Source organism: Blastococcus sp. SYSU DS0669 (assembly GCF_054050895.1).
The window spans coordinates 226,878-267,644 of sequence record NZ_JBJHAE010000004.1 but is presented as its reverse complement, the minus strand read 5'-3'; the positions used below and the strand labels follow the sequence as shown (position 1 = coordinate 267,644).

41 protein-coding genes (1 of these 41 cut by a window edge) are annotated in these 40,767 nt (G+C 75.7%); 11 read left to right on the top strand and 30 right to left on the bottom strand.

Annotated elements, in window-relative coordinates; translation table 11 throughout:
* Positions 1 to 165 precede the first annotated feature (165 nt).
* From ACI792_RS07345 to ACI792_RS07330, 4 genes are all read left to right on the top strand, one after another.
* The gene (locus tag ACI792_RS07345; RefSeq protein WP_456602017.1) at positions 166 to 504 is read left to right on the top strand and encodes a hypothetical protein; all 339 of its coding nucleotides are present in this window, start codon (positions 166 to 168) and stop codon (positions 502 to 504) included.
* Positions 505 to 582: 78 nt separating this feature from the next.
* The gene (locus ACI792_RS07340) at positions 583 to 783 is read left to right on the top strand and encodes a hypothetical protein (protein WP_456582272.1); all 201 of its coding nucleotides are present in this window, start codon (positions 583 to 585) and stop codon (positions 781 to 783) included.
* Positions 784 to 812: 29 nt separating this feature from the next.
* Positions 813 to 1,250, top strand: coding sequence for a hypothetical protein (locus ACI792_RS07335; protein ID WP_456602016.1), 438 nt, complete (start codon positions 813 to 815; stop codon positions 1,248 to 1,250).
* Complete coding sequence (locus tag ACI792_RS07330) at positions 1,238 to 2,053, top strand: DUF998 domain-containing protein (protein ID WP_456602015.1); 816 nt, start codon at positions 1,238 to 1,240, stop codon at positions 2,051 to 2,053. Before ACI792_RS07335 ends, ACI792_RS07330 begins: the two co-directional genes overlap by 13 nt.
* Before the next feature lie 46 nt (positions 2,054 to 2,099).
* Here the strand turns inward: ACI792_RS07330 and ACI792_RS07325 are convergent, their stop codons facing one another.
* The 3 genes from ACI792_RS07325 to ACI792_RS07315 all read right to left on the bottom strand — a co-directional run bounded on the left by ACI792_RS07325 (position 2,100) and on the right by ACI792_RS07315 (position 5,012).
* A complete protein-coding gene (locus ACI792_RS07325; protein ID WP_456602014.1) occupies positions 2,100 to 3,116 on the bottom strand; it encodes an Acg family FMN-binding oxidoreductase in 1,017 nt (338 codons plus the stop codon).
* A 100-nt stretch (positions 3,117 to 3,216) separates the two neighbouring features.
* Positions 3,217 to 4,152 (bottom strand): DMT family transporter, encoded by a 936-nt coding sequence (locus tag ACI792_RS07320; RefSeq protein ID WP_456602013.1) that lies wholly within the window; start codon positions 4,150 to 4,152, stop codon positions 3,217 to 3,219.
* 113 nt (positions 4,153 to 4,265) lie between these two features.
* Positions 4,266 to 5,012, bottom strand: coding sequence for an SDR family oxidoreductase (locus ACI792_RS07315; protein ID WP_456602012.1), 747 nt, complete (start codon positions 5,010 to 5,012; stop codon positions 4,266 to 4,268).
* A gap of 73 nt (positions 5,013 to 5,085) precedes the next feature.
* Here ACI792_RS07315 and ACI792_RS07310 point away from each other — a divergent pair, with 73 nt between their 5' ends.
* Positions 5,086 to 6,630, top strand: coding sequence for a UDP-N-acetylglucosamine 1-carboxyvinyltransferase (locus ACI792_RS07310; RefSeq protein WP_456582266.1), 1,545 nt, complete (start codon positions 5,086 to 5,088; stop codon positions 6,628 to 6,630).
* Between the two features lie 131 nt (positions 6,631 to 6,761).
* Here the strand turns inward: ACI792_RS07310 and ACI792_RS07305 are convergent, their stop codons facing one another.
* Positions 6,762 to 7,520, bottom strand: a complete 759-nt coding sequence (locus ACI792_RS07305; protein ID WP_456582265.1) for an SDR family NAD(P)-dependent oxidoreductase — start codon at positions 7,518 to 7,520, stop codon at positions 6,762 to 6,764.
* A 62-nt stretch (positions 7,521 to 7,582) separates the two neighbouring features.
* Positions 7,583 to 9,520, bottom strand: a complete 1,938-nt coding sequence (locus ACI792_RS07300; protein WP_456602011.1) for a helix-turn-helix domain-containing protein — start codon at positions 9,518 to 9,520, stop codon at positions 7,583 to 7,585.
* Between the two features lie 260 nt (positions 9,521 to 9,780).
* Between ACI792_RS07300 and ACI792_RS07295 the strand changes: the two genes are divergently transcribed.
* Positions 9,781 to 10,776: a DUF2877 domain-containing protein gene (locus ACI792_RS07295; protein WP_456602010.1), complete on the top strand. Its 996-nt coding sequence runs from the start codon at positions 9,781 to 9,783 to the stop codon at positions 10,774 to 10,776.
* 11 nt (positions 10,777 to 10,787) lie between these two features.
* Here ACI792_RS07295 and ACI792_RS07290 read toward each other — a convergent pair whose 3' ends face one another.
* The 8 genes from ACI792_RS07290 to rpe all read right to left on the bottom strand — a co-directional run bounded on the left by ACI792_RS07290 (position 10,788) and on the right by rpe (position 16,751).
* Positions 10,788 to 11,327, bottom strand: coding sequence for an SSI family serine proteinase inhibitor (locus ACI792_RS07290; protein WP_456602009.1), 540 nt, complete (start codon positions 11,325 to 11,327; stop codon positions 10,788 to 10,790).
* Positions 11,327 to 12,193, bottom strand: a complete 867-nt coding sequence (gene hisG / locus ACI792_RS07285; RefSeq protein WP_456582261.1) for an ATP phosphoribosyltransferase — start codon at positions 12,191 to 12,193, stop codon at positions 11,327 to 11,329. Before hisG ends, ACI792_RS07290 begins: the two co-directional genes overlap by 1 nt.
* Before the next feature lie 88 nt (positions 12,194 to 12,281).
* Positions 12,282 to 12,545, bottom strand: coding sequence for a phosphoribosyl-ATP diphosphatase (locus ACI792_RS07280; RefSeq protein WP_456602008.1), 264 nt, complete (start codon positions 12,543 to 12,545; stop codon positions 12,282 to 12,284).
* Complete coding sequence (ribH, locus tag ACI792_RS07275) at positions 12,542 to 13,069, bottom strand: 6,7-dimethyl-8-ribityllumazine synthase (protein ID WP_456602007.1); 528 nt, start codon at positions 13,067 to 13,069, stop codon at positions 12,542 to 12,544. Before ribH ends, ACI792_RS07280 begins: the two co-directional genes overlap by 4 nt.
* Positions 13,066 to 14,385: a bifunctional 3,4-dihydroxy-2-butanone-4-phosphate synthase/GTP cyclohydrolase II gene (locus tag ACI792_RS07270; protein ID WP_456602006.1), complete on the bottom strand. Its 1,320-nt coding sequence runs from the start codon at positions 14,383 to 14,385 to the stop codon at positions 13,066 to 13,068. The genes ribH and ACI792_RS07270 overlap by 4 nt, the downstream gene beginning before the upstream one ends.
* Complete coding sequence (locus tag ACI792_RS07265) at positions 14,382 to 15,005, bottom strand: riboflavin synthase (RefSeq protein WP_456602005.1); 624 nt, start codon at positions 15,003 to 15,005, stop codon at positions 14,382 to 14,384. The genes ACI792_RS07270 and ACI792_RS07265 overlap by 4 nt, the downstream gene beginning before the upstream one ends.
* Before the next feature lies 1 nt (position 15,006).
* Complete coding sequence (gene ribD / locus ACI792_RS07260; protein ID WP_456602004.1) at positions 15,007 to 16,083, bottom strand: bifunctional diaminohydroxyphosphoribosylaminopyrimidine deaminase/5-amino-6-(5-phosphoribosylamino)uracil reductase RibD; 1,077 nt, start codon at positions 16,081 to 16,083, stop codon at positions 15,007 to 15,009.
* Positions 16,080 to 16,751, bottom strand: a complete 672-nt coding sequence (gene rpe, locus ACI792_RS07255) for a ribulose-phosphate 3-epimerase (protein ID WP_456582255.1) — start codon at positions 16,749 to 16,751, stop codon at positions 16,080 to 16,082. The genes ribD and rpe overlap by 4 nt, the downstream gene beginning before the upstream one ends.
* Positions 16,752 to 17,118: 367 nt before the next feature.
* On the opposite strand from rpe, the gene ACI792_RS07250 reads away from it, so the two are divergent.
* Both ACI792_RS07250 and ACI792_RS07245 read left to right on the top strand, forming a co-directional pair.
* A complete protein-coding gene (locus ACI792_RS07250) occupies positions 17,119 to 18,495 on the top strand; it encodes a sensor histidine kinase (protein ID WP_456602003.1) in 1,377 nt (458 codons plus the stop codon).
* Positions 18,492 to 19,124 carry a response regulator gene (locus ACI792_RS07245; RefSeq protein WP_456582253.1) on the top strand — a complete coding sequence of 211 codons (633 nt, stop codon included), beginning with the start codon at positions 18,492 to 18,494 and terminating at the stop codon, positions 19,122 to 19,124. The genes ACI792_RS07250 and ACI792_RS07245 overlap by 4 nt, the downstream gene beginning before the upstream one ends.
* A gap of 26 nt (positions 19,125 to 19,150) precedes the next feature.
* Here ACI792_RS07245 and ACI792_RS07240 read toward each other — a convergent pair whose 3' ends face one another.
* The 17 genes from ACI792_RS07240 to pyrR all read right to left on the bottom strand — a co-directional run bounded on the left by ACI792_RS07240 (position 19,151) and on the right by pyrR (position 38,823).
* The gene (locus tag ACI792_RS07240) at positions 19,151 to 20,473 is read right to left on the bottom strand and encodes an RsmB/NOP family class I SAM-dependent RNA methyltransferase (protein WP_456602002.1); all 1,323 of its coding nucleotides are present in this window, start codon (positions 20,471 to 20,473) and stop codon (positions 19,151 to 19,153) included.
* Between the two features lie 59 nt (positions 20,474 to 20,532).
* Positions 20,533 to 21,513, bottom strand: a complete 981-nt coding sequence (gene fmt, locus ACI792_RS07235; protein ID WP_456602001.1) for a methionyl-tRNA formyltransferase — start codon at positions 21,511 to 21,513, stop codon at positions 20,533 to 20,535.
* Entirely contained in the window at positions 21,462 to 21,995 is a 534-nt protein-coding gene (def, locus tag ACI792_RS07230; protein ID WP_456602000.1) for a peptide deformylase, read from the bottom strand. Before def ends, fmt begins: the two co-directional genes overlap by 52 nt.
* Before the next feature lie 30 nt (positions 21,996 to 22,025).
* On the bottom strand, positions 22,026 to 22,778 hold the full coding sequence (locus ACI792_RS07225) for an aspartate/glutamate racemase family protein (RefSeq protein ID WP_456601999.1): 753 nt from the start codon (positions 22,776 to 22,778) through the stop codon (positions 22,026 to 22,028).
* Between the two features lie 104 nt (positions 22,779 to 22,882).
* Entirely contained in the window at positions 22,883 to 24,844 is a 1,962-nt protein-coding gene (locus ACI792_RS07220; RefSeq protein WP_456601998.1) for a primosomal protein N', read from the bottom strand.
* Between the two features lie 116 nt (positions 24,845 to 24,960).
* A complete protein-coding gene (gene metK, locus ACI792_RS07215; protein ID WP_456582247.1) occupies positions 24,961 to 26,154 on the bottom strand; it encodes a methionine adenosyltransferase in 1,194 nt (397 codons plus the stop codon).
* A 97-nt stretch (positions 26,155 to 26,251) separates the two neighbouring features.
* Positions 26,252 to 27,478, bottom strand: a complete 1,227-nt coding sequence (gene coaBC / locus ACI792_RS07210; protein ID WP_456601997.1) for a bifunctional phosphopantothenoylcysteine decarboxylase/phosphopantothenate--cysteine ligase CoaBC — start codon at positions 27,476 to 27,478, stop codon at positions 26,252 to 26,254.
* A 153-nt stretch (positions 27,479 to 27,631) separates the two neighbouring features.
* Positions 27,632 to 27,895, bottom strand: a complete 264-nt coding sequence (rpoZ, locus tag ACI792_RS07205) for a DNA-directed RNA polymerase subunit omega (RefSeq protein WP_014376157.1) — start codon at positions 27,893 to 27,895, stop codon at positions 27,632 to 27,634.
* A 60-nt stretch (positions 27,896 to 27,955) separates the two neighbouring features.
* The gene (gene gmk, locus ACI792_RS07200) at positions 27,956 to 28,555 is read right to left on the bottom strand and encodes a guanylate kinase (protein ID WP_456601996.1); all 600 of its coding nucleotides are present in this window, start codon (positions 28,553 to 28,555) and stop codon (positions 27,956 to 27,958) included.
* Positions 28,556 to 28,599: 44 nt separating this feature from the next.
* Positions 28,600 to 28,956, bottom strand: coding sequence for an integration host factor, actinobacterial type (gene mihF, locus ACI792_RS07195; RefSeq protein ID WP_456582244.1), 357 nt, complete (start codon positions 28,954 to 28,956; stop codon positions 28,600 to 28,602).
* A gap of 318 nt (positions 28,957 to 29,274) precedes the next feature.
* Positions 29,275 to 30,153, bottom strand: coding sequence for an orotidine-5'-phosphate decarboxylase (gene pyrF / locus ACI792_RS07190; RefSeq protein ID WP_456601995.1), 879 nt, complete (start codon positions 30,151 to 30,153; stop codon positions 29,275 to 29,277).
* On the bottom strand, positions 30,150 to 31,511 hold the full coding sequence (locus tag ACI792_RS07185) for a dihydroorotate oxidase (RefSeq protein WP_456601994.1): 1,362 nt from the start codon (positions 31,509 to 31,511) through the stop codon (positions 30,150 to 30,152). Before ACI792_RS07185 ends, pyrF begins: the two co-directional genes overlap by 4 nt.
* Entirely contained in the window at positions 31,508 to 34,837 is a 3,330-nt protein-coding gene (carB, locus tag ACI792_RS07180; RefSeq protein WP_456601993.1) for a carbamoyl-phosphate synthase large subunit, read from the bottom strand. Before carB ends, ACI792_RS07185 begins: the two co-directional genes overlap by 4 nt.
* Positions 34,837 to 36,003, bottom strand: coding sequence for a glutamine-hydrolyzing carbamoyl-phosphate synthase small subunit (gene carA / locus ACI792_RS07175; protein ID WP_456601992.1), 1,167 nt, complete (start codon positions 36,001 to 36,003; stop codon positions 34,837 to 34,839). Before carA ends, carB begins: the two co-directional genes overlap by 1 nt.
* Complete coding sequence (locus ACI792_RS07170; RefSeq protein WP_456601991.1) at positions 36,000 to 37,289, bottom strand: dihydroorotase; 1,290 nt, start codon at positions 37,287 to 37,289, stop codon at positions 36,000 to 36,002. The genes carA and ACI792_RS07170 overlap by 4 nt, the downstream gene beginning before the upstream one ends.
* Positions 37,286 to 38,206: an aspartate carbamoyltransferase catalytic subunit gene (locus tag ACI792_RS07165; protein ID WP_456601990.1), complete on the bottom strand. Its 921-nt coding sequence runs from the start codon at positions 38,204 to 38,206 to the stop codon at positions 37,286 to 37,288. Before ACI792_RS07165 ends, ACI792_RS07170 begins: the two co-directional genes overlap by 4 nt.
* Positions 38,203 to 38,823, bottom strand: a complete 621-nt coding sequence (gene pyrR / locus ACI792_RS07160; RefSeq protein ID WP_456601989.1) for a bifunctional pyr operon transcriptional regulator/uracil phosphoribosyltransferase PyrR — start codon at positions 38,821 to 38,823, stop codon at positions 38,203 to 38,205. The genes ACI792_RS07165 and pyrR overlap by 4 nt, the downstream gene beginning before the upstream one ends.
* A gap of 224 nt (positions 38,824 to 39,047) precedes the next feature.
* On the opposite strand from pyrR, the gene bldD reads away from it, so the two are divergent.
* The 3 genes from bldD to ACI792_RS07145 all read left to right on the top strand — a co-directional run.
* Entirely contained in the window at positions 39,048 to 39,605 is a 558-nt protein-coding gene (gene bldD / locus ACI792_RS07155) for a transcriptional regulator BldD (RefSeq protein WP_456582236.1), read from the top strand.
* Positions 39,606 to 39,756: 151 nt separating this feature from the next.
* Positions 39,757 to 40,674 carry an ABC transporter ATP-binding protein gene (locus ACI792_RS07150; protein WP_456601988.1) on the top strand — a complete coding sequence of 306 codons (918 nt, stop codon included), beginning with the start codon at positions 39,757 to 39,759 and terminating at the stop codon, positions 40,672 to 40,674.
* Positions 40,671 to 40,767 carry the start of a hypothetical protein gene (locus ACI792_RS07145; protein WP_456601987.1) on the top strand. Its footprint extends 929 nt past the window's final position, so only the first 97 of its 1,026 coding nucleotides appear in the window; it begins with the start codon at positions 40,671 to 40,673; its stop codon lies beyond the right edge, outside the window. Before ACI792_RS07150 ends, ACI792_RS07145 begins: the two co-directional genes overlap by 4 nt.

The window sequence follows — 40,767 nt, the reverse complement described above, 5'->3', positions numbered from 1 at the left end:
CCCCCCCCCCCCCCCCGCCCCCCCCCCCCCCCCCCCCCCCCCCCCCCCCCCCCCCCCCCCCCCCCCCCCCCCCCCCCCCCCCCCCCCCCCCCCCCCCCCCCGTTCCGCGTCCCGCGGCCGGTACGCTGTCGAACACACGTTCGACGGTCGTGCGAGACTGCTCCCGTGGCGGGCGGGATGAACCGGGGGCGCGGCGGCCGCTCCCTGGGTGAGCGGGCGGCGGAGTCGGGCGTCGTCCCCGAGGTCCCTCCCCCAGCGCCGACCGGCCCGCACCCGCGTGCCGCCGTCGCGGGGTCCCCGAACGTCGGTGCGGGCGGCGGGGAGGGGCGGCACTGCTGGGTGCGCGACCCGCCCGACTCCCCCGGCACCTGGCCGGGCCTGCTCGTGGAGTGGCGCCAGCGGGACGGCGCCTGGCAGGGCCGGGTCGCCTACACGGTGCGCGGCCCGCACGGCCCGGCGCTGGTCGAGGCGTGGCTGCCGGCGGCCCGCCTCGAGCCGCGGTGACCGCCGTCCCGGTTAGCGGGACCGGGTCGGGGCTATGGCCCTCCCCGACCGCATCCCGACAGACCGGAGGGCACCACGATGACCGGCCCGCACGACACCCCGAACCTCGACGACGTGATGGAGCCGCAGGAGCACCCGACCCGCGACCGCACGCAGCACGCGAAGGACCCGCACCCCAGCGACGAGGTCCTCGAGCACCGCACCGAGCAGGAGCGGCAGGCCGTCGGGTCCGACGACGCCGACCCGGCCGGCGCCGACCTCCACTCGGCCACCGACTGACCGCGCGGACGTCCCGGCCGGCGGCGTCGGTGCGGCTGCGTGCCGCCGACGTCGCCGGCTGGCTGCTCAAGAGCGCCCGGTCACCGGTGGCCCTCGACGACGGGTGGCTGCCCGGCACCACCCGCGACCTGGCGCGCTGCGTGCGCCGGAGCTACCGCCTCGACCTCGTCGCGGCCGGGCAGCCGGTCCTCCTCTGGGTGAGCGGGCGGGCCTCGCCCGGCGTCCACGCGATCGGCCGGGTCACCGGGCCGGTCGGCGAGAACGCGGACGGCCCCGTCGTCCCGGTCCGCCTGCTCCGCCTCGACCTACCGGTCGGGCGGGCCGAGCTGCGCGCCGACCCCGCCTTCACCGGCGCGGAGGTGCTGCGCATGCCGGCGGGCAGCAACCCGTCCTGGCTCTCGGCCGCGCAGCTGTCCGCCGTCCTCGAGCGGATCCCCCCGGAGGAGCTGGGACGATGGCTGCCGTGACTCCCCACCGCCTGCGCTCGGGCGCTCTCGCCTGGGTCCTGACCCTCCAGTTCTTCGTCGTGGAGGCCGTGGCGCAGGCCCGCTACACCGGGCCGTACTCCCGGGCGGGCGACGTGATCAGCGCGCTGGGCGCCGCCGACTCCCCCGGCCGGCAGCTGATGAACGCCTCGTTCGTCGTCCAGGCCGCGCTGATCCTGGGCGGGGCCCTCCTGCTCCTCCCGGCGCTGCGCGGCGGGGCCGCGCGCGCGGTGCCGGCGCTGCTGGGCGCGGCCGCGGCGGGCGTGCTCCTGGTCGGGGTGTTCCCCACCGACGGCAACGGCACCGTGCACACCGTGGGCGCGGTGCTGTACCTGGTGGGGGGCGCCCTCGGGCTCGTCGCCCTCGCCTACGCCGTCCGGCCGCTGTCGGAGGCGCTGGGGACGGTCGTGGTGCTGCTCGGCATCGCGGCCACCGCCGGCACCATCTTCTTCCTGACCGGCGTCACCCGGTACCTCGGCGAGGGCGGCATGGAGCGCCTGGCGGCCTACCCGCTGCCGATCGCCCTGGCGCTGAGCGGCGCCGTCCTGTGGTGGCTGGGCCGCCGCGGGGACCTGGCCGCGGCGGGGTCGTCGTTGCGCGCCGAGCGCGCCCGGGAGCGCGCGCGGCAGGAGGAGCAGGCCCGCGCCCGCGACGCCGCTCTGGAGTCCGCCGCCGGGCGCGACCGGCGGGCCGGTACGGGAGGCCCGGACTCCGAGGCACCGGCCGACGACGGCGAGGACGGCGACCCCGAGGACCCCTGGGCCCCCAGGCGCCGGCAGAGCTGAGCGGCGCCGGCTGCTGAGCGGCGCCGGCTGCTGAGCGGCCCGGCGGTCAGCCGGCGGGCTCGAACCGCAGCACGTCGCGGACCGGGCGCCGGCCGCTGACCGCCGGCGCCGCGACGTCCACCGGTCGCGGGTAGCCCAGCCGCAGCAGCATCTGGGGGTGCCCCACCAGCGACAGCCGCGACTGCATCCGCGCGCGGGTCGCCGGCCAGTCCAGCGCCTGGGTCAGCGGCGAGGCGACGAGCCCGGCCGCGGTCGCCCGCAGCAGCAGGCGGCCCAGCGCCCGCCCGGCGAGCAGCCAGTCGGCGCGGTCGTCGCCGTCGGTGCCCATGAGCACGACCGCCGGCCGCTCCACCTCCGGCGGAGGTGCCGCGGGGTCGCCGGCGGCCCGGAACGCGTGCTGCTCGCGCTGCCCCGCCACGAAGTCGCGGATCAGCCAGTCGGAGGCGCGCTCGTGGGGGTCGCCGCTGGGCACGGCGCCCACCGGTACGCCGTCCTCGGCGGCCGGGTCGGTGCGCAGCCACCGCTCCAGCTCGGCGAGGTAGGCGGGATCGCCCTGCTCCATCTCCTCGGCCCGGGAGATGAGGAACACCGTGGCGACCTCCTCCTCCGAGCGGGTGATCGGCTTGAGCCAGGCACCGAAAACGGCGGTCTCCGCCTGCAGGCGGTCGAGCAGCTCCTCGGGCACCGCCCGCGGCTCGAACGGCGCGCGCACGGTGTGCCGGTGGGCGATCGCCTCGGCCAGCGCGCGGTCGTCGTCGGACGCCTCGGCCGCGCCGGCGACCCGCACCGTCGCGAGATGGCCCGGCGACCCGTCGTCCGGCAGCAGCGTCACCTCGACGCCCCGGCCGCCGGCGGCGAGCGCGACGACGGCGAACTCGAGCAGGGCGCCGCAGCTGATCACCTGCTGCCGGCCGGACGGGTCGAGCACCGGCAGGGCGCGCTCCGAGTCGTGGTGCAGCTCCAGCCGGTCGGGGCGGGCCACGAACCGCCACGGCTGCGTGTTGTGGATCGACGGCGCCCGCGTGGCCGCCGCCACCACCTGCGCCCATTCCTGCTCCTCCACCACGCACCTCCCGGCCGGTCGCCACGCAGGACCACCGGCGGCGGCCCCGGTGCGTGCCTACCCCATCGCCGCGTCGCGGTGCACACCCGGTCGCCGGTGCCTACCCCCGGCCGGCCGCCCCGGCCCGTGCGGCGGGCCTCCCGGCTGCCGGCACCAGCGCCGGCCGGGACCGCCGGCGGGACACCGCCACACCGGCCAGGCAGACCACGCCCCCGACGAGGGCCAGCGGCGGCGGCGCCTCGTCCAGCAGCAACCAGCTGAGCAGGATCACCAGCGGGGGCACCAGGTAGGTGGTGACGCCGAGGCGCCCGGCGTCCATGCGCGACAGGGCGTAGGCCCAGGTGCTGAAGGCCAGCGCCGTGGGGACGACACCCAGGTAGACCAGGCCCGCCACCGAACCCGCGGGCGCGGTGCCCAGGTCGGTCACGAGCGCACCGGCCCAGGGCAGGCAGGCCACCGCGCCGATCGCGCAGGCGGTGAAGGTGACCTGCAGGCCCGGCAGCCGCCGCAGCAACGGCTTCTGCGCCACCACGCCCACCGCGTAGGTGACCGCCGCGACGACGCAGAGCAGCACCCCCACCAGGTCGGCGTCCGCGCCGCGGGTCGACAGCCCGATCAGCAGCACCCCGCCGAAGGCCACGGCCAGCCCGACGACCAGCCACCTCGGGAACCCCTCGCCGAGCAGCAGGCCGGCGAGCACGGCGATGAGGATCGGTCCGATGTTGACCAGCATCGCCGTCGTCCCGGCGTCGAGGTGCCGCTCGGCGGCGTTCAGCGCCACGTTGTAGACGGCGAACCAGCCCAGGCCGCAGACGGCCAGCAGTCGCCAGTCGCGGGCCGCCGGGCGCACCCAGCCCCGGCGCGCGACGAGCAGGCCCAGCACCAGCGTGCCGACCAGCAGCCGACCCAGCGCCAGGGCGCCGGGCGAGACGTCCTCGCCGACCGCCCGGATGCCCACGAATGCCGAGGCCCAGGCGAGCACGGTGACGGCGACGGCGAGCAGCGTGCGGCCGTCGGGGGCGGCGGGAGTGGTCACGTCGGGGACCCTAGGGCCGCCCACCGACGCGATTCCGGCGCTTTCCGGCCGCGGCACGCCGCTGGCACCCGCGCTGCGGGATCCGGCAGGAACGCTGCGGTCCGCGCCGGCGCTCAGCCGCGCAGGTGGTCGGCCCAGGTGCGCCGGCCGCGCGGACCCCGCGTGGGCAGCGCCGCACCATCGCGCAGCGCCGTCCCGAGCCGGCCGGGCACGGGGGTCGCGATGACGTGCGCGCCCGGCGCCCGCACCGCCGCCCATGCCCTGGCCAGGTCGGCCACCGAGTGCTCCTCGGGGCCGCCGAACTCCACGACCCCGCCCGAGGGCGCGGCGCCCACGAGGTCGACCAGGTGGGCGGCGGCGTCGGCGACGTCGACCGGTTGCACGCGCCAGCCCATGGGCACCGGCAGCAGCCGCCCGCGGCGCGCGGTGCCCAGCAGCTCGTCGACGAACCCGTGGAACTGGGTGATCCGCACCAGCGTGACCGGCAGCCCCGACGCGAGCAGCACCTGCTCGGCGGCGTACTTCGCGCGGTAGTAGCTCAGCGGGATCCGGTCGACGCCGACGATGGAGACGTGCACGAGGTGCGGCGGCCGTGCCCGGTCGACCGCCTCGACCAGCCTGCGGGTGCCGGCGACGTCGACCTCCCACGGGTCGCCCCGGGGATCGCTGGCGGCGTGCACGACCACCTCGGCGCCGGCCACCGCCTGCGCCAGGTCCCGCCCCGTGGCGAGGTCCCCCCGCACGCCGCCGGGGCCGGCGCCCCGGCGCGACATCGACCGCACCTGGTGCCCGGCGTCCCGCAGCTGCGGGACCAGGTGCTCCCCGAGGCGGCCCGTGCCGCCGGTGACCAGTACGTCCACGGGGGCAGTCTTCCGTCCCGCGCCGCCGCGGCGTGGCGCGGCTGTCATCTCAGATACGAGATAACGTGTCCGGGTGACGCTCACCGACCAGCCAGCCGACGAAGCCGTGCGGCGGATCGGGGCGCTCGTCCGCGACGCCCGCCGCCACCGCGGTCTCACCCAGCAGCAGCTCGCCGAGCGGCTCGGCACCAGCCAGAGCGCCGTCGCGCGCATCGAGCAGGGCAGCCAGAACCTCACCCTCGAGTTCCTGGGCCGGCTCTCCGCCGCCCTGGACAGCGAGCTGATCCGCCTCGGCCCGGCCGGCCCGGCCCACCTGCGCGTCACCGGCGGGCACCCGCTCCGCGGCCGGGTGGCGGTCAAGTCGTCGAAGAACGCCGCCGTCGCGCTGCTGTGCGCCTCGCTGCTCAACCGGGGCCGCACCACCCTGCGCAACGTCTCCCGCATCGTGGAGGTCGAGCGCATCCTGGACGTGCTGCGCTCCATCGGCGTCGCCGCCACCTGGGACGAGCACGGGCACGACCTCACCCTCGTCGTCCCCGAGGAGCTCGACCTCGACGGCATCGACGCCGACGCCGCGCGGCGCACCCGCAGCATCATCATGTTCCTGGGGCCGCTGCTGCACCGGGCCCGCTCGTTCCGGCTGCCCTACGCGGGCGGCTGCGACCTGGGCACCCGGACGGTGCAGCCGCACATGATCGCGCTGCGTCCTTTCGGCCTGGCCGTCGAGGCCCACGCCGGGGAGTACCAGGTCGGCGTCGACGGGCCGGCCGCGGCCGACCGCACCATCGTGCTGACCGAGCGCGGGGACACCGTCACCGAGAACGCGCTGCTGGCCGCCGCGCGCACCGACGGCACGACCACCATCCGCAACGCGAGCTCGAACTACATGGTCCAGGACCTCTGCCTCTACCTGCAGCTGCTGGGCGTCGACATCGAGGGCATGGGCTCGACCACGCTGGTCGTCCGCGGGCGGCCGGTGCTCGACGCCGACGTCGACTACACGATCAGCGAGGACCCGGTGGAGGCGATGAGCCTGCTCACCGCCGGGATCGTCACCGGCTCGGAGCTCACCGTGGCCCGGGCGCCGGTGGACTTCCTCGAGGTCGAGCTGGCGGTGCTGGCCGAGATGGGGCTGCGCTACGAGCTCTCCGCCGAGTACGTGGCCGACAACGGGCACACGCGGCTGGCCGACATCACCATCCACCCGTCGGAGCTCAAGGCGCCGCTGGACAAGGTCCACCCGATGCCCTTCCCGGGCCTCAACATCGACAACCTGCCGTTCTTCGCCGTCATCGCCGCGCAGGCGCAGGGGTCGACGCTCATCCACGACTGGGTCTACGACAACCGGGCGATCCACCTCTCCGACCTGACCCGGCTCGGCGCCGACGTCCGCCTCCTGGACCCGCACCGCGTGCTCGCCACCGGGCCGACCCGGTGGCGGGCCGCCGAGGTGGTCTGCCCGCCGGCGCTGCGCCCTGCCGTCTGCATCCTGCTGGCGATGCTCGCGGCCAAGGGGACGTCGGTGCTGCGCAACGTCGACATCATCGCGCGTGGCTACGAGCAGCTCTACGAGCGCCTGGTCGAGATGGGCGCCGACATCGAGGTCTTCCGCGACTAGGTGTCGGCGACGATCAGCTGACCTGATCCGAACGCGTCCTCCCTCACCGTGTGCCGTGAGGGAGGACGCTCCACGACCAGGGCCCCTGATCCCAGGCCGCGGGCCTGCCGGCGCGGACCCGGACGACCGGCTCAGCGCTCCTGGTCGGTCGGGCGGACCAGCACCTCGTTCACCGCGACGTGCGGCGGCTGGGTGACCACGTAGACGACGGCCCGGGCGATGTCGTCGGCGTGCAGCGCCCGCATGCTCGCGTGCATCCGCTCGGAGGCGGCCTTGGCCTCGACCTGGGTGATGTGCGAGGTCAGCTCGGTGGTGACGGCGCCGGGCTCGACCAGGGAGATCCGCACACCCCGGCCGGTGACCTCCTGGCGCAGCGACTCGCTGAAGGCGTTCACCGCCCACTTGCTGGCGTTGTAGACGCCCGCGCCCTTGCGGGCCTGCCGCCCGGCGACGCTCGACATGTTCACGATGTCGCCCGAGCCCTGCTCGAGCATGCCGTCCAGCGCCGCGTGGGTCATGTAGAGGACCCCCATGACGTTGGTGTCGACCATCCGGCGCCAGTCCTCGGGATCGGCCCCGGCGATCGTGCCGAGGAGCATGACGCCCGCGTTGTTGACCAGGACGTCGAGCCCGCCCAGCTCCGACCGGGTGCGCGCGACGGCGTCGGCGCACGCCCGCTCGTCGGTGACGTCCAGCGCCAGGGGCAGCACCGTCGCCCCGCCGTCGGTGAGCCGGCCGGCGAGCGCCTCGAGCCGGTCGGCCCGCCGGGCGCCCAGGGCGACGGCGGCCCCCGCTCCGGCGAGCGCGACCGCCGTCGCCTCGCCGATCCCGGAGGACGCCCCGGTCACCAGGGCCACCTTGCCGGCGAGCGGGCGGTCGGGCTGCGTCATGCGGATCTCCTCCTGCGCCGCACGCTGCGGCGCTGCGTCCTCCGAGCGAGGTGGCGACGGCGTCAGAGCAGGGCGTCGAAGCCGTCGTCCGGCAGGCCGATGCCGCCGTCCAGAGGTGGCCGCGCCGGCTGGTCCAACCCGCGCATGCGGGCGGCGTGCAGGGCCAGCAGCAGGTTCAGCCGCAACGTCGGGTCGGTGGTGAACGAGCCGAGGAGCCGCTCGAGCTTCCCGATCCGGTACCGCATCGTGTTGTAGTGGAAGTGCAGCCGCCGGGCGGACTCCGCGACGTTGAGGTTGGTCTCCAGCAGGACCCGCAGCGTCTCGCGGAGATCCGCGGAGTCGTGGTCGGCGGCGTCGGCCAGCGGGCCGAGCACCTCGTCGACGTAGGAGCGCAGCTCGGTGCTGTCGGGGATCAGCGACAGCAGCCGGAAGACCCCCAGCTGGTCGAAGTGGGTGACCGCCGACCCGCCGTGGATCTCCTGCCCCACGCCGAGCGCGCGCTGCGCCTGGCGGTGCACCTCGGCGAGCTCGGAGAGCGATCCGGCGGGGCGGCCGATGCCGGTGCCCAGCACGCGGCCGACCCGGCGCAGCCGCCCGTTCACCCGGGAGCTCACCGCCGAGACCAGGGCCGACAGCTCCTCCATGGTCCGCCCGTCCAGGGGCAGCAGCGTCACGATCTCGGTCGCCAGCCCGGCGACGGCCGCACCCGCCACCTCGGACTCCAGCGCGGCCCGCCAGCCGTCGGCGAGCCGGTCGAGCACGTCGAGGGCGCGGGTGGGGTCCGCAGCGGCGTCCGCCATGGTCTCGGTGGCGGTCACCAGCACCGCGACCGGCCCGTCGAGCCGCCAGCCGAACGAGCGGGTGTAGGCCAGCGTCCGCTCCGTGTGGCCGACCGCGCCCCCCACCAGCCGGCGCACCAGGTCGCCCTGGAAGCGGAGCTCGACCGAGTGCACGGCCTGGAGGCGGATCACCGAGAGCGCGGCGATGACGGCCGCCCGCTCCAGCACACCACCGGCACCGAGCATCATCGCGCCGGTGCGGTGGACGGCGACCAGCCAGCCGTGCCGCTGCTCACCGGCCATGATCGGCGCCACCGCGTACTCGCCGATCCCGCCGGGCAGCTCGTGGTGGCCCGGGACGAGCAGGATGCCGTCGGCGGGCGAGAGATCGGCGTCCAGGTCGGCGGGGGTGACCACGGTCTGGTCCGCGCGGACCCCCGAGAGCCGCAGCGACGGCGCCATCCCCGCCAGCTCGTCGTCGGCGGCGGCGTCGAGCAGCCACAGCCAGTCGCTGATCTCCTCGACGTCGTCGGACGGGCCGGCGCTGGTGACGACCTCCCGGTCGGGCCCGAGGCCGAGGACCGCGGCGCCCTCGAGCATCACGGCCAGGCGCTGGGTCACCTCCGCGAGCCCACCGCCGGTCAGCGCCACCTCGGTGAACTCGTCGTCCATGCGCGAGGAGAGCGCGAGGGCCTGCCCCTGCTTGGCGACGACGGCGCCCAGGACGCCGGAGACGATCTCGTCCAGCCGGGCCGTCGGCGGCAGCGCGAGCACCGGCAGACCGCGGCGCTCGGCCTCGGCCAGCACCTCGGCGGGCAGCGGTGGGGGGCCGTCGACCCGCCGGTAGGCCAGCGCAGCGGTGCCGATGGCGTCGAGCCGCTCGACCAGCGCACGGCAGCTGCCCGGGTCGGCGGGCGGCAGGCGCGCGCCCAGGACTACGAGGACGTCGGGGCCGGCGACGGCCAGCGGCTCGGCGGGGTCGTCGACGACCATGTGCCGGATCACGCGGCCCAGACCGGCCCCCCCGGTGGTCACGCTGCTGCCGGCGAGGACCGGCAGCCCGAGGGCCTCCTCCACGGTCAGACCCATGCGCTGCTGCCAGCTCGTGCGCTCGTCGCGCCGCTCGATGCGGGGCGACTCGGCGACCGCCCAGTTACGACGGAACGGGGTGGTTCCATTACCGTGGGTGGACGACTTGAGCGACGCGTCACTCTGTGTCACAAGGCATCCCCCTCCAGTCGTCGTCCAGGGTGCCACACGGCAGAAGCCTGTCAGGTGTCCCCGGACGCCGGACCCCATTCTTGGCGACATCCGCCATACGAGGGCGTGCGACGCGCCGCTTAGGTTCGACCTCGTTCCACCTGCTCGCTGGATCGTAGGCGCTCCGTGAGGGGCCCCTGCACCGCCCCGGCGGGCCGGTGGGGCGACGGGCGGGCGCCGACGCACCGGCCTCCGCCGTCCCTACGGGGTGGAGGCGTCCCATGCGCGCGATCGACGACACCGAGGTCCGGAGCGGCCTGAACCCGCACCTCGCCCAGCGCGGCCGCGCCGCGCGGGCGGGTGTGCCGACCATCCCCCTGCCACGCGAGTCGGGCCGCACCGCCCCCTCCGTGCCGACGCCGTCAGCGGTCCCGGCCGCGGCGAGCACCGCCGTCGCGGACGTGCTCCGCGGCCCGGTCCGCCCCGCCCGGGTGCTGCTGAGCGTGCCGGCCGCGGTGTACGTCCACGTGGGGGGCGAGCGCGGCGCCGGCGAGGTGGTCGGCGTCCTGACCAGTGACGCCGCCCGGCTGCCGCTGGGCTGCGTCCTGTTCCGCCCGAGCAACGGCCGTCCCCTGGTCGGGGTCTCCACCGGCGCCCCCGCCGAGGTGGGCGGTGGGCGCATCGTCGTCGGCGACCTCGCCGTCAGCGCCTCCGCCTGGTGGGACCCGCGCCCGCGGCTGCCCGGGGGCCGCCCCGCCCTGCTGCCCGAGGGCGTCCGCCAGCTCCGCAACGCGCTCTACGGGGAGGGCGTGCCGCACAGCGCCTTCACGCTGCCCGGCCTGCCCACCGGCCCCGGCGGCCCGCTGGCGGCCCTCCGCGGCGCGGTGCGACGGGCGGACCTCGAGGCGGCCCTGCGCACGGCCACCCGGCTCATCGGCCTGGGCCCCGGGCTGACGCCCGCCGGTGACGACGTCGTGGCCGGCACGATCGCCGGTCTGGTGCTCCTCGGGCACCCCTCGGCGCAGCGCTTCGCCGCCGGCGTGGTCTCCCTCGCCGGGGGCCGCACCACCGAGCTGTCCCGCGCGCTCCTGCGGCACGCGGCCGCCGGTCAGGTCAGCGGCGAGTACGCCGCGGTCCTCCGCGGGCTGGTCGGCGAGCGCCCGCTGGCCCCGGCGATCGCGCGACTGCTCTCCACGGGTGCCACCAGCGGGCGGGCGATGGCGCTCGGGCTGTGCACCGCCATCGACCTCGTGGACCGGACCGCGCGGGTGCGCTGAGCCGGTCGCCGTCAGGCGACCGGCAGGGTCCCCTCCCCCACCGGCACGGGCAGGAGGGGGCCCAGGGAGTCCCACTGCGAGATCCGGCAGCCGTCCACCCGGGACAGCTGCAGGTCGACCGGTTCCCCGCGCCAGCGGCCGGTGACGTGGGCGGCCTGCGGTCCGCCGTACTGCTCGGTGCAGACCAGGTCGTCCGGCAGCGGCGCGAACGGCTCGGACATCGCGTCCAGGTGCGCGCAGGCCGCTTCGGCCCGGGGGTGCGTGCCGCCGACGGAGGGGCCGCAGGTCAGCGTCCAGGTCTCCGGAGGCGACCCGTCCCCGCGGTCGACCTCGACGACGAGGTCGTCCGCGGCCTGGGAGACGCCGGTCGCGCCGCCGTCGCCGTCACCGCTCCCGGCGGATCCGTTCCGGGCGGAGGCGCAGGCGCCGAGCGCCAGCGCCGCGACCAGGAGCAGCAGCGCGGCGAGCGCGCGGGACGCGTGGGGCTCCCGTGTCCCCGTCCAGAGGCTCGCCGCGAGCGTGCGAGCGGTGAGGAGGACGGGGTGCTTCATCAGATGCGCGAGGCGTGGATGCTCGTCACGAGGATGGCACGGGCCCCGAGCTCCCAGAGCTCGTCCATCACCCGGTTGGTCTCCGTGCGGGCGATCATGGCCCGCACCGCCGACCAGCCCGGCGTCTGCAGGGGGCTGACGGTGGGCCCCTCGATGCCGGGGGTGACGGCGGTGGCGCGGTCCAGCAGCTCGTTGGGGCAGTCGTAGTCGAGCATCACGTACTGCCGGGCGACCAGCACGCCGCGCAGCCGCCGGCGCAGCTGCGCCACGGCCGGGATCTCCTCGGCGCCCTCGCGCCGGACGAGGATGGCCTCGCTGCCGAGCACCGGCTCCCCGATGATGTGCAGCCCCGCCGCGCGCAGCGTCGTCCCGGTCTCCACCACGTCGCACACGGCGTCCGCGACGCCAAGCCGGCACGCGGTCTCCACCGCACCGTCGAGCTTCACGACGTCGGCCTTGAGGCCCTGCTCGTCCAGGTAGCGCCGCAGGAGCACGGGGTAGGCCGTGGCGATCCGCTTGCCGGCGAGCTGCTCGACCTGCTGGATCTCCGACTCCACCGGGGTGGCGAACCGGAAGGAGGAGCGACCGAAGCCCAGCGGCATGACCTCGACCGCGCTCGGCCCCTCGCCGTCGGCCGGGGCGGTCTCCAGCAGCATGTCGCGGCCGGTGATGCCCACGTCCAGCGTGCCGGCGGCGACGTAGACGGCGATGTCGCGCGGGCGCAGGTAGAAGAACTCGGTGTCGTTGTCGGGGTCGTAGACGGCGAGGTCCTTGGCGCTGCGCCGCTGGCGGTAGCCGCTCTCGGCGAGCATCTCCGCCGCCGGCTCGCTCAGCACACCCTTGTTCGGCACAGCCACGCGCAGCACTCGAGGTCTCCTAGGTGACGTGATGGAACGGACCCGCTGCAGGGCCCCGCCGCGAGCGCAGCGAGCGGTGGGGGGCAGCGGGGTCCTTTCAGAGGTGAGAGTAGACGTCGTCGAGCGTGAGACCCCGGGCCAGCATGAGGACCTGCACCCGGTAGAGGAGCTGGCTGATCTCCTCGGCGGTGCGCTCCTCGCCCTCGTGCTCGGCCGCCATCCAGGACTCGGCGGCCTCCTCCACGACCTTCTTGCCGGCCGCGTGCACCCCGTCCCGCACCGCCGCGACGGTGCCCGAGGCGGGGTCGCCGGCGGCCACCTTGGCGCTGAGCTCGGCGAAGAGGCTGTCGAAGGTCTTCACGAGCGGGCCTCCTGGCCGGCGGGGACGGCGGAGAACCCGGTCTGCCGCTGGGGGCTGCGCAGCTCGCGGAGCACGAGCGCGGTCTGCAACGCGGCGAGGGTGGCCTCCCAGCCCTTGTCCTCGGCCGAGCCCGGCAGCCCGGCCCGGTCGCGCGCCTGCTGCTCGTCGTTCGTGGTGAGCACGCCGTTGCCCACCGGCTTGCCGGCGTCAAGGGCCACGCGGGTCAGCCCGGCGGTGAACGAGTCGCAGACGTACTCGAAGTGCGGGGTCCCGCCGCGCACCACGACGCCGAGCGCGACGACCGCGTCGTGCCGCTCGGCGAGGGCCTGCGCGACGACCGGCAGCTCCACCGCGCCCGGCACGCGGACCACGGTCGGAGCCGCGACCCCGCAGGCCCGGGCGGCGGCGACCGCGCGGTCCAGCAGCGCGCCGGTGATCTCCGCGTGCCAGGTGGTGGCGACGATGCCGAGGGTCAGCCCGGTGGCGTCGACCGGGGCCGCCTGCGGTGCTCCCGTGCCGCTCACGTCGGCTGCTCGTCCTGGCCGAGGGGCACGTCGGTGCCCGGCACCGTCGTGGCGCCCGGGGCGTCGGCCGGACCGGATTCCGTCTCCGGCTCGATGATGTCGAGCAGGTGACCCATGCGGTCGCGCTTGGTGCGCAGGTAGCCGAGGTTCTCCGCGGTGACGTGGCTGGGCAGCGAGACGCGGCCGAGCACCCGCAGCCCGTAGCCCTCCAGCCCGGCGCGCTTGGCCGGGTTGTTGGTGAGCAGCCGCATGGTCCGCACGCCGAGGTCGACGAGGATCTGCGCGCCGGTGCCGTAGTCGCGGGCGTCGGCGGGCAGCCCGAGGTCGAGGTTGGCGTCGACGGTGTCGGCGCCCATGTCCTGCAGCTGGTAGGCCTGCAGCTTGTGCAGCAGGCCGATGCCCCGGCCCTCGTGCCCGCGGATGTAGAGCACGATCCCGCGGCCCTCCTGGGCGACGGCGGCCAGCGCCGCCTGCAGCTGCGGCCCGCAGTCGCAGCGCAGCGACCCGAAGACGTCGCCGGTCAGGCACTCGGAGTGCACCCGGACCAGCACGTCCTCGCCGTCGCCGATGTCGCCGTAGACGAAAGCGACGTGCTCGCGCTCGTCGTAGGAGCTGCGGTAGCCGACGGCGGTGAAGGTGCCCGGGGCGAGCGGGACGATCGCCTCGGCCACCCGCTCGACCAGCTTGTCGAAGCGCTTGCGGTAGGCGATCAGGTCGGCGATGGAGATCATCACCAGGTCGTGCTCGTCGGCGAAGACCCGCAGCTCCTCGCCGCGCGCCATGCCGACGGGGTCCTTCTCGCTGACGATCTCGCAGAGCACGCCCGACGGCCGCAGGCCCGCCAGCAGCGCGAGGTCGACGGCGGCCTCGGTGTGGCCCGGGCGGCGCAGCACGCCGCCGTCCCGGGCGCGCAGCGGCACGACGTGGCCGGGGCGGGCCAGGTCGGCCGAGGAGGTGTCCGCGGCGGCGAGGGTGCGGATGGTGTGCGCCCGGTCGGCGGCGGAGATGCCGGTGGTGACGCCCTCGCGGGCGTCGACGGTGACCGTGTAGGCGGTGCCGAGGCGGTCCTGGTTCACCCGGTGCATGGGGGGCAGGTCCAGCCGGTCGGCGTCGGCCTCGGTGACGGCGACGCAGACGTAGCCGGAGGTGTAGCGGACCATGAACGCGACGAGCTCCGGGGTGGCGAGCTCGGCGGCGAAGATGAGGTCGCCCTCGTTCTCGCGGTCCTCGTCGTCGACGACGACGACCGGGCGGCCGTCCTTGATCGCGGCGATGGCGCTCTCGATGGAGTCCAGCCGGGTGCGCGGCTCGGTCATGCGCGTGCTCCCAGCAGACGTTCCACGTACTTGGCGATCACGTCGACCTCCAGGTTGACGGGCTCCCCCGGGGCGCGCGCGCCGAGCGTGGTCTCGCGGAGGGTGGTGGGGATGAGGCTGACCTCGAACCAGGGCTCGGGGTCGGCGACGTCGCTGACCGCGCTCACGGTCAGCGAGACGCCGTCGACGGCGATGGAGCCCTTCTCGACGACGTAGCGGGCGAGGTCGGCCGGGAGCGCGATCCGCACGACCTCCCAGTGCTCGCCGGGGGTGCGCGACGCGATCCGGCCGACGCCGTCGACGTGGCCCTGCACGATGTGCCCGCCCAGGCGGGTGTGCGGGGCGACGGCGCGCTCGAGGTTGACCGGCGCGCCGTCGGTCACGGCGCCGAGGCTGCTGCGGCGCAGCGTCTCGGCCATGACGTCGGTGGTCCAGATGCCGGCGCCGTCCGCACCGGGCTGCACGCCGGTGACGGTGAGGCAGACGCCGTTCACGGAGATGGAGTCGCCCAGGGAGACGTCGGTCAGGACGGTGCGGGCGCGGATGCTGAGGACGGCGGAGTCGCCCTGGTCCTCGCGAGCGGCCAGGGTGCCCACCTCTTCGACGATGCCGGTGAACACCTCAGCTCCCTCCGTCTCCGCCGTCCCCGCCGGTGCGGGTGGCCCCACCAGTGTGCCGGGTGGGGTGCAGCCGGATCTGCACGTCCCCGCCCAGGGGGGTGAGGTCGGCGACCGAGAAGGTCAGCGCCGAGCCGATCCCGGGAATTCCCAGGTCCCCCACCAGGGAGGGCCCGGCGCCCAGGAGCTTGGGCGCGAGGTGGACGACGACCTCGTCGACGACCCCGGCGCGCAGGAAGGCCGCGGCGAGGGTGGGCCCGCCCTCGAGCAGCACCCGCCGCACGCCGCGGGCGAAGAGCTCGGCCAGCAGGTCGGCCGGCACGGCGGCCCGGCTGACCAGGGTGGGGGCGGCGTCGTCCAGCACCCGGGCGGTGGCCGGCAGCCGGTCCCGGCGGTCGACGACCACCCGCAGCGGCTGACGAACCGCGTCCCGGCCGTCGGCGTCGCGGACGGTGAGCTGCGGGTCGTCGGTGAGCGCGGTGCCCGACCCCACCACGACGGCGTCGCAGCCGGCCCGCAGCCGGTGCACCTCGGCGCGGGCCTGGGGTCCGGTCACCCAGCGGCTGCTGCCGTCGGCCGCGGCGACGCGGCCGTCGAGCGTGGCCGCCACCTTCCAGAGGACGTAGGGGCGGTGCTCCCGGACGCCGGTCAGCCAGCCGGCCAGCGCGCCGCGCTCGGCGGCCTCCTGCTCCACGCCCAGGACGACGTCGACGCCGGCCGCCCGCAGGCGCTCCGCTCCCCCGCCGGCGAGCTTCGTCGGCTCGGGCACGGCGACGACGACCCGGGACACGCCCGCGGCCAGCAGCGCGTCGGCGCACGGGCCGGTGCGCCCGGTGTGCGCGCACGGCTCCAGGGTGACGACGGCGGTGCCCCCGCGGGCCCGCTCGCCGGCCTGCGCCAGCGCCAGGACCTCCGCGTGCGGGCCACCGGGCGGTGCGGTGGCGCCCTCACCGGCCACGCTGCCGTCGGCGGCGAGGACGACGGCGCCCACCGCGGGGTTGGGGCTCGTCGTCCCGAGCACGGACGCGCCGAGCTCCCGCGCCCGCACCATCGCGGATCGCTCGGCCGGGGAGAGGCTCACCCGCGCATCGCCGCGGCGGCCTGCGCGCGCAGGGCGGCGATCGCCTTCGCCGGGTCGTCGGCGCCGTAGACGGCCGAGCCCGCGACGAACATGTCGACGCCGGCCTCGGCCGCCTGCTCGATGGTGTCGGCGTTGATGCCGCCGTCGATCTCGACCAGCAGCCGGAGCTCCCCGGCGTCCACCAGTTCCCGGGCGCGGCGCACCTTGGGCAGCACGTCGGCGATGAAGGACTGGCCGCCGAATCCCGGCTCGACGCTCATCACCAGCAGGGTGTCGAAGTCCGCGAGGACGTCGAGGTGGTCCTCCAGCGGCGTGCCCGGCTTGATCGCCAGGCCCGCGAGGGCACCGGCGGCACGCAGGTCGCGCGCCACCGCCCGGGGGTCGGTGCAGGCCTCGGCGTGCACCGTGACGTTGCGCGCCCCGGCCTCGGCGTAGCCCGGCGCCCAGCGCTCCGGGTCCTCGATCATGAGGTGGCAGTCCAGGGGCACGGGGCTGACCTTCTGGATCGCCTCCACCACCGGCAGACCCAGGGTCAGGTTGGGCACGAAGTGGGCGTCCATGACGTCGACGTGCAGCCAGTCGGCGTCGGCGACGCGCGCCACCTCGTCGGCCAGCCGGGCGAAGTCCGCGGAGAGCAGGCTGGGCGCGATCAACGGTTCCCGGGACACGTCCGCCGAGTCTAGGTGGCGGGCGGTGGGGAACCCGACCCGTCCGCCGGGTGGCCGCCACGCGGCCGGCCCCGGTCGCACTGCCGTCCTCCGGACCCGTCCGCACGGGCAGCGGGTGCTCCTCGAGGGGGAGGAAGCGCCCCCCCGGCCGGTGCTGGGGGCCGACCGGGGGGACGCTTCGCCTGGGGGCGCTCAGCGCCTGGTGGGGCGTGGGCGAGCGCCGTGTCGTCGCATGGTGAGCAGGTTCCGCCGCACCGGGTCGCGGTCTCCAGTGGACGTTGGGGCTAGTACCAGCGGCCCACCCGAATCTGGGGGTCCGGACCGGACACCGGCCTCCACCAGCCCGTCCGCCCCTACGCTGCGCCCCGTGTCCCCCAGACGCCGCCGCTCCGGGACCCGACGCCGGGTCTCGGTCGCCGGCTCCGTCACCCGGTTCACCCTCGCGGGGCTGCTGGTGACGGCTGCGCTCATCGGGGTCACCGGCGTCCTCGCCCAGCGCGCCGGCGAGCAGGAGGCGACCCGCTCCGCCGAGCGGATCGCCCGGGTCGTGGCGGGAGGGGTCGTGGAGCCGCTCCTGACCCCCGAGGTCGCCGGGGGCGAGCCCCGGGCGGTCGCGGCGCTGGACGAGGCCGTGCGCCGGGTCCTCGAGTCCGGACCCGTCGTGCGGGTGAAGGTCTGGGCGGCCGACGGCAGGCTGGTCTGGTCGGACGAGCCCCGGCTGGTCGGGCGGTCCTTCCCGCTGGACGACGAGGAGCGCGCGGTGCTCTCCGGCGACGTCGTCATCTCGCACGTGAGCGACCTGACGGAGCCGGAGAACAGGTACGAGCGGGGGCACGGCGCACTGCTCGAGGCCTACGTCGGCGTCCGCGACACCGCCGGGCGGCCGCTGGTCGTCGAGGTCTACCAGTCCTACGACGGGGTCGCCGAGGCGGCCGCGCAGGCCTGGCGGCGATTCGCCCCGGCAGGGCTGGGCGCGCTGCTCGTCCTGGAGCTGCTGCAGATCCCGCTGGCCTGGGGGCTGGCCCGGCGCCTGCGGCGGAGCCAGGAGGGAGAGGCCTCCCTGCTCCAGGCCGCGGTCGACGCCTCCCAGGCCGAGCGGAGGCGCATCGCCCACGACGTCCACGACGGCGTCGTGCAGGACCTCACCGGGCTCACCTACGACCTGGACGCCGCACGGCTCAGCGGCTCCGCGGACCCCGGGACGGGCGCGCTCATCGCCGGCACGGCCAGCGGGCTCCGGCGCTGCGTCTCCGAGCTCCGCCGGCTGCTCGTGGACCTGAGCCCTCCGCCGCTGCCCGCGGCCGGGCTGGGCCCGGCGCTCCACATGCTCGCCTCAGGGCTGGAGCGCAGGGGCTGCCAGGTCGCCCTGGACGCGGAGGAGGCCGACCACCTGCCCCGCCCCGCCGCCGCGCTGCTGTACCGCTTCGCCCTGGAAGCGGTGCGCAACGTGTCCCGTCACAGCGGGGCCAGCGCCGTCCGGATCGCCCTGACCCGCCACGACGACGTCGTCACCCTCGTCGTCGCCGACGACGGGGTCGGTTTCGACGACGCCCGGCTGGCCGAGCGCAGCGCCGAGGGTCACCTGGGCCTGCGCGCCCTCTCGGACCTGATCGGCGAGTCCGGCGGCTCGCTGACCGCGGCCAGCAGTCCCGGCATGGGCACCCGGCTGACCGCCACCCTCCCCCTGGGGCCCGCCGCCCCGCCGATGGGCGACACCTCCGTGCCGGCCGCGGCCTCGTCGTGATCCGGGTCCTGGTGGTCGACGACCACTCGATCGTCCGGACGGGGCTGTCCCACCTGCTGGCGGCCGCCGGGGACATCGTGTGCGTCGGCACGGAGGCCGACGGCCGGGCCGGGTTGGCGGCCGTGGCGGCCCTCCGGCCGGACGTCGTCCTGCTCGACCTCTCGATGCCCGTGATGGACGGCGTCGGGATGATCCGGGCGCTGCGGGCGGCCGGCGACCCGGTCCGCATCCTGGTGCTCACGTCGTTCGGCGACGCCGATCTCGTGCTGGAGGCGGTCCACGCGGGAGCCGACGGCTACCTGCTGAAGCAGAGCGAGGCCGAGCAGGTCATCGAGGGGGTGCGTGCGGTGGCGCGCGGCGGGGCGCCGGTGGACGCCACGGTGGCCCGGTCGCTGCTGTTCGAGCTGCGTGGCCGCACCCAGGCCGACCCCCTGACCGAGCGGGAGCGCGAGGTCCTGGAGCAGATCCGCCAGGGGCAGCCCAACAAGGCCATCGCGCGACGGCTCGGCATCAGCGAGCGGACCGTCAAGGCCCACGTCACCCACATCCTCCAGCGGCTGGGGGTCGCCGACCGGACGCAGGCGGCCCTGTGGGCGGAGCGCCACCGCCCGGTGGCGGACCGCACCTGACCACCGCCCCGGCCGACGGCGGGGCGTCAGCGGGTGCGGCGGAGCAGCGCCAAGAACATCGCGTCGGTGCCGTGCCGGTGCGGCCACAGCTGCGCGTGGTCACCGCGGGCGATGCCCGGCACCTCGGGGAACAGCGGCGCCACCGGCAGGACCTCGACGTCGTCCCGGGCGGCGGCGGTCTCGACGACGGCCACGGTCTCGTCGGTGTGCGGCGAGCAGGTGACGTAGGCGAGCACCCCACCGGGGCGCACCGAGGCCAGCGCGGCGGCGAGCAGCTCGGTCTGCAGCTCGACCAGCCCCGGGACGTCCTCCGGCCTGCGCCGCCAGCGGACCTCCGGACGACGGCGCAGCGCCCCGAGCCCGGTGCACGGCGCGTCCAGCAGGACCCGGTCGAAGGTCCCCGGCGCCCACGGCGGTTCCCGCCCGTCGGCGGCCAGCACCTCGACGTCGGCCTCGTCCCGCAGCGCCTGGCGGACCAGCTCGGCGCGGTGCGGGGCGCGGTCGGCCGCGGTCAGCCGAACCCCGGCCGGCCGGGTGGCGGCGAGCAGCCCGGCCTTGCCGCCGGGCCCGGCGCACATGTCCAGCCACGCCTCGTCCCGGCCCTCCATCGGGGCGCGGGTGAGCAGCAGCGCGGCGAGCTGGCTGCCCTCGTCCTGCACCGCCGCGAGCCCCGAGCGCACCGACGCCAGCCGGCCGGGGTCCCCGCCGCCGAGCCGCACCGCGAAGGGCGACCACGGGCCGGGCTCGCCGCCGGACTCCTCGGCGAGGGCGTCCCGCTCCATCCGGCGGGCGACGAGGTGCACCTCGGGGGCGGCGCCGTCGGCCAGCAGCGCGGGCTCCAGCTCGGCGTCGCCGCCCAACGCGTCCCGCCAGGCCTCGACGATCCAGCGGGGGTGGTCGGTCGCCAGCGCGAGCCGCTCGTCGCCCTCGGCGCCCAGCGCGGCCAGCCAGGCGGCGCGGTCACCCCCGGCCGCGACCTTGCGCAGCACCGCGTTGACCAGCCCGGCGGCGCCGGGGCCGACGATCGCCCGGGTCAGGTCCACCGTCGTGTCCACGGCGGCGTGCGCGGGCACCCGCAGGTCGACGATCTGGTAGGCGCCCAGCCGCAGCAGGTCGAGCACCCGCGGGTCCAGCTCGGCCAGCGGGCGGGAGACGAGCCCGGTGAGGATCGCGTCGAGCGTGCCCTGCGCGCGCAGCGCGCCGTAGGCGAGCTGGGTCGCGAAGCCGGCGTCCCGGGGGTCCAGCCGGCGCTCGCGCAGCAGCTGGGGCAGCAGCAGGTTGGCGAACGCGTCGCGGGAGGAGACGGCGTCGAGGACGTCGTAGGCGGTCAGCCGGGCGCCGTCGAGCACCGGGCGCCGCGAGGCGGGGTGGCGGCGCCGTCCCTGGCCACCGCCCCGGCCGGGGCGCGTCACTCCCCGCCCAGCCGTTCGCCGGGCGCCGGCCGGGCGCCGCGCGCCCAGTCGGCCACCGGGAGCATCCGCTTGCCGGCCGGCTGGACCTGGTCCAGCCGGACGGCGCCGCTGCCGGTCCCCACGAGCACGGTGCCGGCGTCGACGAGCAGCTCGCCCGGCCCGAGGGCGGGTCCATCGGGCACCGGGTGGACGGGGCCGAGCCGCATCCGCTCACCCCGCCAGGTCGTCCACGCGCCGGGGGCCGGGGAGACCCCGCGGATCCGCCGGTCCACCACGTGCGCGGGCAGCGCCCAGTCGACGCGGGCGTCCGCGGTGTCGACCTTGGGGGCGAGGCTGATGCCCTCGCCCGGCTGCGGCTGCGGCTGCAGGGCGCCCGCGGCGATGCCGTCCAGGGTGGCCCGCAGCAGCTGCGCGCCGCTGACGGCGAGCCGCTCCAGCAGGTCGCCGGCGGTGTCCCGCGGGCGGATCTCCTCGGTGACGGTGCCGTACACCGGGCCGGTGTCCAGCCCCGCCTCGAGGAGGAAGGTCGAGGCGCCGGTGATCTCGTCGCCGGCCATGATCGCGTGCTGCACCGGGGCGGCGCCCCGCCAGGCGGGCAGCAGGGAGAAGTGCAGGTTGACCCAGCCGTGGCGCGGCACGTCCAGCGCCGCCTGCGGCACCAGGGCGCCGTAGGCGACGACGGGCACGCAGTCGACGTCCAGCGCCGCGAGCTGCTCGAGGAACTCGGGATCGCGGGGGCTGCGGGGCTGGAGCACCGGGATGCCGGCGGCGTCCGCCCGCTCGGCGACCGGGGAACGGCTCACCTTCCGGCCCCGCCCGGAGCGGGCGTCCGGCCGGGTGAGGACGGCGCGGACCTCGTGGTCGGAGTCGAGCAGCGCGTCCAGGGACGGGACGGCCGGTGCCGGGGTGCCGGCGAACAGGAGCTTCAGTGCGGACTCACCTTCACGACGGGGAGGTAGCTGCCGTGGCCCTGCCACTCGGCGGCCTGGATCTCGGCGAGCGCCGCGGCGCGGTCGACGTCGGCGAGCCGGTCGACGAACAGGACGCCGTCGAGGTGGTCGGTCTCGTGCTGGATCGCGCGGGCCAGGAGCTCGGAGCCCTCGACCCGCACCGGCTCGCCGTGCACGTTCCAGCCGGTGGCGACCACGTGCAGGGAACGGCGGCAGTCGTAGCGCAGGTCGGGGATCGACAGGCAGCCCTCGGGGCCGTCCTGCACCTCCTCCCCCACGGCGGCGACGTCGGGGTTGACCAGGTGGCCGACCTCGCCGTCGACGTACCAGGTGAAGACCCGCAGGCCCACGCCGATCTGCGGAGCGGCCAGGCCCGCGCCGCCGGCGGCCTGCATGGTGTCGGTGAGGTCGGCGACGAGCTGCCGGAGCTCGGCGTCGAAGTCGACGACCGGGCTCGCGGGCCGGTGCAGCACCGGGTCGCCGAACAGCCGGATGGGGGTGACGCTCACCGGGCGATCGTATGCGGGGCTGGTGAGGTGCTAGAGCGGCCCCGCTGCAGGGTCCCGCCGCGAGCTCGCGAGCGGTGGGGGGCAGTGGGGTCCTCCTGCCAGCGCGGCCCGGACGGCGGCGTCGACGTGCAGCGCCGTCGTCGGGAAGGCGGGGACGGGCAGGTCGCCCGGGCCGATCAGCAGCTCGATCTCCGTGCAGCCGAGCACGACCCCCTGGGCGCCGCGGGCCACGAGCCGGTCCACCACCTCCCGGTAGGCCCGGCGCGACTCCTCCCGCACCACCCCGAGCACCAGCTCCTCGTAGATCACGCGGTGCACGAGCTCCCGGTCGGCCCGCTCGGGGACCAGCACCTCCAGCCCCGCGGCCGCCAGCCGGTCGACCAGGAACGGCTGCTCCATCGTGTAACCGGTGCCGAGCAGGCCGATGCGGGTCAGGCCGGCGGCGGTCACCGCCTCGGCGGTGCTGTCGCCGATGTGCAGGAGCGGGATGCCGACCGCGCCGGCGACCGCGTCCGCGACGGTGTGCATGGTGTTGGTGCACAGGAGGAGCAGGTCGGCGCCGGCGGCCTGCAGCGCCCGCGCGTCGGCAGCCAGCAGCTGGCCGGCCACGGCCCAGTCGCCGGCCGCCTGCAGGCGCTCGATCCCGGCGAAGTCCACCGAGAGGAGGATGCAGCGCGCCGAGTGCAGCCCGCCCAGGCGGTCGCGCACCGCCTCGTTGAGCAGCCGGTAGTAGAGCGCGCTGCTCTCCCAGCTCATCCCGCCCAGCAGCCCGATCGTCCTCATCGGCGGCATCGTCGCAGCTCGCCGGCGCCCGGCGAAGAGGTGCGGTCCTGATCTCCCGTGCACGGTCGCCCGCTGCCCACGCAGGCGGAGCTCCTGGGCGACGTTTACACCAGGTCCAGCGGGTCGAGCTGCACCCGCACGTGCTCGGGCACCTTCTTCGCGCTGCGCACGCCCTGCACCTCGGCCAGCGCGTGCGCGAGCGCCGTGCCCTCGGTGCGCGGGACCCGCACGAGGTACCGCTCCCGCTCGCCCTCCTGGCCGGGCCGTGGTCGCTCCGGGACCGGGCCGAGGAGGTCGGCGTCGGCGGGCAGGCGCGCGGCGGCGAGGAACTCCCCCAGCGCCGCCGGCGACCCCACCAGCGACGCCATGCGCGTCACCGGCGGGAACCCCAGCTCCCGGCGGTCGGCCAGCTCCCGCTCGGCCAGCCAGGCCGGGTCCCAGCGCACCAGGGCCTGCACGACGGGGTGCCCGGCGTCGGCGGCCACGACGACCTGGCCCCCGGCCGCGGCGGGGCGCACCAGCGACGCCGCGTTGGCCCAGCGGCGCAGGGTCTCCTCACCGGCGCGCAGGTCGGCGCGGCCGAGCAGCGCCCAGGAGTCCAGCAGCAGCGCCGCGCCGTAGCCGCCCTCGGCCACCGGCTCGGCACCGGGCGTCGCCACCACCAGCGCGGGGCCCGCCGGGACGGTGGCGAGGACCCCGGACGTGCTGCCGGAGGTGCGGACGGTCGTGCCCGGGAAGGCTCGCGCGAGCTCCTCCGCGGTGCGCGACTCCCCCACCACCGCGGCCCGCAGCTTGGTGCCGTGGCAGTGCGGGCAGTCGAAGGTGGCGGCCGGCCGGGCGCACCAGCGGCAGGCCGGGATCCGTGCGCCGCCGGGGCCGGGTCGTGGGGAGATGCCGAGCGGGCCGGCGCAGTGGGCGCACCGGGCCGGGGCCCGGCAGCGGGCGCACGCCAGGGAGGGGACGTACCCGCGGCGCGGGACCTGGACGAGCACGGGGGCGCCGGCGGCCAGCGCCTTGCGCGCCGTCTCGTAGGCGAGCGAGGGCAGGCGGGCGGTGCGGGCGGCAGGGTCGCGGGCCAGCTCGAAGTCGTCGCCCAGCGCCTGCACCCGGGGCGCGGCCGCGCGCAGCACCGCCCGGTCGGCCACCAGCTCGTTCGCCCAGCCGGACTCCACCAGCAGCCCGGCCTCGGCGGTCCGCGAGGTCCCCGCGACGACCGCCGCGCAGGAGTCCAGCCACGCCCGCTGCACCAGCACGTCGCGGGCGTGCGGGTAGGGAGCGCGTTCCTCGGAGTGCAGGTCGTCGCCGTCGTCCCAGACCACCACCAGGCCCAGGTCGCGGACCGGCGCGAACATCGCCGCCCGGGTGCCGAGCACCACCTGCGCGGCGCCCCGGGAGGCGGCGAGGAACCGGCGGTAGCGCTTCTCCGGCGAGTCGTCGGCCCGCAGCACCGTGAACGCGTGCTCCGGGAGCAGGCGCTCCGCCGCCGCCGTCAGCCGGTCGAGGTCGCGGCCGTCGGGGACGACGACCAGGGCCCCGCGCCGCCCCGACAGCGCCGCCCGGCACAGCTCGACCAGCCGGGTCGGCCAGTCCTCACCGGGCAGCGCCGTCCAGACCGCGCGCGCCGGCCGCCCCTCGGCCAGAGCGGCCAGGAGCGCCGGACCTGCCTGGTACCGGGCGAACCCGGCGGGGTCCGGCGGCTCCGGCAGCGCCTCCGGCGTGGGCGACTCGCGCTTCTCCGCGGCGGCCCGGCGCGGCGGGAGCGCCAGCCGCAGCACGTCGCTCGCGGTGCCGGCGTACCGGTCGGCGACGGCCCGCACCAGCCGGGCGACCTGCGGCGTGAGCACCGGCTCACCCGAGGGCACGTGGGAGAGCGGCTGGAGCTTCCCGGCGAACTCGCTGGACCCGCCGAGCTCCCACACCACGCCGTCGACGAGACGGCCGTGGAAGCGGACCCGCACCCGGCAGCCCGGCTGCACGGTCCCGGCGTCCTTCTCCGGCACCGCGTAGTCGAACGGGCGGTCGAGGTGGGCCAGGGGCACGTCCACGACGACCCGGGCGACCAGCACGTGCTCAGTCTCCCCGTCGCTACCGACCGGAACGGCCCCGGGTGACGTGCTGGAACGGCCCCGCTGCAGGGGCCCGGGCCGGGCCTGCGAGGTCCGGGGGGCAGCGGGGTCCTTCCTCAGCCGACGGCGGCCTGGAGCGCCTCGACCCGGTCCAGCCGCTCCCACGGCAGGTCCAGGTCCGCCCGGCCGAAGTGGCCGTAGGCGGCGGTGGGGCCGTAGATGGGCCGCAGCAGGTCCAGGTCGCGGACGATGGCGCCCGGCCGCAGGTCGAACACCGAGGTGATCGCCTTCTCCAGGACCTCGTCGGCGACGGTGCCCGTGCCGTGGGTGTCGACGAACAGCCCGACCGGGTGGGCGGCGCCGATCGCGTAGGCCACCTGCACCTCGCAGCGGCGGGCCAGGCCCGCGGCCACCACGTTCTTGGCCACCCAGCGCATCGCGTAGGCCCCCGAGCGGTCGACCTTCGACGGGTCCTTGCCCGAGAAGGCGCCGCCGCCGTGGCGGGCCATGCCGCCGTAGGTGTCGACGATGATCTTGCGGCCGGTGAGGCCGGCGTCACCCATCGGGCCGCCGATGACGAACTTCCCGGTCGGGTTCACCAGCAGCCGGTGCCCGCGGGTGGGCAGGCCGAGGGCGGCGAGCTCCGGCTCGACGACGAGCTCCTCGATGTCCGGGGTCAGCAGCGTCTCGATGGAGATGTCCTCGGCGTGCTGCGAGGAGACGACCACGGTGTCGACGGCGACCGGGCGGTCGTCCTCGTAGACGACCGTGACCTGGGTCTTGCCGTCGGGGCGCAGGTAGGGCACCGAGCCGTCCTTGCGCACCGCGGAGAGCCGGCGGGAGAGCCGGTGGGCCAGCGCGATGGGCAGCGGCATGAGCTCGGGCGTCTCGTCGGTCGCGTACCCGAACATCAGGCCCTGGTCGCCGGCGCCCTGACGCTCGATCGCGTCGTCGGCGGTGCCCGCCGTCCGCGCCTCGTAGCCGGTGTCGACGCCCTGCGCGATGTCCGGCGACTGGGCACCGATGGAGACGCTGACGCCGCAGGAGGCGCCGTCGAAGCCCTTGCGGGAGGAGTCGTAGCCGATGCGCAGCACCGTCTCCCGGACGATCGCCGGGATGTCGACGTAGCCGGCCGTGGTGACCTCGCCCGCGATGTGCACCTGACCGGTCGTAATCATCGTCTCGACGGCGACCCGGCTGCGCGGGTCCTGGGTGAGCATCGCATCCAGGATCGAGTCGCTGATCTGGTCGGCGATCTTGTCCGGGTGGCCCTCGGTCACCGACTCGGACGTGAAGAGGCGGCGTGGCACTCGGTACTCCCTGGGGACGGTGGGCGGGGTCGCTCGGTGCGGAGCACCGGGTGCGCACGTTACCGGCGCACCCCGGAGGCGGGCACGACGGCGTGCGTCAGGCCCCCGCGGGCGCGGCCAGCCGGGCCGTGACCGCCGACCAGATGCCGGCGGCGACGGCGTCCTTGCTCCCCCGGGGCACCTCGGTGCTACCGCCGTCCGGCGACAGCACGACGACGGCGTTCTCCGCCCGGCCGAACACCTGCCCGGCCGAGACGTCGTTCACGACGAGGAGGTCGCAGCCCTTGCGGGCGAGCTTGGCCCGGGCGTGGGTGAGCACGTCCCCGTCCCCGTCGCCGGTCTCGGCCGCGAAGCCGACGACGAGCTGGCCCGGGACCCGCTTGGTGACCAGCTCGGCCAGGACGTCGGGGTTGCGCACCAGCGGCACCGATGCCGGCTCGCTCGCCGAACCCTTCTTCAGCTTGGTGGCGGCGACGTCCGCCGGCCGGAAGTCGGCCACGGCCGCGCTCATGACCACGACATCGGCCGCCGCCGACTCGGCGAGCATCGCCGTCCGCAGCTCCTCGGCGGTGCCGACGGGCACCACGCGGACGCCGAAGGGCGCCGGCAGCTCGACGTTGGCGGCGACCAGCACGACCTCGGCGCCACGGGCGGCGGCGACCCGGGCCAGCGCCCAGCCCTGCTTGCCCGACGACCGGTTGCCCAGGTACCGGACCGGGTCCAGGGGCTCCCTGGTGCCGCCGGCGCTGATCACGACCCGGCGGCCCGCCAGGTCCGGGGCGAGCGTGTCGGCGCCCGCGGCGAGGACCACCGACGCCAGCGCGGCGATGTCGGCCGGCTCCGGGAGCCGGCCGGGGCCGGAGTCGGGCCCGGTGAGCCGACCGACGGCCGGCGGCAGCACGATCGAGCCTCGGCGGCGCAGCGTCGCGACGTTGTCCTGGGTGGCCGGGTGCAGCCACATCTCGGTGTGCATCGCCGGCACGAAGACGACCGGGCAGTGCGCGGTCAGCAGCGTGGCGGTGAGCAGGTCGTCGGCCCGGCCCATGGCGGCGCGGGCCAGCAGGTCGGCGGTGGCCGGGGCGACCACCACGAGCTCCGCCTCCTGGCCGATGCGGACGTGCGCGACCTCGGGGACGTCGGACCACACGTCGGTGGTGACGGGGTTGCCCGAGAGCGCTTCGAAGGTCGCCGCCCCGACGAAGTGCAGCGCCCCCGGGGTGGGGACGACGCGGACGTCGTGGCCGGCCTCGGTGAGGGCTCGCAGCAGCAGCGCGGCCTTGTACGCGGCGACCCCGCCGCTGACCCCCAGCACGATCCGGCTCATGCGCTCATCCTCTCCCAGACGCGACGACGCCCCCGGCAGCTGCCGGGGGCGCCATCACAACGAGCGAGACGGCTGGGCACGTCACCAGCCGTCGGCCCCGTCGCAGGGCCCCGTGCCGAGCGTGCGAGGCGTGGGGAGCGACGGGGTCCTCTTTCAGTTCTCGCCGGCGGTGTGGGCGAGCAGGCCCTCGTTGATCTCGCGCAGCGCGATCGACAGCGGCTTCTCCTGGGGCGCGGTGTCGACCAGCGGGCCGACGTACTCCAGCAGGCCCTCGGAGAGCTGGCTGTAGTAGGCGTTGATCTGGCGCGCGCGCTTGGCGGCGAAGATCACCAGGCCGTACTTGCTGCTGGTGCGCTCGAGCAGCTCGTCGATCGGCGGGTTGGTGATGCCCTCGGGGGCGGGTGCGACTCCGGACACGGTCGGACGGGTCTCCTCGATCGTTTCGTGGGAGCGGGCGGGCCGGCGGAACCGGCGGGCTCACTCGTGGGCGCTCGCGCCCGGAACCGGTCCGGGCGAGGGCGCAGTCAACAAGCCTACCAACTCGTCCGCGGCGCGGGCGACGTCGTCGTTGACGACCACCACGTCGAACTCGCCGGAGGAGTCCAGCTCGGCCTGCGCGATCGCCAGCCGCCGCTCCTGCACGGCGGCGGGCTCGGACCCGCGGCCGGCCAGCCGGCTGACCAGCTCGGCCCACGACGGCGGGGCGAGGAAGACCAGTTGGGCCTCCGGCGCGCGGGCCCGGACCTGCCGGGCGCCCTGCAGCTCGATCTCCAGCAGCGCCGGCCGGCCGGTGGCCAGCTGCGCCTGCACCGGGGCGAGCGGCGTGCCGTAGCGGTTGCCCGCGTACTCGGCCCACTCCAGCAGCCCGTCGGTGGCGATCAGCCGGTCGAACTCGGCGTCGGCGACGAAGTGGTAGTGCACGCCGTCGACCTCGCCGGGCCGGGGGCGACGAGTGGTGGCCGACACCGACACCCAGACCTCCGGATGCCGCCGCCGGACCTCGGCGACCACGGTGCCCTTGCCGACCCCGGAGGGTCCGGAGAGCACGGTCAGCCGTGCCGGTGTCGCTGCAGCCACTCGTCGTCCTCGCCCGGGGTCGTCGGCGGTCCCGACGACCCTCCTCAGACGGAGCCGTCGGCGGGGACCTGCTCGGCGTCGACCTTCTCGCCGCCGAACTCGGCCTCCAGCGCCCGCCGCTGGTTGGCGCCCAGACCCCGCACGCGTCGTGTCGGGGAGATCTCCAGGCGTTCCATGATCTTCGCAGCCCGCGCCTTGCCCACACCGGGCAGGGATTCCAGGACGGCGGAGACCCGCATCTTGCCGATCACTTCGTCGGTCTCGCCCTGCTTGAGGACGTCGCCGACCGTGGCGCCCTTGCTCTTGAGTCGCTCGCGCAGCTCGGCGCGCGCCTTGCGGGCGGCGGCCGCCTTCTCGAGGGCGGCGGCCCGCTGTTCCGGGGACAGGTCAGGCAGGGGCATGGTGCAACCCAATCGTGTCGTCGTCGGCCGAGGTCCGACCGGCGGTCGTTCGGTTCCTGGAGACGCACCGCGCCTCCGCTGCGAGCCTCACGGTCGTGGTGGTGCCCGGCAAATCCGCAGGTCACGCACGGACTCGGAGATCAACCGAACGGCCCGGCGACCCGGTGTTCACGCATTCGCCACCTTGTCCCTCACCCAGTGTGATCACCCCAGGTCAGGGTCGGTATCCGGACGGAGCGGTTTCGTGGCGGCGGCTGCCCGGGAGCGCGGTGGGCGCGGCCCCGACACGCCGACGACACGACACGCCCGGCAGGCGGCTCAGGTCGCCAGGGCCTCCGCCCAGCGCTCGGCCGCGGCCCGCAGCGCCGCGGGGTCGGGGCCGGCGCCCAGCACGTCGCGGGACACCGTGGGGACGACGGCCGCGCGGTCGCCGAACAACCGGCGCAGGTCGCTCACCGTCCCGCCCTGCGCACCGAGGCCCGGTGCGAGCACCGGACCGCCCAGACCGGTCAGGTCGACGTCGAGCTCGCGCAGCGTCGCGCCGACCACCACCCCGAAGGAGCCGGTCGTGGGGCCGAACCCGGTGGCGAGGTCCCGCACCGCCGCGGGGTCGGGCAGCGGGTCGCCCACGACCCAGCCCGGCGTGTTCCAGCCGCGCACGGTGTCCACCACGACCTGCGCGGCCGACCGCTCCCCCACCAGCGCGTGCTGGAGGGTCGCGGCGTCGGGGTTGGAGGTGCGGGCGAGCACGAACAGCCCGCCGCCGTGCTGCCGCGCGCTGTCCACCGCCGGCTGCAGGGAGCCGGGGCCGAGGTAGGGGCTCACGGTCATCGCGTCCACCGCCAGCGGGTGGTCCGGGCGGAGCAGGTCTGCGTAGGCGGCCATCGTCGAGCCGATGTCGCCGCGCTTGGCGTCCAGCAGCACGAGCGCGCCGGCCGCGCGGGCTCGGGCCACCCCCTCCTCGAGGACGGCGAGGCCGCGGGAGCCGAACCGCTCGTAGAAGGCGATCTGCGGCTTGAGGACGGCGACCGAGCCGGCGAGCGCGTCGACGACGGCGTCGGTGAACCGGCCCACCCCGTCGGCGCTGTCGGGCAGCCCCCAGGCGTCGAGGAGCGAGGCGTGCGGGTCGATGCCGACGCACAGCGGCCCGCGGTCCGCTACCGCGTCGGCCAGCCGGTGCCCGAACGGCGCGGTCACGGCGCCACCGCCCGGGGCAGGGTCTCCCCCAGCGCGGCGACGCAGCGCTGGGCCAGGAGCGGATCGGCGAAGGCGCCGGCGGCGGTCTGCACCGCGTCCGCCCCGGCGGTGACGAGCGCCTCGAACGACGCCGGGTCGGTCACCCCGCCCATCGCCAGGACGTCGAAGCGGGCGCCGCTCTGCTCCCGGAGGGCGACCAGCCGCCGGGTGAAGTCCAGCGCCGACTCGCGCACCGCGATCCCCGACAGCCCGGCCAGCTCCCGCCCGGGGAAGGTGGGCGTGCCGTCGCTGCGCCGCACGCGGCTCTGCACGGTGTTGATCCCGGCGATCCCGTCCACCAGCGGTGCCAGCCGCGGGACCAGGGCGGCGAGCCGGTCGGCGTCGAGCCAGGAGAGCTTGGCCACCAGCCCGGTGCGGTCGTCCAGCGCCCGGCGCACCGCCTCGACCACCGCGACGGTGGCGTCGGCGTCCAGGCACAGCGGCGGCTTCACGCCGGCCGCGGAGCGGTCGAGGGTGTTCGGGCAGGACAGGTTGAGCTCGACCACCGTCGCACCGGACTCCTGCGCCAGCAGCGCGGTGCGCACGAAGTCCGCCGCGAGGTCGTCGCCCTCCCCCATGACGCTGACCAGCAGCACCTGCTCCTCGCCCACGGCGTCCACGGCGCGGGCGAGGTCCGCCATCCACTCCCCGGGCTCCGGCGACGGGACGCCGAAGGAGTTCACGCTGCTCACCGCCGCTGACCCCGGCGCGACCCAGTCCCACGGATCGGAGACGACGTCCGCGCCGGCCCCCGGGGGGAGGCTGACGGTCTGCCCCGGGGCGACGGTCCAGTTCGGCGCCTCGTTCGGCGGGTGCGCCCGACCCCGGACGGTCTTGTAGGTGAGCACGTTCCAGCCGTTGGCGACGTTGTGCCGCACCCACGCCGCGCTGCCGTTGAGGACGCAGGAGGAGACCCCGATCGGGAAGCCCACCGTGCGGCCCAGCAGCGGCCAGCGCCGGCCACCCGCCGTCGGCCGCTCGGGCAGCAGCAGGCCCAGCGGCCGCTCCAGGTTCTCCCGGAAGGAGCCCAGCACGTCGTAGGCCGGAGTCGCCAGCCCGTGCGCGGCGAGCAGGTCGCCCTGCCGGGCGGTGACGAGCACGCGCGTCAGCAGCGGCAGGTCCTCCGCGCCGACGGCTCCGGTCGCCAGACGAGCCGCCAGGTCGCCGGCCGCGCCGGTCAGGGCGTCGAGCTCCGCCTGCGGGGGCCGCCCGAACCGGGTGACCCCCGCGGTGAACGCCGCGGGCAGGCCGTCGACCAGGCCGCGGGCGACGAGGTCGTCCCGCAGCCGGGCCACGGCGCCGGGTGGCGCCGAGGTCACTCCCCCGTCCCTGCGAACGTGCTCGGGCCGCCGTGGGTGCCGCCGGCCAGCGCCGCGTGCACCTCCTGCAGGCTGCGGACCCCGATGCCGCCGTGCCGGAGCGCCTCGATGCCCTGCACCGCGGCGGCCATGCCCTGCACCGTCGTGATGCACGGGATGCCGGCGCTCACCGCGGCGGTGCGGATCTCGTAGCCGTCCAGCCGCGGGCCGCTGTTGCCGGGGGCCCCGAAGGGCGTGTTGAACACCAGGTCGACCTCGCCGGCCTGGATCCGCTCGACGACGTTGCCCGGGCCCTCGCTGAACTTGCCCACGACCTCGGCCGCGACGCCGTGCCGCCGCAGCACCTGGGCGGTGCCGGTGGTGGCCAGCAGGCGGAAGCCCAGGTCGGCCAGCCGCTTGATCGGGAAGACCGCCGAGCGCTTGTCCCGGTTGGCCAGCGACACGAACACCGTGCCGTCGGTCGGCAGCGAGCCGTAGGCGGCGGCCTGCGACTTGGCGAACGCCGTCCCGAACTGCGCGTCCAGGCCCATGACCTCGCCGGTCGACTTCATCTCCGGGGAGAGCACGGTGTCCACCCCGTGGCCCTCGACGGTGCGGAAGCGGTGGAAGGGCAGCACCGCCTCCTTCACGGCGATCGGGGCGTGGTCGGGCAGGTCGGTGCCGTCACCGGTCGCCGGGAGGACGCCGGCCGCACGGAGGTCGGCGATCGACTCCCCGACGGCGATCCGCGCGGCGGCCTTCGCCAGCTGCACCGCCGTCGCCTTGGACACGAAGGGCACCGTGCGGCTGGCCCGCGGGTTGGCCTCGATGACGTAGAGGATGTCGTCCTTGATCGCGTACTGGACGTTCATCAGCCCGCGGACGCCGATGCGCTCGGCCAGCTTCCCGGTCGCCGCACGGATCTTCAGCAGGTCGGCCGAGCCAAGGGTGATCGGCGGCAGCGCGCAGGCCGAGTCGCCGGAGTGGATGCCGGCCTCCTCGATGTGCTCCATGACCCCGCCCAGGTACAGGTCGGTGCCGTCGTAGAGGGCGTCGACGTCGATCTCGACGGCGTCCTCCAGGAAGCGGTCGACCAGCACCGGGTGGTCGTCGCTGACCTCGGTCGCCTTGGCGATGTAGCCCTCGAGCGTGGCGTCGTCGTAGACGATCTCCATGCCGCGGCCGCCGAGCACGTAGGAGGGGCGCACCAGCACGGGGTAGCCGATCCCCGTGGCGATCGCGTGAGCCTCGGCGAAGGTCGTCGCCGTGCCGTGCTTGGGGGCCAGCAGCCCGGTGTCGGCGAGCACGCGGGAGAAGGCCCCGCGGTGCTCGGCGGCGTCGATCGCCTCGGGCGAGGTCCCCAGCACCGGGACGCCGGCGTCCTTGAGCCGCTGCGCCAGGCCCAGCGGCGTCTGCCCTCCGAGCGTGCAGATGACCCCGGCGACCGGACCGGCCGCGCGCTCGGCCTGCACCACCTCCAGGACGTCCTCGAAGGTCAGCGGCTCGAAGTACAGCCGGTCGGCGGTGTCGTAGTCGGTGGAGACGGTCTCGGGGTTGCAGTTGACCATCACCGCCTCGTAGCCGGCGTCCTGCAGCGCCATGACCGCGTGCACGCAGGAGTAGTCGAACTCGATGCCCTGGCCGATCCGGTTGGGGCCGGAGCCGAGGATCAGCACCGCCTCCTTCTCCCGCGGCTGCACCTCGGTCTCCTCGTCGTAGGACGAGTAGTGGTACGGCGTGCGGGCGGCGAACTCGGCGGCGCAGGTGTCGACGGTCTTGTAGACCGGCCGCACGCCGAGCCGCCAGCGCAGCGCCCGGACGCCGTCCTCACCGGCGAGCTCGGGCCGCAGCGCGGCGATCTGCCGGTCCGAGAGCCCGTGCCGCTTGGCCCGCCGGAGCAGCTCCGGGGTCAGCGACGGCGTCTCGCGGACGTCCGCGGCCACCTCGCGCACGAGCGCGATCTGGTCGACGAACCACGGGTCGAAGCCGCTGGCCTCGGCGACCTGCTCGACCGTGGCGCCGGCGGCCAGCGCCGCCTCGGCGGTGTAGAGCCGGCCGTCGACCGGGGTGCGCAACGCCTCGAGGAGCTCGTCGGCCGACCGCGTCTCCGCGCCCCCGGTCCAGAACCCGGCGACCTTGGTCTCGGTGGACCGCATCGCCTTGCCCAGCGCCTCGGGGAAGTTGCGGCCCATCGCCATGACCTCGCCGACGCTCTTCATCGTCGTGGTCAGCCGGGGGTCGGCGCCGGGGAACTTCTCGAAGGCGAACCGCGGGATCTTCACCACGACGTAGTCCAGCGTCGGCTCGAACGCCGCCGGGGTGACGCCGGTGATGTCGTTGGTGATCTCGTCGAGCGTGTAGCCGATGGCGAGCTTCGCGGCGATCTTGGCGATGGGGAACCCGGTGGCCTTGGACGCCAGCGCGCTGGAGCGGGAGACCCGGGGGTTCATCTCGATGACCACCAGCCGCCCGTCCGCCGGGTTGACGGCGAACTGGATGTTGCAACCGCCGGTGTCGACGCCGACCTCGCGCAGGACGGCGATGCCGACGTCGCGCATCCGCTGGTACTCGACGTCGGTGAGCGTCATCGCCGGCGCCACCGTGACCGAGTCACCGGTGTGCACGCCCATCGCGTCGATGTTCTCGATGGAGCAGATGACGACCACGTTGTCGCTGCGGTCGCGCATCAGCTCGAGCTCGTACTCCTTCCAGCCGAGCACCGACTCCTCGATGAGCACGGTGTGCACCGGGGAGTCGGCCAGGCCGTGGGCGGCCATGCGGCGCAGCATGGCCTCGTCGGTGGCGAAGCCCGAGCCCAGGCCGCCCATGGTGAAGCTGGGCCGGATGACGACGGGGTAGCCGACCTCCTCGGCGGTGGCCAGCGCCTCCTCGACGGTGGCGCAGACGTTGGACCGCGGGGCGTCGGCGCCGATCGACCGGACGATGTCCTTGAACTTCTGCCGGTCCTCGCCGCGGTTGATCGCGTCGACGTCGGCGCCGATGAGCTGCACGCCGTACTTCTCCAGCACGCCGTTCTCGTACAGGCCGATGGCGATGTTGAGCGCCGTCTGCCCCCCGAGGGTGGCCAGCAGCGCGTCGGGCCGCTCCTTGGCGATGACCTTCTCGACGAACTCCGGCGTCAGCGGCTCGATGTAGGTGGCGTCGGCGATCTCGGGGTCGGTCATGATCGTCGCCGGGTTGCTGTTGACCAGGCTGACCCGCAGCCCCTCGGCACGCAGCACCCGGCAGGCCTGCGTGCCGGAGTAGTCGAACTCGGCGGCCTGGCCGATGAGGATCGGCCCGGAGCCGATCACCATCACGTGCTCGATGTCGGTGCGCTTGGGCATCAGTTGGTCTCCCCCGTGCTCGACTGCACCGTGGTGGGTGGGCTGACGGCCGGGCCGTCACCGGTGCGGGCCGCCTCCATCAGGTCGACGAAGCGCTGGAACAGCGGCGCCGCGTCGTGCGGGCCGGCCGCGGACTCCGGGTGGAACTGGACGCTGAAGGCCGGGGCGTCGACCAGCCGCAGCCCCTCGACGACGTCGTCGTTGAGCCCGACGTGGCTGACCTCGACCGGGCCGTACGGGGTGTCGGTGGGCCGGTCCAGCGGCGCGTCCACGGCGAAGCCGTGGTTGTGGCTGGTCACCCGCACCGTGCCGCTGACCCGGTCGAGCACCGGCTGGTTCAGCCCGCGGTGGCCGAAGCGGAGCTTGTAGGTCCCCAGGCCGATCGCCCGGCCGAGGATCTGGTTGCCGAAGCAGATGCCGAACAGCGGGCGGCGGGCGTCGAGCACCCCCCGCACCGCCGCGACCGCGTAGTCCGCGGCCGCGGGGTCGCCGGGGCCGTTGGAGAGGAAGACCCCGTCGGGCCCGGCCGCGAGCAGCTCCTCGGCGGTGGCCGTGGAGGGCAGCACGTGGGTCTCGACGCCGAGCGCGGCCAGGTGGCGCGGGGTCGCGGTCTTGATGCCCAGGTCGAGCGCGGCGATGGTGAAGCGCTTCTCCCCCACCGCCGGGACGACGTAGGGCTCGCCGGTGCTCACCGTCGGGGCGAGGTCGGCGCCGGTCATGCTCTCGGCCGCCGTCACGCGGGCGAGCAGCGCCTCAGCATCCAGCTCGGTGCTGATCCCGGCGCGCATCGCGCCCCGGTCCCGGAGGTGGCGGGTCAGCGCCCGGGTGTCGACGCCGCTGATGCCCACGACCCCCTGGGCGACCAGCTCGTCGTCCAGGCTGCCGGTCGACCGCCAGTTCGACGTGCGGCGGGCGGGGTCGCGGACGACGAAGCCGGCCACCCACATGCGGCTGCTCTCGTCGTCCTCGCCGTTGACCCCGGTGTTGCCGATGTGCGGCGCCGTCATGGCGACGATCTGACCGGCGTAGCTGGGGTCGGTCAGCGTCTCCTGGTAGCCGGTCATGCCGGTGGCGAAGACCGCCTCACCGACCGTCGTCCCCGTGGCGCCGTAGGACTCGCCCCGGAACGTCCGCCCGTCCTCGAGCACGAGCACTGCCTCTGTCACCGTGTTGCCTTTCCGTCCAGGACGGTCGGCGTCCCCCGCAGGAACGTCGCGACCACCCGACCGGGGAGCTCCCGGCCGGCATAGGGGCTGTTGCGGCTGCGGCTGGCCAGCGCCGCGGGGTCGACCACCGCGCGGGCGGCGGGGTCGACGAGCACGAGGTTGGCCGGCTCCCCGGGGGCCAGCGGACGGCCGTGCCCGTCCAGCCGCCCGATGCCCGCCGGGCGGACCGACATGCGGTCGGCGACGCCGGCCCAGTCGAGGCGGCCCGCCTCGACCATCGTCCCGATGACGACCGACAGCGCCTGCTCCAGCCCGAGCATCCCGGGCCGGGCCTGCGCCCACTCGCTCTCCTTGTCCTCCACCGCGTGCGGGGCGTGGTCGGTGCCGACGGCGTCGATCGTGCCGTCGGCCAGGCCCGCCCGGAGCGCCTCCACGTCGGCGTCGGTGCGCAGCGGCGGGTTGACCTTGAAGACCGGGTCGTAGGACTCGGCGCAGGCGTCGGTGAGCAGCAGGTGGTGGGGCGTCACCTCGGCGGTCACCCGGACGCCGCGGGACTTCGCCCAGCGCAGGATCTCCACCGAGCCGGCGGTCGAGACGTGGCAGACGTGCAGCCGCGCGCCGACGTGCTCGGCCAGCAGCACGTCGCGGGCGATGATCGCCTCCTCCGCGGCGGCCGGCCAGCCGGTGAGGCCCAGGCGGGCGGAGCGGCCGCCCTCGTGCATCTGCGCGCCCGCGGTGAGCCGCGGCTCCTCGGCGTGCTGGGCGACGACGCCGTCGAAGGCCTTCACGTACTCCAGCGCCCGCCGCATGAGTGCGGGGTCGCTGACGCAGTGCCCGTCGTCGGAGAAGACCCGCACCCGCGCGGCGGAGTCGGCCATCGCGCCGAGCTCGGCCAGCCGCTCTCCGGCCAGGCCGACGGTGACCGCGCCCACGGGGACGACGTCGACCAGGCCGGCCTCCTGGCCCAGCCGCCACACCTGCTCGACGACGCCGGCGGTGTCGGCGACCGGGTCGGTGTTGGCCATCGCGTGGACCGCGGTGAACCCGCCCAGCGCGGCGGCGCGGCTGCCGGTCTCCACCGTCTCGGCGTCCTCGCGACCGGGCTCGCGCAGGTGCGTGTGCAGGTCGACCAGGCCGGGCAGCGCGACCAGCCCGGCGGCCCCGACCACCTCGGCCCCGGGCACGTCCAGCGCGTCACCGACGGCGGCGATGCGGCCGTCCTTCACCAGGATGTCGGCCGGGTCGCCGCCCAGCGGTCGGGCGCCCTTGATCAGGTACGTGGTCACTGGGGAGAGCCTCCGAGCAGCAGGTAGAGCACGGCCATGCGGGTCGAGACCCCGTTGGCGACCTGCTCGACGATCGTGGAGCGGACGGAGTCGGCCACCTCGGCGGCGATCTCCATGCCGCGGTTCATCGGCCCCGGGTGCATGACGATGGCGTCGTCGGGCAGGGCGGCCATGCGGCGGGCGTCCAGGCCGTAACGGCGGCTGTACTCGCGGGCGCTGGGGAAGAACGAGGCGTTCATCCGCTCGGCCTGCACCCGCAGCATCATCACGACGTCGCTCTTGGGCAGCACCGCGTCCAGGTCGTAGCCCACCTCGGCCGGCCAGCTGCCCACGCCCACCGGCAGCAGGGTCGGCGGGGCGACCAGCGTGACCTCGGCCCCCAGGGTGTGCAGCAACCCGACGTTGGAGCGGGCCACCCGGCTGTGCAGGACGTCGCCGACGATCGTCACGCGCACCCCGTCGAGCCGGCCCAGCCGCTGCCGGATCGTGTAGGCGTCCAGCAGCGCCTGGGTGGGGTGCTCGTGGGTGCCGTCGCCGGCGTTGACCACGCTGCCGCGCACCCAGTTCGCCAGCCGGTGCGGCGCGCCCGACGCGGAGTGCCGGACGACGACGGCGTCGGCGCCCATCGCCTCCAGGGTGAGCGCGGTGTCCTTGAGGCTCTCGCCCTTGGAGACGCTGCTGCCCTTGGCCGAGAAGTTGATGACGTCGGCCGACAGCCGCTTGGCGGCGAGCTCGAAGCTGATCCGGGTGCGGGTGGAGTCCTCGTAGAAGAGGTTGACCACCGTCCGCCCGCGCAGCGTCGGGAGCTTCTTCACCTCACGGCCGGCGAGGGCCTGGTCGATCTGCGCCGCGGTGTCGAGCACCAGCGTCGCGTCGTCCCTGTCCAGGTCCGCGGACTCCAGCAGGTGCCGCTTCACCGGTCCCCCTCCGTGACCAGGACCTCGTCGACGCCGTCGATCTCGGTGAGGTGCACGCGCACCTGCTGCGACCTCGACGTCGGCACGTTCTTGCCGACGAAGTCGGCGCGGATGGGCAGCTCGCGGTGACCCCGGTCGACCAGCACCGCCAGCTGGACGCTGCGCGGGCGGCCCAGGTCGCGGAGCGCGTCCAGCGCGGCCCGCACGGACCGGCCGGAGTAGAGGACGTCGTCCACGAGGACGACGAGCCGGTCGTCGATGCCGCCGTCGGGCATGACCGTGGGCTCCAGCGCCCGGACGCCGCGCAGCCGCAGGTCGTCGCGGTAGAGCGTGATGTCGGCGGTCCCCACGTCGACGGTCACGCCGGTGAACGCGGCGATGCGGGCGGCCAGCCGGCGGGCCAGCGGCGCGCCACGGGTCGGGATGCCCACGAGGACCAGGTCGGGGAGCCCCCCGTCGGCCTGGTCGGCGCCGTCGTCGGGACGCAGGCTGGCCGCCCGCTCGATGAGCTGGTGGGCCATGCGGTCGACGACGCGGGCGACGTCGGCGGACGAGAGCAGGGTGCCGGGGGTGCTGCCGGGAGACGTGCTCCGGGCAGGGTCGGGCGAGCGGGCCATGAGGCCTCCTTCCCCGCCTCACTGGACGGGTCGTTAAAGGAGTGGTCGGACCGGCGTCGACGGTACTGCACGCCCCCCTCGGGCCCGCCGCCGCCCGGCCGGGCCTGCCGGTGCGCCGTCCGCCTGCGGTTTCGTGCCGTCCCGGCTGTTGTGATCCTCGCTTCGCACGTACGCTGCGTGACGAACAACCCCGATCCGAGACGACGGACAGTGAGCAGACAGCGATGAGCACCGACTACTCACGGGCCCTCGGCGCCCGGCTCCGCGCGATCCGCAACCAGCAGGGCCTCTCCCTGCAGGGGGTGGAGGACAAGTCGCACGGCCGCTGGAAGGCGGTCGTCGTCGGCTCCTACGAACGCGGCGACCGCGCCGTGACCGTGCAGCGCCTCTCCGAGCTCGCGGTCTTCTACGGCGTCCCGGTGTCGGAGCTGCTGCCCGACCCGCGGCCGAGCTCCGCGGTCACCTCGACCAACAAGATCGTGCTGAACCTCGAGTCGCTGGGGTCGCTGCCCGCCGACGAGGCCGGCCCGCTCGCCCGCTACGCCTCCACCATCCAGGCCCAGCGGCACGACTACAACGGCAAGGTCCTCTCGATCCGCGCCGAGGACCTCAAGTCACTGGCGATCATCTACGACATGAGCCCCGACGAGCTCACCTCACGGCTCATCGAGTGGGGCGTGCTCTCCCCCGGCATGGAGGGCATCGTCAGCTCCGGCGGTGACGAGGAGCTCGACGACGACGTGGACGACTCCTGGGGCGACCGCCGGCGCACTCCGCGCTGACAGAAGGACCCCTGCCCCCCACGGCTCGCACGCTCGCCGCGGGTCCCTGCAGGGGGCCGTTCCACCCCGTCACCAGGGTGCTGTCATCGGAGCACCTGATGTGCCAGGGTGCGGCGACCCGGGCGCGCGACCCGGGAGGCTGGAGGCCGGCGTGCCGGCGGTGCAGATGTCCGGGGTCGCCAAGACCTACCGCAGGCGGGGGGGTCAGGAGCTCCGCGCGCTGGACGGCCTCGACATGACGGTCGAGTCCGGCGGGGTGCACGGGCTCCTCGGGCCCAACGGTTCCGGCAAGACCACGTCCATCCGCGTCCTCCTGGGCCTGGTCCGCCCCTCGGCCGGTGACATCCGGCTGCTGGACCGCCCGGTGCCCACCGACCTCCCCCGGGTGATCGGCGACGTCGGCGCCCTGGTCGAGACCCCGCTGTTCTTCCCCGGCTTCACCGGCCGGCGCAACCTCGAGGTGCTCGCCGAGACCGCGGGCGTCCCCGCGGCCCGCGTCGAGGAGTGCCTGGAGCTGGTGGACCTGCGTGAACGCGCCGGGGACCGGTTCAAGGGCTACTCGCTCGGCATGAAGCAGCGCCTCGGCATCGCGGCGGCGCTGCTCAAGGCCCCGCGCCTGCTGATCCTCGACGAGCCCAGCAACGGCCTGGACCCGGCCGGGATCCGCGACGTCCGAGAGCTGATCCGGCGGCTGGGGTCCGACGGCCGGACGACGGTGCTGCTCTCCTCCCACCTGCTCGCCGAGATCCAGCAGGTCTGCGACTCGGTCACCATCCTCGCCCGCGGCCGCCAGGTCGCCGCCGGGCCGGTCTCGTCCGTCCTCGACCGGGCCGGCACGGGGGACGTGCGCGTCGCGGTGCCCGACCCGGCCGCCGCCGCGGCGGTGCTGCACGGCGCCGGCTTCTCCGTCTCCCCCGCGCCCGACGGGCAGATCCTCGTGCACGGCGCCCCCGCGCCGGGCGAGATCACCCGCGTGCTCGCCGGGCACGGCCACTACGTCGAGGAGCTGGTCCGTGTGACCCCTGACCTGGAGAGCGCCTTCCTCGCGATCACCGGGGAGCGGGCGTGAGCGCGGTGGCCGAGCAGCCGACGGCCGCGCCGGTGGGGGCGACGCGGGCGCGGGGCAGCCTGTTCCGCGCCGAGGTGCACCGGTTCACCTCCC

Coding starts and splice junctions, on each gene's coding strand:
- bldD (WP_456582236.1), top strand. CDS start 39,048: ATGAGCACCGACTACTCACGGGCCCTCGGCGCCCGGCTCCGCGCGATC.
- ACI792_RS07225 (WP_456601999.1), bottom strand. CDS start 22,778: ATGAGGACGATCGGGCTGCTGGGCGGGATGAGCTGGGAGAGCAGCGCG.
- carB (WP_456601993.1), bottom strand. CDS start 34,837: ATGCCCAAGCGCACCGACATCGAGCACGTGATGGTGATCGGCTCCGGG.
- ACI792_RS07330 (WP_456602015.1), top strand. CDS start 1,238: ATGGCTGCCGTGACTCCCCACCGCCTGCGCTCGGGCGCTCTCGCCTGG.
- ACI792_RS07340 (WP_456582272.1), top strand. CDS start 583: ATGACCGGCCCGCACGACACCCCGAACCTCGACGACGTGATGGAGCCG.
- mihF (WP_456582244.1), bottom strand. CDS start 28,956: ATGCCCCTGCCTGACCTGTCCCCGGAACAGCGGGCCGCCGCCCTCGAG.
- ACI792_RS07305 (WP_456582265.1), bottom strand. CDS start 7,520: ATGACGCAGCCCGACCGCCCGCTCGCCGGCAAGGTGGCCCTGGTGACC.
- ACI792_RS07270 (WP_456602006.1), bottom strand. CDS start 14,385: ATGACCGAGCCGCGCACCCGGCTGGACTCCATCGAGAGCGCCATCGCC.
- ACI792_RS07290 (WP_456602009.1), bottom strand. CDS start 11,327: ATGAAGCACCCCGTCCTCCTCACCGCTCGCACGCTCGCGGCGAGCCTC.
- pyrR (WP_456601989.1), bottom strand. CDS start 38,823: ATGGCCCGCTCGCCCGACCCTGCCCGGAGCACGTCTCCCGGCAGCACC.
- coaBC (WP_456601997.1), bottom strand. CDS start 27,478: ATGAGCCGGATCGTGCTGGGGGTCAGCGGCGGGGTCGCCGCGTACAAG.
- ACI792_RS07295 (WP_456602010.1), top strand. CDS start 9,781: ATGCGCGCGATCGACGACACCGAGGTCCGGAGCGGCCTGAACCCGCAC.